Annotated in this window: 51 protein-coding genes and 2 pseudogenes; 25 read left to right on the top strand and 28 right to left on the bottom strand. The window is 46.0% G+C overall.

The annotated features are described in order from the left end of the window. Positions 1 to 146: 146 nt before the first annotated feature. The 4 genes from QUA47_RS17965 to QUA47_RS17950 all read left to right on the top strand — a co-directional run bounded on the left by QUA47_RS17965 (position 147) and on the right by QUA47_RS17950 (position 4,936). Positions 147 to 605, top strand: a complete 459-nt coding sequence (locus tag QUA47_RS17965) for a GatB/YqeY domain-containing protein (protein ID WP_333282125.1) — start codon at positions 147 to 149, stop codon at positions 603 to 605. A 375-nt stretch (positions 606 to 980) separates the two neighbouring features. Next, positions 981 to 2,699, top strand: coding sequence for a serine/threonine-protein kinase (locus tag QUA47_RS17960; protein WP_333431715.1), 1,719 nt, complete (start codon positions 981 to 983; stop codon positions 2,697 to 2,699). Between the two features lie 60 nt (positions 2,700 to 2,759). Continuing rightward, on the top strand, positions 2,760 to 3,467 hold the full coding sequence (gene bioD / locus QUA47_RS17955; RefSeq protein ID WP_333282131.1) for a dethiobiotin synthase: 708 nt from the start codon (positions 2,760 to 2,762) through the stop codon (positions 3,465 to 3,467). Positions 3,468 to 3,721: 254 nt separating this feature from the next. Beyond that, positions 3,722 to 4,936, top strand: a complete 1,215-nt coding sequence (locus QUA47_RS17950; protein ID WP_333431714.1) for a M20 family metallopeptidase — start codon at positions 3,722 to 3,724, stop codon at positions 4,934 to 4,936. A gap of 372 nt (positions 4,937 to 5,308) precedes the next feature. Here the strand turns inward: QUA47_RS17950 and QUA47_RS17945 are convergent, their stop codons facing one another. Together QUA47_RS17945 and QUA47_RS17940 are read right to left on the bottom strand one after the other, a co-directional pair. Next, positions 5,309 to 6,289: an aldo/keto reductase gene (locus QUA47_RS17945; RefSeq protein ID WP_333431713.1), complete on the bottom strand. Its 981-nt coding sequence runs from the start codon at positions 6,287 to 6,289 to the stop codon at positions 5,309 to 5,311. Positions 6,290 to 6,736: 447 nt separating this feature from the next. Next, positions 6,737 to 8,128 (bottom strand): glycoside hydrolase family 10 protein, encoded by a 1,392-nt coding sequence (locus QUA47_RS17940; protein ID WP_333431712.1) that lies wholly within the window; start codon positions 8,126 to 8,128, stop codon positions 6,737 to 6,739. Positions 8,129 to 8,357: 229 nt separating this feature from the next. Here QUA47_RS17940 and QUA47_RS17935 point away from each other — a divergent pair, with 229 nt between their 5' ends. From QUA47_RS17935 to QUA47_RS17925, 3 genes are all read left to right on the top strand, one after another. Beyond that, on the top strand, positions 8,358 to 9,623 hold the full coding sequence (locus tag QUA47_RS17935; protein WP_333431711.1) for an FAD-dependent oxidoreductase: 1,266 nt from the start codon (positions 8,358 to 8,360) through the stop codon (positions 9,621 to 9,623). Between the two features lie 126 nt (positions 9,624 to 9,749). Beyond that, entirely contained in the window at positions 9,750 to 10,412 is a 663-nt protein-coding gene (locus QUA47_RS17930; RefSeq protein ID WP_333431710.1) for a DUF2834 domain-containing protein, read from the top strand. A gap of 197 nt (positions 10,413 to 10,609) precedes the next feature. Continuing rightward, positions 10,610 to 11,359, top strand: coding sequence for a gamma-glutamyl-gamma-aminobutyrate hydrolase family protein (locus QUA47_RS17925; protein WP_333431709.1), 750 nt, complete (start codon positions 10,610 to 10,612; stop codon positions 11,357 to 11,359). Between the two features lie 7 nt (positions 11,360 to 11,366). Here the strand turns inward: QUA47_RS17925 and QUA47_RS17920 are convergent, their stop codons facing one another. The 8 genes and pseudogenes from QUA47_RS17920 to QUA47_RS17885 all read right to left on the bottom strand — a co-directional run bounded on the left by QUA47_RS17920 (position 11,367) and on the right by QUA47_RS17885 (position 16,580). Beyond that, on the bottom strand, positions 11,367 to 11,555 hold the full coding sequence (locus QUA47_RS17920) for a CPXCG motif-containing cysteine-rich protein (RefSeq protein WP_006635525.1): 189 nt from the start codon (positions 11,553 to 11,555) through the stop codon (positions 11,367 to 11,369). Continuing rightward, entirely contained in the window at positions 11,539 to 12,000 is a 462-nt protein-coding gene (locus QUA47_RS17915) for an SRPBCC family protein (RefSeq protein ID WP_333431708.1), read from the bottom strand. The genes QUA47_RS17920 and QUA47_RS17915 overlap by 17 nt, the downstream gene beginning before the upstream one ends. 12 nt (positions 12,001 to 12,012) lie before the next feature. Beyond that, entirely contained in the window at positions 12,013 to 12,363 is a 351-nt protein-coding gene (locus tag QUA47_RS17910) for a transcriptional regulator (RefSeq protein WP_333431707.1), read from the bottom strand. Positions 12,364 to 12,367: 4 nt separating this feature from the next. Next, positions 12,368 to 12,559, bottom strand: a pseudogene (locus tag QUA47_RS17905) (type II toxin-antitoxin system RelE/ParE family toxin); the annotation flags it as partial. Between the two features lie 31 nt (positions 12,560 to 12,590). Continuing rightward, positions 12,591 to 13,241: a hypothetical protein gene (locus QUA47_RS17900; protein WP_333431706.1), complete on the bottom strand. Its 651-nt coding sequence runs from the start codon at positions 13,239 to 13,241 to the stop codon at positions 12,591 to 12,593. Positions 13,242 to 13,396: 155 nt separating this feature from the next. After that, entirely contained in the window at positions 13,397 to 15,052 is a 1,656-nt protein-coding gene (locus tag QUA47_RS17895; protein WP_333431718.1) for a radical SAM protein, read from the bottom strand. Between the two features lie 211 nt (positions 15,053 to 15,263). Further along, entirely contained in the window at positions 15,264 to 15,779 is a 516-nt protein-coding gene (gene lspA / locus QUA47_RS17890) for a signal peptidase II (RefSeq protein WP_190657583.1), read from the bottom strand. Positions 15,780 to 16,001: 222 nt separating this feature from the next. Then, positions 16,002 to 16,580: a biotin transporter BioY gene (locus tag QUA47_RS17885; RefSeq protein ID WP_006635529.1), complete on the bottom strand. Its 579-nt coding sequence runs from the start codon at positions 16,578 to 16,580 to the stop codon at positions 16,002 to 16,004. Between the two features lie 459 nt (positions 16,581 to 17,039). Between QUA47_RS17885 and pstS the strand changes: the two genes are divergently transcribed. The 4 genes from pstS to pstB all read left to right on the top strand — a co-directional run bounded on the left by pstS (position 17,040) and on the right by pstB (position 21,530). Continuing rightward, entirely contained in the window at positions 17,040 to 18,236 is a 1,197-nt protein-coding gene (gene pstS, locus QUA47_RS17880; protein ID WP_333431705.1) for a phosphate ABC transporter substrate-binding protein PstS, read from the top strand. 464 nt (positions 18,237 to 18,700) lie between these two features. Further along, positions 18,701 to 19,657 carry a phosphate ABC transporter permease subunit PstC gene (gene pstC, locus QUA47_RS17875; protein WP_333403874.1) on the top strand — a complete coding sequence of 319 codons (957 nt, stop codon included), beginning with the start codon at positions 18,701 to 18,703 and terminating at the stop codon, positions 19,655 to 19,657. 34 nt (positions 19,658 to 19,691) lie between these two features. Further along, positions 19,692 to 20,588, top strand: a complete 897-nt coding sequence (gene pstA, locus QUA47_RS17870; RefSeq protein ID WP_333282166.1) for a phosphate ABC transporter permease PstA — start codon at positions 19,692 to 19,694, stop codon at positions 20,586 to 20,588. A gap of 141 nt (positions 20,589 to 20,729) precedes the next feature. Next, a complete protein-coding gene (pstB, locus tag QUA47_RS17865) occupies positions 20,730 to 21,530 on the top strand; it encodes a phosphate ABC transporter ATP-binding protein PstB (RefSeq protein WP_190657593.1) in 801 nt (266 codons plus the stop codon). A 231-nt stretch (positions 21,531 to 21,761) separates the two neighbouring features. On the opposite strand, the gene QUA47_RS31035 is transcribed toward pstB, so the two are convergent. After that, positions 21,762 to 22,025, bottom strand: a complete 264-nt coding sequence (locus QUA47_RS31035; RefSeq protein WP_006635534.1) for an NblA/ycf18 family protein — start codon at positions 22,023 to 22,025, stop codon at positions 21,762 to 21,764. Positions 22,026 to 22,160: 135 nt separating this feature from the next. Between QUA47_RS31035 and QUA47_RS17855 the strand changes: the two genes are divergently transcribed. Continuing rightward, on the top strand, positions 22,161 to 22,757 hold the full coding sequence (locus QUA47_RS17855; RefSeq protein WP_333431704.1) for a phycobiliprotein lyase: 597 nt from the start codon (positions 22,161 to 22,163) through the stop codon (positions 22,755 to 22,757). Between the two features lie 148 nt (positions 22,758 to 22,905). On the opposite strand, the gene QUA47_RS17850 is transcribed toward QUA47_RS17855, so the two are convergent. Then, complete coding sequence (locus tag QUA47_RS17850; RefSeq protein WP_333431703.1) at positions 22,906 to 23,055, bottom strand: hypothetical protein; 150 nt, start codon at positions 23,053 to 23,055, stop codon at positions 22,906 to 22,908. 126 nt (positions 23,056 to 23,181) lie between these two features. On the opposite strand from QUA47_RS17850, the gene QUA47_RS17845 reads away from it, so the two are divergent. The 4 genes from QUA47_RS17845 (at position 23,182) to QUA47_RS17830 (ending at position 28,523) form a co-directional block, all read left to right on the top strand. Continuing rightward, entirely contained in the window at positions 23,182 to 23,940 is a 759-nt protein-coding gene (locus tag QUA47_RS17845) for a phycobilisome rod-core linker polypeptide (RefSeq protein WP_333431702.1), read from the top strand. A gap of 237 nt (positions 23,941 to 24,177) precedes the next feature. Continuing rightward, positions 24,178 to 24,843 carry an NERD domain-containing protein gene (locus QUA47_RS17840; protein ID WP_333431701.1) on the top strand — a complete coding sequence of 222 codons (666 nt, stop codon included), beginning with the start codon at positions 24,178 to 24,180 and terminating at the stop codon, positions 24,841 to 24,843. 163 nt (positions 24,844 to 25,006) lie between these two features. Next, the gene (locus QUA47_RS17835) at positions 25,007 to 26,872 is read left to right on the top strand and encodes an AAA domain-containing protein (RefSeq protein ID WP_333431700.1); all 1,866 of its coding nucleotides are present in this window, start codon (positions 25,007 to 25,009) and stop codon (positions 26,870 to 26,872) included. A gap of 148 nt (positions 26,873 to 27,020) precedes the next feature. Next, positions 27,021 to 28,523: an AAA domain-containing protein gene (locus QUA47_RS17830; RefSeq protein ID WP_333431699.1), complete on the top strand. Its 1,503-nt coding sequence runs from the start codon at positions 27,021 to 27,023 to the stop codon at positions 28,521 to 28,523. Between the two features lie 24 nt (positions 28,524 to 28,547). Here the strand turns inward: QUA47_RS17830 and QUA47_RS17825 are convergent, their stop codons facing one another. From QUA47_RS17825 to QUA47_RS17805, 5 genes are all read right to left on the bottom strand, one after another. Beyond that, positions 28,548 to 30,329, bottom strand: a complete 1,782-nt coding sequence (locus QUA47_RS17825) for a formylglycine-generating enzyme family protein (RefSeq protein WP_333431698.1) — start codon at positions 30,327 to 30,329, stop codon at positions 28,548 to 28,550. Beyond that, the gene (locus QUA47_RS17820; RefSeq protein ID WP_333431697.1) at positions 30,299 to 31,477 is read right to left on the bottom strand and encodes a hypothetical protein; all 1,179 of its coding nucleotides are present in this window, start codon (positions 31,475 to 31,477) and stop codon (positions 30,299 to 30,301) included. Before QUA47_RS17820 ends, QUA47_RS17825 begins: the two co-directional genes overlap by 31 nt. A gap of 179 nt (positions 31,478 to 31,656) precedes the next feature. Next, positions 31,657 to 32,622: an RluA family pseudouridine synthase gene (locus QUA47_RS17815; protein ID WP_333431696.1), complete on the bottom strand. Its 966-nt coding sequence runs from the start codon at positions 32,620 to 32,622 to the stop codon at positions 31,657 to 31,659. A gap of 196 nt (positions 32,623 to 32,818) precedes the next feature. Beyond that, positions 32,819 to 34,267, bottom strand: a complete 1,449-nt coding sequence (locus QUA47_RS17810) for a RecQ family ATP-dependent DNA helicase (RefSeq protein ID WP_333431695.1) — start codon at positions 34,265 to 34,267, stop codon at positions 32,819 to 32,821. 337 nt (positions 34,268 to 34,604) lie between these two features. Then, positions 34,605 to 34,985 (bottom strand): hypothetical protein, encoded by a 381-nt coding sequence (locus tag QUA47_RS17805; protein WP_006635540.1) that lies wholly within the window; start codon positions 34,983 to 34,985, stop codon positions 34,605 to 34,607. A 33-nt stretch (positions 34,986 to 35,018) separates the two neighbouring features. Here QUA47_RS17805 and QUA47_RS17800 point away from each other — a divergent pair, with 33 nt between their 5' ends. After that, positions 35,019 to 35,204, top strand: coding sequence for a hypothetical protein (locus QUA47_RS17800; RefSeq protein ID WP_333431694.1), 186 nt, complete (start codon positions 35,019 to 35,021; stop codon positions 35,202 to 35,204). Between the two features lie 199 nt (positions 35,205 to 35,403). Then, positions 35,404 to 36,024: a M23 family metallopeptidase gene (locus QUA47_RS17795; protein WP_445243744.1), complete on the top strand. Its 621-nt coding sequence runs from the start codon at positions 35,404 to 35,406 to the stop codon at positions 36,022 to 36,024. Positions 36,025 to 36,287: 263 nt separating this feature from the next. On the opposite strand, the gene ftsH is transcribed toward QUA47_RS17795, so the two are convergent. Further along, positions 36,288 to 38,222, bottom strand: coding sequence for an ATP-dependent zinc metalloprotease FtsH (ftsH, locus tag QUA47_RS17790; RefSeq protein WP_333403859.1), 1,935 nt, complete (start codon positions 38,220 to 38,222; stop codon positions 36,288 to 36,290). Positions 38,223 to 38,460: 238 nt separating this feature from the next. On the opposite strand from ftsH, the gene QUA47_RS17785 reads away from it, so the two are divergent. Continuing rightward, positions 38,461 to 39,090: an NADPH-dependent FMN reductase gene (locus QUA47_RS17785; protein WP_445302524.1), complete on the top strand. Its 630-nt coding sequence runs from the start codon at positions 38,461 to 38,463 to the stop codon at positions 39,088 to 39,090. A 159-nt stretch (positions 39,091 to 39,249) separates the two neighbouring features. On the opposite strand, the gene QUA47_RS17780 is transcribed toward QUA47_RS17785, so the two are convergent. After that, positions 39,250 to 39,480, bottom strand: a complete 231-nt coding sequence (locus QUA47_RS17780; RefSeq protein ID WP_006635545.1) for a hypothetical protein — start codon at positions 39,478 to 39,480, stop codon at positions 39,250 to 39,252. A 132-nt stretch (positions 39,481 to 39,612) separates the two neighbouring features. Between QUA47_RS17780 and psb32 the strand changes: the two genes are divergently transcribed. Next, positions 39,613 to 40,335, top strand: coding sequence for a photosystem II repair protein Psb32 (gene psb32, locus QUA47_RS17775; protein ID WP_006635546.1), 723 nt, complete (start codon positions 39,613 to 39,615; stop codon positions 40,333 to 40,335). 59 nt (positions 40,336 to 40,394) lie between these two features. Here the strand turns inward: psb32 and QUA47_RS17770 are convergent, their stop codons facing one another. Beyond that, positions 40,395 to 40,778, bottom strand: coding sequence for a DUF4346 domain-containing protein (locus QUA47_RS17770; protein WP_006635547.1), 384 nt, complete (start codon positions 40,776 to 40,778; stop codon positions 40,395 to 40,397). 338 nt (positions 40,779 to 41,116) lie between these two features. Here QUA47_RS17770 and dcm point away from each other — a divergent pair, with 338 nt between their 5' ends. Further along, positions 41,117 to 42,079 (top strand): DNA (cytosine-5-)-methyltransferase, encoded by a 963-nt coding sequence (gene dcm / locus QUA47_RS17765; RefSeq protein ID WP_333431693.1) that lies wholly within the window; start codon positions 41,117 to 41,119, stop codon positions 42,077 to 42,079. Positions 42,080 to 42,136: 57 nt separating this feature from the next. Here dcm and QUA47_RS17760 read toward each other — a convergent pair whose 3' ends face one another. The 4 genes and pseudogenes from QUA47_RS17760 to QUA47_RS17745 form a co-directional block, all read right to left on the bottom strand. Next, positions 42,137 to 42,520, bottom strand: a complete 384-nt coding sequence (locus tag QUA47_RS17760) for a hypothetical protein (RefSeq protein ID WP_333217383.1) — start codon at positions 42,518 to 42,520, stop codon at positions 42,137 to 42,139. 199 nt (positions 42,521 to 42,719) lie between these two features. Then, complete coding sequence (locus QUA47_RS17755; protein ID WP_333431692.1) at positions 42,720 to 43,130, bottom strand: hypothetical protein; 411 nt, start codon at positions 43,128 to 43,130, stop codon at positions 42,720 to 42,722. 288 nt (positions 43,131 to 43,418) lie between these two features. Continuing rightward, on the bottom strand, positions 43,419 to 45,227 hold the full coding sequence (locus QUA47_RS17750) for an aspartate kinase (RefSeq protein WP_333431691.1): 1,809 nt from the start codon (positions 45,225 to 45,227) through the stop codon (positions 43,419 to 43,421). 293 nt (positions 45,228 to 45,520) lie between these two features. Beyond that, positions 45,521 to 46,285 (bottom strand): annotated as a pseudogene (locus QUA47_RS17745) (Uma2 family endonuclease). Positions 46,286 to 46,399: 114 nt separating this feature from the next. On the opposite strand from QUA47_RS17745, the gene QUA47_RS17740 reads away from it, so the two are divergent. Further along, positions 46,400 to 47,059, top strand: a complete 660-nt coding sequence (locus QUA47_RS17740) for an HAD family hydrolase (protein ID WP_333431690.1) — start codon at positions 46,400 to 46,402, stop codon at positions 47,057 to 47,059. A gap of 408 nt (positions 47,060 to 47,467) precedes the next feature. Then, positions 47,468 to 50,809 (top strand): PAS domain S-box protein, encoded by a 3,342-nt coding sequence (locus QUA47_RS17735; protein ID WP_333431689.1) that lies wholly within the window; start codon positions 47,468 to 47,470, stop codon positions 50,807 to 50,809. A 470-nt stretch (positions 50,810 to 51,279) separates the two neighbouring features. On the opposite strand, the gene QUA47_RS17730 is transcribed toward QUA47_RS17735, so the two are convergent. Further along, on the bottom strand, positions 51,280 to 53,529 hold the full coding sequence (locus tag QUA47_RS17730) for an iron uptake porin (protein ID WP_333431688.1): 2,250 nt from the start codon (positions 53,527 to 53,529) through the stop codon (positions 51,280 to 51,282). A gap of 164 nt (positions 53,530 to 53,693) precedes the next feature. Here QUA47_RS17730 and QUA47_RS17725 point away from each other — a divergent pair, with 164 nt between their 5' ends. Both QUA47_RS17725 and QUA47_RS17720 read left to right on the top strand, forming a co-directional pair. Further along, the gene (locus QUA47_RS17725; protein ID WP_333431687.1) at positions 53,694 to 54,425 is read left to right on the top strand and encodes a sucrose-phosphate phosphatase; all 732 of its coding nucleotides are present in this window, start codon (positions 53,694 to 53,696) and stop codon (positions 54,423 to 54,425) included. 414 nt (positions 54,426 to 54,839) lie between these two features. After that, positions 54,840 to 55,193: a DUF6464 family protein gene (locus QUA47_RS17720; RefSeq protein WP_190657625.1), complete on the top strand. Its 354-nt coding sequence runs from the start codon at positions 54,840 to 54,842 to the stop codon at positions 55,191 to 55,193. 82 nt (positions 55,194 to 55,275) lie between these two features. On the opposite strand, the gene QUA47_RS17715 is transcribed toward QUA47_RS17720, so the two are convergent. The 3 genes from QUA47_RS17715 to QUA47_RS17705 form a co-directional block, all read right to left on the bottom strand. After that, positions 55,276 to 55,626, bottom strand: a complete 351-nt coding sequence (locus QUA47_RS17715) for a hypothetical protein (RefSeq protein ID WP_333431686.1) — start codon at positions 55,624 to 55,626, stop codon at positions 55,276 to 55,278. Positions 55,627 to 55,700: 74 nt separating this feature from the next. After that, positions 55,701 to 56,009, bottom strand: a complete 309-nt coding sequence (locus tag QUA47_RS17710) for a DUF1830 domain-containing protein (protein WP_190657629.1) — start codon at positions 56,007 to 56,009, stop codon at positions 55,701 to 55,703. A gap of 1,064 nt (positions 56,010 to 57,073) precedes the next feature. Then, positions 57,074 to 57,460 (bottom strand): response regulator, encoded by a 387-nt coding sequence (locus QUA47_RS17705; protein ID WP_333217374.1) that lies wholly within the window; start codon positions 57,458 to 57,460, stop codon positions 57,074 to 57,076. Positions 57,461 to 57,671: the final 211 nt, after the last annotated feature.

The raw sequence follows: 57,671 nt of genomic DNA, 5'->3' as shown, positions 1-57,671 counted from the left end.
AATTCAGTCGAAGGCCGAAGGCATCCGGGTTCAATGCGATAAAAATGCCACCAACAGGCAATAAACTTGAAAAATACTGTAAAAAAAGTTAAGAATCGGAAGCATACTCCAGATTTTTGATATCGGGCAAAGCAAGGTAGAAATCGATGAGCTTAAGAGAACGCATTGACGAAGAAATCAAAGCAGCGATGAAGTCCAAGGACAAAGTTCGCTTGGAAACAGTTCGCGGCATCAAGAAATTTATTCTCGAAAAAGAAGTCAGCCTTCGTCCCTCCGGCCAAGAGACGCTGACAGAAGCTCAAGAAATGGAAATTTTGATGCAAATAGCCAAACAGCGCCGGGATTCGATCGAACAATACCGCAAAGGTGGCCGCGAAGATTTAGTGGCACAAGAGGAGGCGGAGTTGGCAATTGTTGAAGAGTATTTGCCGCCGCAGATGTCAGACGAAGAGGTGAGTCAAGTCGTTGACGAAGTGATTGCTTCGGTGGGCGCTACTTCTGCAAAAGATATGGGCAAGGTGATGGGCAAGGCAATGCAGCAGCTTAAAGGCAAAGCAGACGGTAACAGAATTCAAGACATGGTGAAAGCAAAGCTTAGTCAGTAGTCAGTAGTCAGCAGACATCTCCCATAAATAATCTCCAGCTTTATAGAGATGTATGGCCTAGACCGAGGGGCGACAACTTATTAGGGCTAAAGCCAAAAAACCCGGTTTCTACGAAAAATCGTGCATTTCTCCCTTGAGATATTGACGCAGAAACCGGGTTTTCGATCGGATTTGCGGGTTGCAACCTGTGTATTTTCGTGGAAAAACCCGGTTTCTGACCATCCTGGCGTCCAAGAATGTCAAAAAAATGTAAAATACTAACTTTGGTCGGGACTGGGGACTACAGATAGTGAAGTATGCTCAAGAGCATTAAAGACATAGCATTACTAAGTCTGTGAGCGATCGTCTATTTTTTAACAGTTTCTACTTAAACTTATGCAGCCACCTATTGCTATTGGAACTCTCCTACAAAACCGCTACCGCTTGGTGAATATTTTAGGTCAAGGGGGATTTGGCCGGACTTATTTAGTAGAAGATTTGGGACGGTTTCAAGAACGCTGCGCCCTGAAGGAATTGATCCCAGTGCAAAGCGGGCCTTACGTTTTGGAAAAATCGAAGGAATTGTTTCAAAGAGAGGCGGCAATACTTTACCAAATAGCGCACCCGCAAATTCCCCAGTTTCGGGCAATATTTGAAGAGAACCAGCGTTTGTTTTTAGTGCAGGATTACGTGGAAGGGATGACTTACCGCGAACTGCTGCTCGATCGAACTTCAAATGGTCGCAGCTTCACGGAAGCCGAAGTCTTGGTATTTATCCGGCAAATGCTGCCGGTACTGGCTCACATCCACGCCCGCGGCATCATCCACCGCGACATCTCCCCAGAAAATATCATCCTCCGTGAAAACGACCAAATGCCGGTGCTGATTGACTTTGGAGTGGTGAAGGAACTCGCCACCAAAGTCCAGTCTCCCGAAGGAACAGCCCACGCGACAACTGTCGGTAAAATCGGCTACGCGCCGATGGAACAGTTGCACAGCGGGCGAGTAACTGCCAGCAGCGACCTCTACGCTTTAGCCGTAACGGCGATCGTCCTGCTGACAGGCAAAGAACCGCAGGAATTGCTCGATCAAAAAACGCTGCAGTGGAATTGGCAGCAGCAAGTGCAGGTGAGCACAGGTTTGGCTTTGGTGCTGAATCGGATGTTGAATCGGTCTCCGGGCGATCGATATCAATCTGTCAGCGAAGTCGCCCAAGCACTCGACGCCCAAACTAATCCTAAGCCTAGCCAGCCAACTGTACCGCCCGCGCCGCCAGCAGTGGTGCCGACAAACCCTTCGCTAATAGCAACGGTGGCCGTGGGCAGACCGCCGGAGCCAGCCGCCCCGACTTCCCCCCCGCCAAACCAGCCAGCCGCCCGGAGTTCCCGCCCGCAAAACCAGCCAGACCCGTTAAGTGAGCCAGCAGGCGACACTTTTTGGGACAATCCCATCGCTGCGATCGGACTGCTGGCGGGCTTAGTAATCTTGACTGGCTTCGGTTCCTGGGCTTTAGTCGGCTCATTTCTCAACAATTCGCGCCCCAAACCCACTCCGACACCGCCAGCACTCACAAATCCGACGCCGACACTAACTCCGATACCAAACCCGCTACCTTTGCCAACCCCAACCCCGCAACCTTTGCCAACCCCAACCCCGCAACCTTTGCCGGAACCCAGCCCAGAACCTTTGCCGGAACCCAGCCCAGAACCTTTGCCAGAACCGAGCCCAGAACCTTTGCCAGAACCTTTGCCAGAACCCAGTCCAGAACCTTTGCCGGAACCCAGCCCAGAACCCAGCCCAGCGCCAACTCCGACACCAAAACCGACGCCCGCGCCGGCTCCAGCGCCCAAACCGACGCCCAAACCGACGCCCGCACCAACTCCCGCACCCAAACCGACGCCCGCGCCGTCGCCAACACCCGCGCCAACACCAGCACCAACACCCGCACCAACACCGGAATCGGCCCCAACACCCGCACCATCGCCGGAACCGGCCCCAACACCCGCACCGTCACCGGAACCGGCCCCAACTCCTGCACCGTCGCCGGAACCGGAACCGGAACCCGCGCCGGAACCGGAACCAGCACCAACTCCCGCACCATCGCCAGAACTCTAAACTTCTGGCAAAATTCCCCTAGACTGATGTTGAGGCCAATTACTTGTTAGCTATTTGCCAATGAACTCGCTGCTAATTGCTGGAACTGATACCGACGCGGGCAAAACTGTTTTGACCAGCGCTCTGGCTGCTTATTGGCAAATGTATTTTCCCGATCGCAGTTTGGGAATTATGAAGCTGTTGCAAACGGGAACGGGCGATCGCGAACTCTACACCCGTTTGTTTTCCCTCGACCAATCCCCCGAAGAACTCAATCCAGTGCACTTTGATGCCCCTCTAGCACCGCCGATTGCCGCCGAACGGGAGGGGAGACGTATCGAACTCGAAAAGGTCTGGACGGCTTGGCAAAGCCTCTCGCAGCGCAAGGATTTTGTGTTGGTGGAATCTTTGGGAGGGCTGGGATCGCCTGTAACGCGGGAACTGACGGTGGCCGATATTGCCAGGGATTGGCGGCTGAGAGGGGTTTTGGTAGTACCTGTGAGGTTGGGGGCGATCGGGCAAGCTGTGGCGAATGTGGCTCTCGCCAGACACACTGGTTTTAAGCTGAGAGGAATTGTGCTCAATTGCGTTAAAGCTTATTCGGAACAAGAAATTGCCGATCTAGCACCCGTTGATTTGATCCAGTCGCTGACTCAAATACCTGTGTTGGGTATTTTGCCGCATTTAGATGACCCGACTGACCTTGCTAAATTAGCTAAAATTGCTTCAGATTTAGATTTAGAGCGGTTACTGCCAGGGGTTAATTTAGTTGCTCAGACTTCTAAATAACCTTATTCTAAACACCTCTGTTTCTCATTCTTCTCTTCCTCTGCGTACTCTGCGCCCTCTGCGGTTCATAAAAAAATCTCCGGCCCAACTGGGATAGGATTGAAGAAGATTTTATTTTAACCACAAAGACCGCAGAGACCGCAGAGAAAGAGCACAGAGAGTTTCACAACTTATTCGGGGTTGCTATAATTAGTGATTACCATTTATTAAGTGATTAAATCTAAAACCTAATCCCAAAAAAAGGAGAATAAAACATGGTTTCTACTTTACCGAATTTAACTTCTGTCGATTTATCTCAATTGCGGCTGGAGATTAGAAATTTGCAGCCTCAGCTAGTCGAATGGCGTCGCCTTTTGCACCAAAAGCCGGAGTTGAGTTTTGATGAAAATTTAACGGCGCAGTTTGTCTCGCAAAAGTTGCAGGAATGGGGCATAGATCATGAAACTAATATTGCTAAAACTGGTATTGTCGCAACTATAGACAGCGGCAAACCGGGGCGGGTTTTGGCAATTCGCGCGGATATGGATGCTTTGCCTATTCAAGAAGAAAATGAGGTGGATTATCGATCGCAGCATGATGGAATTATGCACGCTTGCGGCCACGACGGCCACACTGCGATCGCCCTCGGTACTGTTTGTTATCTCGCAAAGCACAAACACAGCTTTTCGGGTAAAGTAAAATTTATCTTTCAGCCCGCCGAAGAAGGGCCAGGAGGGGCAAAACCGATGATTGAAGCGGGAGTTTTGAAGAATCCTGATGTTGATGCGATCGTCGGCTTGCATTTGTGGAACAATCTACCTTTGGGTACTGTAGGCGTCCGCAGCGGCGCGTTGATGGCGGCTGTCGAAGTTTTTGACTGCACGATTTTTGGCAAAGGTGGACACGGCGCAATGCCACATCAGACTGTGGACTCGATCGTAGTTACAGCCCAAATTGTCAGCGCTTTACAGGCAATCGTCGCGCGGAACATTGACCCGATCGACTCAGCGGTAGTAACTGTCGGCAACTTCCACGCAGGCCACACCCACAACGTCATTGCCGATACCGCTCAAATCGGTGGCACGGTGCGCTATTTCAACCCAGCATATCAAGGTTATTTTGCACAGCGAATCGAGCAACTAATTGCCGGAATTTGTCAGAGTCACGGGGCAAATTACCAATTAGATTATTGTTCGCTGTACCCGCCAGTTATTAATGATTCGAGAATAGCTGAATTGGTGCGCGGCGTGGCAGAATCTGTTGTCGAAACTCCTGCAGGAATCGTTCCCGAATGCCAAACAATGGGCGGCGAGGATATGTCGTTCTTTTTGCAAGAAGTGCCAGGTTGCTATTTCTTTTTGGGTTCAGCAAATCCAGAGAAAAACTTGGCTTACCCGCACCATCACCCGCGTTTTGATTTTGATGAAACTGCGCTGGGGATGGGTGTAGAAATGTTTGTGCGGTGTGTCGAAAATTTTTGTGCGGTGTAAATCAGGCTTTCAGGGGCGGGCTAGAAGCCTACCCCACAAGAAAATTTAGTTTTTCTAGAACAAGCAAATTCATGTCTTGTGGAACAGGCATCTTGCCTGTTCCTGAGAATGGTACAACATCTCACATCTTGCACCATTCTCAATAAGCCTTTTATGGGCGGGCTAGAAGCCCACCCCACAAGAAAATTTAGTTTTTGTGGAACAAGCAAATTCATGTCTTGTGGAACAGGCATCTTGCCTGTTCCTGAGAAGGGTACGGGCAGGCTAGAAGCCTACCCCACAAGAAAATTTAGTTTTTGTGGAACAAGCAAATTCATGTCTTGTGGAACAGGCATCTTGCCTGTTCATGAGAATGGTACAACATCTGAGATATTACCGAGTTTGAAAGATATTCTGCACCATTTTCTTATCTACATTTGCCGCTGCCTTATCCAATTCGGCAATCTCCCCGGAGTCTAACTCCCAGCCCAAAGCACCAATATTATCCCTCGCCTGTTCCACAGATTTAGCCCCCGGAATCGGAATAGTTTCTTTGCAGATGCACCAGTTAATTGCTACCTGCGAAACAGTCTTGTTTCTGAATGTCGCTATTTCTCGCAAACACTCCAAAAGCGATCGCATTCCCGGAAGTAGCTGCTTGCACGCCAAACCTCGGATACCTTTAGGAAGAGAGCCATTTTCCGAGTATTTACCCGTCAGCAAACCCAAGGCTAGAGGACTGTAAGCAATCAATTTTATCCCCAATTCATCGCAAACATCTTTCAATCCGAGTTCTGTCACCGGATAGGTAGAAAGTAGCGAATATTGCACTTGTAAAGTAACAATAGGAATTTGGCGATCGCTAAATTTCCGATGCACCCATTTCAGCCGTTTCGGCCCGTAATTAGACAAGCCCACTCCTTTGACCAATCCTTGCTCGTAAAGGTCAGCCAAACCGTCTAAAAGAGCCCCCTCTTGCCAAGGAGCGTAATTGGCTGTAGACCAGTGCATTTGCACCAAATCTACATTTTTTCCGAGGCGCCCAGCAGAGGCTTTGCAAGCCGATATCATTGATTGTCGCGTCAGCCTCCAAGGATAAGCAGCCAGTTTTGTCGCCATACAAATACTGTCTTTATTTGCACCTTGATATTGTTGAGAAAACTGCCCCAAAAGCTGTTCGCTGCGTCCGTTTAATTTCCCTGTTCCGTAAGAGTCGCCGGTATCGAATAAAGTGACGCCGTTACTAACACAAAGATTGAAAACGGCTTGCAATTCCTCGTCCATACTTTCATTGTAGCCCCAGAGCAATCTGTTGCCCCAGGCCCAAGTGCCACAGCCCATTTTTGGCAGTAAAATTTTTTGGTTAGTTGGCATTTTTTTGATGGTAGTTGTTGGTAATAGGGATATTTTATAGGGACATAACTCGGTATCCCCTACTCCCAGTAGAGCTGTTTCATTCTGCCACGGGCCGCCAGGGACTCAAGTCCCTGTCTAATAGCATAAGTCGGTTAAAACCGACTCAAATAGTAATCTCAATTTTGAAAATTAGAGTTACACATATAAGCTAATCCGCATTTAAATCGCATGATCCAATAATTTTTCACTCTTGTGGGATGGACAGGAAAGCCCGCCCTCAACATACAATTTAAATGTACAACAGCTTATGCTGCACTAACTCTATACAAAAACAGCTTTGATAGAATTGCTACAGTCGTCTTTAGACGACTTCAGCTATGAGACAGGGGTTTAAACCCCTGTTGGACTGTCGGACTAATGGCACACCCTACAAAATTACCAATGACTGATGACTCTTTAATTCTTTTACGTGGTTGGCGAGGGCGAAGGTGCCGTGTTTTTAATAGGTTGCTCTGGCTTAGCTTTCGGGTCTGGTTTGGGTGGCGCCGGCGGAGGGAAAGTCGCCGCGCGTCTGGGTATTTGTAGCGCTGTTCGGAATGCAGAAGACGGGAAGAAAGCACTAAATTGAGAAAGTCGATGGGCGAGGGGTTCTGGTGCATATTCCCACAAGCTTTCGTAGTAGAAGAAAGCGACGCCTAAGCCGTATCCTTGGACTGCTTGCACCTGAGATTTAATTTGCTGAATCGGTACTGGGTTATTTCTCAAACCTGTCATAATCCCAACTCCGGTGGGAATTTTTTGCTGTGCTTCTTGCATTTCTGGACGGTTAATCTTGTCCACAAAAGATTCTAGATTGGGACGGTAGACTTGCACGATTAGCTCGTCGGCAATATCCAAACGCACCCAAGCCAGCCAATCTTGCAGGTGATGTTTGTAAGCAAAATCGTAGTAATTGGGAGAAATTGAGAAAATTGCATTGGGTTTGACTGCTTTGACGGCTTGATTGAGCTGCGACATAAAAGCGGTAATTTTATTGGCTCGCCACTGCACCCATGCTGGATTTTGAAAATCTTTGGGGGGAGCTTTTTTTGTTTCTTTGGTATACAAAGCAATTGTGTAGTCATCGTAGCCAAATTCCGCCGGCAAACTCATGTGATCGTCAAATTGTATTCCGTCTGCGTTATATTGAGTGGTGATTTCTAGTACGAGTTCGGTAATGAATTGCTGCACTTCTGGATGAAAGGGATTGAGCCAAACTACTTCGCCACCTGCGTCGTTTGATGTTTGGCTGCCGTCCTGTTTTTGTGTCAGCCACTCGGGATGAAGTGTGGCTAATTCTGATGTAGGAGGAGCCATGAAACCAAACTCAAACCAAGGAATCACTAACAGCCCTTGGCGGTGAGCTTTATCGATTAAATCGGCGAGCATATCTTGTCCGTCTAACCCTCTGTAAACAAAGGGTTGAATGTCTCTTTGCTGCGCTACATAGCTGGGATACATTGCATAGCCAGAATTCCAGGCTACAGGATAAATAGTGTTGAAATTTAACCGCTTTAATTGGCTGACAGCATCTCCTAGTTTGCGACGATCTCTGAGGATGTCTTTGTCGTTTGTCGTCATCCAAACGCCGCGAATTTCCTGGCGGGGTTGCTGGGCGATCGCCGGAATGAAGTTGTTTGCCAGCAATACTATAATGAATGAGAGGGCAAACAGAAGCGGGAAAAGAGTTTTAATCGATCGCTGCCAACTGCGCGGAATGATGCGTAATGTCATAGTTTTGAATGGTGAGTTAGCTATTGAAACACACCCCGGCATAATTTGGTGATAAAATTTGCTCGCTCTACAGTCTACAGCCATTTGCGCTGAATGTGGAATCAATTAAGCGAAATGGGTGGATTGATGTGCTCCGATCGCAACTGAGCTAAGTATAATCTCTGAGACAGAGGGTAAGTGACAGCATTCTGTCTAACTGCTGGGAAATCATTCCTTACGCAGTGCAAGCTCTCCTTACCGGATATTGCGGCCCAAGGAGTGCGAGTGCTGTACAATATTGGTGCTGGAACATTTCGATCGAACATCTGTAATTGTGAAAGATTTAGTCTTAATTGGTGGCGGTCACAGTCATGCTATTGTATTAAAAATGTTCGGCATCAAACCGCTGCCTGGAGTGCGTTTAACTCTGATTAGCGACGTGCTGCACGCGCCTTATTCGGGGATGCTGCCGGGGCACGTTGCCGGGTTTTACAATTATGATGAATGTCACATCGATTTGCGCTCGCTCGCTGAATTTGCAGGGTGTCAAATATTAATCGATCGGGCGATCGCCATCGACTTTAACAAAAACTTAGTTATTTGTCAAACTCGCCCTCCGGTTAATTTTGATTTGCTTTCTGTGGATATCGGCAGCACGCCTGCGACTTTATCTGTACCGGGTGCCGCAGAATATGCAATTGCAGCTAAACCCGTACCGGAGTTTTTAGCTAGCTGGAATCAGTTAATTTCCGAAAGGCAAAACTATCCCCAAAAACCGCTGCGGATAGCGATTGTAGGTGGCGGGGCAGGCGGCGTAGAATTAGCATTAAATATGCAATCTCGATTGGGGAAGGAAGAAGGGTTCGGCAACGGATTGTGTAACGGATTTAACGGATGGATATTAAGGTACAGCGAAAGACTTAAGAGAGAAAAGGGAAGGGGGAAGAAAGAAGAAGAATTAGAAATTCATTTGTTTCACAGCGGTGCTGAATTGATGCAGGGACACAATCATCGAGTGCGTCGCCGCCTTCAAGAAACTCTCATCAGTCGCGGCATTCAATTGCATTTAAAGGAAAAAGTCTGTGCTGTAAAAAAGATTGAGAGAGAAACCACTCTTCAATTCCCTACCGATTACCAAATTTCCTGTAAATCAGGTTTAGAATTAGAGTGCGATCGGATTTTTTGGGTGACACAAGCATCGGCAGCCCATTGGATCGGAGAATCCGGTTTAGCAGCCGATTCAAACGGCTTTATCCAAGTCAACGATGGCCTGCAATCAGTCTCTCACCCCAACGTATTTGCGGCTGGAGATATCGCTGCAATGGTTAATTATCCCCGTCCCAAAGCAGGCGTGTTTGCCGTGCGTCAGGGCAAACCGCTGTTTGAAAATTTGCAGCAGTTTTTATTGGAAAAACCGCTTAAACCCTTTGCACCGCAGAAACAATACTTAGGGTTAATTGGTACTGGGAATAAAAGGGCGATCGCCTCTCGCGGATCTTTCATGTGGGAATCGGCGCTGCTGTGGTACTGGAAAGATTGGATCGATCGCCAATTTATGCAAAAATTTAGCAATCTGCCCAAAACCCGCAATACCAAATAGCAATACCTTCCGCTCTAATCTTCTCTTCCTCTGTGCCCTCCGCGTCCTCTGTGGTTAACAAAAAAAGTATCTTTCAAAAATCATTGCTCATTGCTATAGTAATATCAGAAGTAAAGAAAACTAACTATGTTCAGAAAAATTGGATTTGGGCTGATTTGGATTGCATTTACCACCTACGCCTTTGTATTTGCACCACCCGACAGCCCAGAAAAAACCATCACACTAATTACAGATCTTTCCACAGGGAAAATAGCAGACATTAACCCTTTAATTGTAGCCTTGTTCTACATCATGGGAGTTTGGCCGCTCATCTACAGTTGCGTCTTATTTGCTGACGGCAGGGGGCAGAAAATACCTGCATGGTTGTTTGCCACTTTATCTTTTGGTGTCGGCGCCTTTGCCTTATTGCCTTATTTATGCCTGCGCGAAGCGAATCCTGAATTTCCCGGTCAGAAAAATATCTTTTTAAAGATATTAGACTCCCGTTTTACGGGAATTTTCTTAACATTAGGCGCTGCTGCGTTGGTTGTATTTGGCTTGACAAAAGGCGATTGGTCGGATTTTATTGGACAGTGGCAAACCAGCCGTTTTATCCACGTAACGAGTTTAGATTTTTGTCTGCTTTGCCTACTATTTCCGGCGTTGTTGGGAGACGACATGACGCGCCGAGAAATGCAGAAGTCTACAGCATTTTGGGCTTTAACATTAGTGCCGCTGTTCGGGCCACTGGCTTATCTGTGTACGCGCAAACCGCTGCCCGAAACTAATACTCAAACTGTTACCAATTAGACAGCAGTGGAGGAAATTATCAGTTTAATGTAGGAATCAATCACAATAAAGCAGACAAAAACAGGCAAGATGACTGTTCCACAATAAGTAAGTAAGTTTTATTATGGGTGGACTTCGAGTCCGCCCATAAAAAACTGATTACAAATAGTGCAAAATCTGAGTATTAATCTAAATCATTATCTCCCAATCTCTAGCAAATGAAAAAATTTCCGATTGTTGGCATCACAACATACAACCGCTGTCCAGCAGGCGAATATCGCTTAAATGGAACTTATATTGATGCAGTTCAAGCGGCTGGTGGCATTCCGATTTTACTGCCCCCCAATCAATTAGATCCCGCTAGTATTTTGGATGCAGTAGATGGTTTGATTTTTTCCGGGGGCGGAGATATCAACCCAGAACTTTATGGCGGTTATGTCGATCGCACAGTTTACTCGGTTAATGCAGAACGCGACAATTTTGAATTAAATTTAGCCAAGCTAGCTTTGAAGGCTGACATACCTGTGTTGGGGATTTGCCGGGGAATGCAAGTCCTGAACGTAGCCAGCGGCGGCAGTTTGGTGATTCACGTACCGGATGCTTACGGAGACGAGGTTAATCACGGATCGGGAATTCCGCCACGTGCGATCGAGCATACCATTGAAATTGAGCCAACCAGTCGGCTAGCAAAAATTATGGGAAAAACTTCAACAACAGTTGTTTCCTGGCATCATCAAGCTGTGCGGAAGGTAACCTCCGATTGGCGAATTGTAGCCGATGCACCTGACACTTTAGTAGAAGCAATGGAACACTGCTATCACCCTTGGATGATAGCAATTCAATGGCACCCGGAAATGTCGCCAAACTGTTCGTTCAACTCTCGAATTTTTAAGGCTTTCGTAGAAGCAGCCGCTTCAAAATTTATGAATTCTACCCAGTCTGCATCACAGGCAATTCATACATTTTGATAGTCACTTATTCTTGATAGTCAGTATCTATTTCAATATCCAGGGTATCTTCATCTATTCTGACATACAGAACATTCGGGCGACAGCAAACTTGACAATCTTCGATATAAGATTGTTCCATACCACCGCTGATATCAACAAAAGTTGTACTCGGTTCGCCGCAGAAAGCACAGTAATATTCAGCCGTTGTTTGCATCTTTCTCGCACTCTCTTTTTGTGACTTCGTGGCGGTAGCGAAACATATCTGTTAACCGCATTTCCACCCACCAACCTAACAACAAATCGACAATCGGGCCGCCCGGTATCGAAAATGCGATCGCATCTGTCAATCTAGTCTTGCCATTTTCTGAGGTAAACTCGTGTCGGTGAACCCAACGTGCCATCGGCCCCTCTGTTTGTTCATCAACAAACAAGCGATATTGTTCGCACTCAGTGTGAGTCGCCACCCATTTTACAGGAATCGGCCCCAATAACAGGCGAAATTCCGATACAGCACCCACATCCAGTCCCCCTTCGCGGCGAATGATTTTCACCGGTTGCCAAGGCGGAGTCAAAAGTTGCAGAATGTCCGGCCTTTCGTAAAAGTTCCAGACTGTTTCAACGGTGGCATTAATCAGCGACGAATATTTAAAATTGGGCATTGTATCGTTGGGCTAGACAGTTAAGTGCGATCGCGTTTCAGCATTTGCAGTATTATCCTCTGTATCAGTACAAACAGCAACCGTTAGTTTCAATCCCAAAGCATTCAGCCAAGTTCCCAGATTATAAATCGCATCACTTCCTTGCTGCGACAGCAATTTCTCCAGTTTTTTTAAGTGCAATTCATATTGTTCGGGAGTCATTTTTGGTTGACCGAGAGCTTCTGCTACATTGTTAAGTACCATTTTTAGCAGTTCTGCCTCGGGGTTTTCTTCTTCAAAAAAAGCCTCTAGATACATAGCAGAATCTATTGGCTTTTTGAGAGATTGTATTAGTGAGGGATGGTAAGGTAGGCTTTTAGGCATTGTCTTAACTCCTATAATCTGTCCAGTATTCTTTAGCTTGGCGGAGATCTCTGTCTTGAGTGCTTTTATCGCCTCCGCCGATGAGAATCACAATTGTCATTCCTATTTGTCCAAAATAGATTCGGAAACCAGAGCCATAGTCTATCCTTATTTTAAAGACTCCATTTCCAACTGATTGACAATCTCCCAAATTCCCCAAAATAATTTCGAGTTTGCCAAAGGTGAACTTAGGATGGGTCAGTAGGGCAGTTACTAGCTACTTTGGATTTTGTGGGGATGAGTTGAGGCAATTTAGTAAGAATACGTTCTATTTTTTGTTTGGGATTTTCTTCAAAAGATGTTAAACGAACTTTGAAAAACCGCCCTTGAAGTACAGTCAAGATAATTACCGATTCTGCCTGTCTTCCAGAAACTATAATTTTTATCGGTACAAACAAAAACTTGAATTCACCGAATTCCCGAGTGGAAGTGACTCCAATATCTGCTTTTTGGTATATTCCCCTTTGAAGAGCGTATCTAACTCCTTCTATAGCTGAATTAAGTGCTTCTTGTACAAAAGGAGAATCCAAAGAATTTCCAATATTTTTATAATTAAGATCGTACAGATATAAATCGAGAGTATTGTCTTTATTTTTCCATTTTGCTCCGTAGCCCTGTCCTTCATCTCTACTGAGAGCCTTATAGTCAACTATAGTAACAAATTCTAAGTCCTCGATTTTCCTAAACGATTGGGCAATATAGCAAAGTTCCAACTTATCTGGTTCTCTATTCTCTTGGGCGATGAATATTGTGTTTCCATAGGAAGCAGAGATCTTATGAAAAGTACCTGAAACTGGCAAAATAACTAGGAGTGTAAGGATTAATATTTTCCATTTCATAAGAGTAGACCCTCAAAAATTTTTAGATCCAATGAATTTGAGCTTTGAAATATAGAACCCATTTGAGATCTATTGCTGTTACCGTGAGCCTTATGCCAGAGTGATTTCGGCTATGACGGCTAATAACACGCATGAGGCTATTATAATCTAATTTACTAAACGCGACTTAGTGAATTCTCACATTCTTGATTTGGCTGTCGTGTTGTATGACTCATCGCCTCAGCCAAATGTTTTTTCAAAGTCGCCTCCGGTAGCGGCCCTTTTAAATGACTCCAAGGCAAAACCCGATCCAATTCCCACTCTTGAAAAACATAAAAATCCATCTCGGGCAACTGTCCCCGCAACTCCTTAAATGCCCGCCGATAACTGCCCAAAGTATCGCCGTAATGCCGCACTAATTCCAACAGCCGAGACAACCGCCGATCGCCCTTTGACAACAAACCCTGAATCACTGACCAGTTATAGCTTTCAGGTCTAAATTCTAAACCTAACTTACGCAATTCTTTATCTAAAAACTTCAGCCTCTTCTCCGCATCTTTCTTCACTCCAAACCACTGAAAAGGAGTGTGAGATTTCGGGACAAAAGTGCTGCATCCCAGAGTCAACCGCAAACCGGGAGCGGCTTTTCTAATCGCCCGCATCATCGCCACCGTCTCCTCTAAATCCTCCATTTCTTCGCCGGGAATTCCCGCCATCCCGTAAAGTTTAATTCCCTTTAAGCCGCCCGCCTTAGCATTGATAGCAGCTTGAATAATTTCATCATTTGTGAGTTTTTTGTTAACGATTTTGCGGAGGCGATCGCTCCCGCTTTCCACCGCAATTGTCACAGATTTGCTGTCTCTGTTTGTCAAGATTTCTGCCAATTTAACTGTCACCGTATTCGTCCGTACCGAAGAAAGACTCAGCCGCACGCCGTCGTATTTCGGATGATTCAAATGATCCAGCAACGCTTCAAATTCCGGGTGCTGGGTGACAGAAGCACCCAACAAACCTAAACGATTAGTCACAGCTAAACCGCGATCGATCGCCGGAATTAGCGAAGCCTCCAAACTCGCAGTTCTAAACGGCAAAGTCAGATAACTTGCCAAACAAAAACGGCACATTTCTGGACAACTCCGAACCACTTCCACCATGTAAATATTTTCCCAAGCCGCTTTTTCGGTCACCACAGTGGAAGCAGATAAAGTATTGCCGCGATAAGTCTGTTTTTCAACCATACTGGGAATTCCCGAATCGACAGGCTGAATCGATTTAATACCCTCAGCCACATCCAGATAAGTTACGTCGTACAAACTGGGAACGTAAACTCCCGGAACTTGGGCTAAATGCCGCAATTTAGTTAATCGGTCTGCTTTACGGACTTCTTTACAAGCATCAATAAAATTGTCAATGAGATGTTCGCCATCTCCCAGCAAAATCACATCAAAAAAATCGGCAAAAGGTTCGGGATTAGCAGTAAAAACCGGGCCACCGCCGAAGACTATCGGATGATTATCAGTTCGTTTTGACGCCCAAATCGGAATTTCTAGAGATTCCAATAAATTGAGAATATTTACATAGTCTAGTTCCCAAGAAAGCGAAAATCCCAGTAATTCTGGATTTCGGGGAAGTTGTTCCCGGATATCAGTAAATAAACGGCCCACTTCAATATCCGATCGCACAGCCAAAGTTGCCCACACTATCTGATAGCCGAGACTGGTAATACCCACCGTGTACTCGTTGGGAAAAGCAAAAATAGTGGGGATAGCATCAGCATCGGGGGTTGCTGGGGCAAATAGTAAGCGTTCTTGAGCAAAAGGATTAGGAGTCACGGGCAAATTTAGTTTTAACAATAGGTCTGTTCTTATCTCATTTTAAGCCATTACCAAAGTCATTGTAGGGTGCCTCAGGGTTGAATGTGGCGACCACAAACTAAGAATCTCCCCCCTGACGCACCCTACCGTTAGTTAGTTGTTACATCCGTGAAATCCCAATAATGCCAATCCGTTGGCGAACTTCCTTCTTGCTTGTTCAAAGTTACTCTCAAATAGAATTGCGATCGTCCTGAGTTCTCGGAGTAGTCGGAGTAGGCGGTGTACTGTGAAAAGTTGCAATCAGCAAACAGATAATCCCAGCATTAATAAACACATCGGCTAGATTAAATACGGGGAAGCGAATCAGCCGAAAATCGATAAAATCTACAACGTGGCCCGAAACAAATCGATCGATGCCGTTCCCCAGTGCTCCTCCCAAAATCAAACCGTAGCCAGCTTGTTCCCAGCGGTTAATTCGCGGCCCGAACCAAGCCAGCACCATCAATCCCACACTAACGCCCAAAGACAGCCAGCGCAACCAAATCGCCCCGCCATTGCTGAACATACTAAAAGCGGCACCTGTATTAACAACATAAGTGAAGTGAAACACCCCAGGTAACAGCGGCTGCGTCTGCGGAGGAAGTGTCAAGTCAAAATTTTGTACCACCCAAAACTTAGTCAGGTGGTCTAAAACTAAACTGATAACCGCAGCAATCCAGAACAAGGGATTTCTTTTAAAACGCATGAATTAAGCAATAGAAAATGGGGCATCGGGCATGAGAGAATTTACTCGAATCTCACGTGTCATTGCGAGCAGAATGCAGTGCAGCAAAGCAATCCGAGCCGCAGCGAGATGACTCTCCCGTTTCGCAATGTATAGTATAACCTTATTTTGCACAATTACCCGTTACCTCTTCCTTCTTCCTTCTTCCTTCTTCCTTCTTCCTTCTTCCTTCTTCCTTCGCAATTAATAAAACATCAAGCGGCGCAAAGTAAATGACAGCACTGCGATCGCACAAACTACCGCCAATTGTCCCGGCAGGGGATAAACCGAATATTTAAGAATCTCATCGAATAAAGGTGTTTTTTTTGCCGGAGGCAGCCAGTAAGTAAAAATTAGATAAATTAAGCCGATCGCGTGAACAGTGAACAAACCGCACAAACAGCTAAAAGCCATAGATTCCAGCCGCGAAGCCACCTTAAAAGCCACCCAGCCGCACACCCAAGCACCAGGCACAAAACCCAGCAAATACCCAAAACTCGCTTCTTTGAGATAGCCGATGCCGCCGCCTTGAGAAAAAACTGGCCACAAAGTTAATCCTAATGCCAAATAGGCAATTTGCGAGAGAGCCGCAGCATTTTTCCCCCCCATACAGCCTACTAGCAAGACGGCTCCAATTTGATAGGTAACACCTAAAGAGTAGGCCTGAAGTCCTCGATCGTCCCACAACCCAATCGGAATTGTGACAGATGCAGGCAAAAAAGTGCCTCCTATCGTCAGGAGCAAACCAATAACAGCCCAGATTAGTTCAATAGGAGCAGGCATTATAGCAGAAGAAAGAAGGAAGACAGAAGTTGCAATCGACCGTTTATGTTTGTGCAATTAAGAACGTCCTAACCGTCAGGGCGGTTGCTATATCATCAAACAGCATTCGTCAGAATGTATTTGTCAGATGCAAGCTTCAATGCCTGCAGCTTTTAAATTCTTAATACTAGCACTACTGTCAAAACAACCACCATTGTATGGTTTTCTGGTTCTCAAGCCTGGATCTTGTGATAATTTAATGAGGACTTTTCCGCGATCGGGCGATCGAATGCTGGTTTCCGTACCACTTTATCTTGCCTTTATCATATAAAATCACACTTGTCAAGCTCATAAATAACATTAATAATATTAATTAATATTAAATGGTGATTAAGTGTAAAGATTCTTAACCTAACCTTTACTTTTGCGCGCTATGCTGATGCGGGACACCCATATAACGATCGCAGATTTTTTATACCTATGCTTTTTCGTCTCAACTTGATTAATCCAAAGCGTCTGACTACAGCAATTACCGTAATGGCGATCGCCCTCAGTGTAGCAGCTTGCCGCAGTGAGAGCCCAAACGCGAGCAGCAGCCCCAGCCCCGGCGACACCGCAGCATCACCCGGCGCTTCCCCCGTTGCAGCCACCGGCACAGCGGAAAACACCAAACTCGCCCTAGCCTCAGACGTAGCCATCACCGCAGCCGGCGCCTCATTCCCCGCCCCTCTGTACCAGCGTTGGTTTCAAGACTTCAACAAAATCAACCCCAAAGTACAAATTAACTATCAATCAGTAGGCAGCGGCGCCGGAGTCGAACAATTTACCAAAGGCACAGTAGACTTTGGGGCCAGCGACACCGCCATGAAAGACGACGAAATCGCCAAAGTTCCAGCAGACAAAGGCGTGATCTTGCTGCCCATGACAGCCGGCAGTATCGTCATGGGCTACAATTTACCAGACTTAACCGAACCATTGAAACTGCCACGGGATGTTTACGCAGATATCTTCGCCGGTAAAATTACCAACTGGAACGATCCCAGAATAGCAGCCGCCAACCCGGGCGCTAAATTGCCAGCAGACCAAGCCATCACAGTTGTCCACCGTTCCGACGGCAGCGGTACCACCGCCGTCTTCACCAAACACCTGAGTACTATCAGCCCCGACTGGAAAAGTTCAGTAGGCGACGGCAAAACCGTACAGTGGCCCACAACTGGTACTTTTCTCGGTGCAAAAGGCAACGAAGGCGTCACAGCCCAAGTCCTGCAAACCGTCGGCAGCATCGGCTACGTAGAATACGGCTACGCCAAAAACAACAATCTCAAATTTGCATCTTTGGAAAACAAAGCAGGCAGCTTTGTCGCACCTACCGACGAATCAGCTTCTCAAGCTTTAGCAACTGTGCCCATGCCGGAAAACCTGCGAGCATTTATCGAAGACCCCGAAGGCGCTCAATCCTATCCAATTGTCACCTACACTTGGATGCTCGTACCCAAAACAGTTGCTGACCCCAACAAAGCTAAAGCAATCGAGGCGATGGTTGAATACGGCTTAACTGAAGGTCAAAAAGTTAGTTCCGAATTGGGCTACGTTCCTCTGCCCCAAAACGTTAAAGAAAAAGTAGCCGCGGCCGCTGACGGCATCAGCGCAGATTACAAGATTGAGGTGGCCCAATAGTAAGTGTTGACTGTTGACTGTTGACTGTTGACTGTTGACTGTTGTCCGTTGTCAGAGGGAAAAAAGCCCTTCGGCATTGCGTGTGCGGGTAAAAACCAGGAAGAACGAAGAGAGATATTTCTGTGGGGCGGGCTTTACCAGAAATATTTGTTAAAAAGTCAGGGGATTAATAAATCCGCCCCTCTTCTATGTAACAATCGGTGCATCTGTGTAGGGGCGGGTTTCACCAACCATAATTGCCTAAAATCAATAATCTGATAAACCCGCCCCCGCTTGGCCGCCAAATCGCCATCTACCTCTTTCAAAATACAAGGGGCGGGTTTTACCAGAAATATTTGTTGAAAAGTTAGGGGATGAATCAACCCGCCCCTATGTGATTTGATTTATGGTCTTTGTTTCTCCTTCCTTCTAGCTTTTTCTGAAACAGGCTATTTTCCGCTACTATATATTTGGTTTTTTTTTCTATGATTTCAGATAATCAGAGCACTCAATCAGAGAGCAGATCGCGCTCTGGGGCAGAAAAATCCTTAGACCAAGGCTTTATCTGGCTGACTCGGATTTTGGGAATAGGAGTTGGGGTAATTTTGCTGGTAATCGCGCTCACCGTTGCTTATAGGGCTTTACCTGCGATTCAACAGTACGGTTTGGGCTTTCTATTTGGCAGTAGCTGGAATCCGGTTAAAGAAGAGTACGGCGCGCTGCCGATGATTTACGGGACGATCGTCAGTTCGGCGATCGCGCTCCTAATTGCTGTACCATTAGGAGTAGGGACTGCAATCTTCTTGAGTGAAGATTTTTTGCCGCTGCCAGTGCGTACAGCTTTGGTTTTTTTAGTAGAACTTTTAGCTGCCATTCCCAGCGTAGTCTACGGTTTGTGGGGAATTGCTGTATTGATTCCCATTATTAGCAGCATCGGAAAGTTTCTCAACAGTAACTTCGGATGGCTGCCGATTTTTAGCACTCCGCCTGTGGGCCCGGGAATGTTACCAGCCGGAGTAATTTTGGGAATCATGACTCTGCCCATTATTACTGCTATCTCCCGCGACTCTTTGGCAAGTCTCCCGCCCGAATTGCGGCAAGCATCTCTAGGTTTAGGAGCTACTCGCTGGACAACAATTTTTAGAGTGCTCGTACCAGCGGCTTTTTCCGGCATTGTCGGCGGAATTATGCTCGGGCTTGGTCGCGCCATGGGAGAAACAATGGCTGCAACTCTGTTAATTGGCAATTCCAATCAGTTAAGTCTTTCAGTGCTAGCTCCGGCAAATACTATTGCTTCTTTGATGGCAAATCAGTTTGCGGAAGCCTCCGGGTTGCAAGTAGCAGCTCTGATGTACACGGGGCTAATTCTGTTTATTCTGACACTGATTGTTAATATTTTGGCAGAGTGGATTGTTTCTCAAGTCAGAGCGAAGTATAACTAAAAGTTTGCCGCAAATTCCCATACATTGTTGATTTATGTCAAATCTCTCATCGGAAGAGCGCAATCCTTTTGCCTCGAATCCCGGCAGCTTGAAGAAGGTTAAAGGCAGTCCGCAATCGCTGTTCAATATCGCGATGACGGTACTAGCAGGAGCCTGTTTAGCAATTAGTCTTTTGCCTTTGTTTGCAGTGCTTTCCTACGTCACCGTACAAGGTTTCAATCGCCTGAATTTAGACTTGTTTACCAAGCTCCCACCCCCGCCCGGACTATCGGGAGGCGGTATTGCTAATGCAATTCTCGGTACATTGATGACGGTAGGAATTGCTTCTTTAATTGCTGTTCCTTTTGGTGTATTGGCAGCCGTTTATTTGTCGGAATTTAGCAAAGGCTCAATCGCTCGCTGGGTGCGCTTTGCTACTAATGTGCTCAGCGGCGTTCCTTCGATTATTGCCGGGGTATTTGCCTACGGTTTGTTCGTGGTAAATATGGGAGGTTTTTCGGCAATTGCAGGGGGCGCGGCGCTGGCCGTGCTGATGTTGCCCACGATTGTGCGGACTACTGACGAAGCTCTACAAATCGTCCCGCAAGATATTAGATGGGCGTCGGTTGGTGTGGGTGCTTCTAATTATCAGACGGTTTTGCAGGTGGTTTTGCCTGCGGCAATTCCGGCTATTTTAACGGGTGTGACGCTGGCAATTGCTCGCGCTGCTGGAGAAACTGCTCCTTTGATTTTCACGGCGCTGAATTCGCCTTTTTGGCCGGGAGGATTTGATAAGCCAACTCCGAGTCTTTCGGTTTTGGTGTACAACTTTGCAACGGTTCCTTTTAAGGCACAGAAAGAATTGGCTTGGGCGGCATCTTTGATTTTGGTGATGATGGTTTTGCTGACGAGTATTCTTTCTCGCTGGGCTACTCACAAAAAAGTGTATTGAGTGTATTGAAGGAAGAAGAGCCTTCGACTTGGCGAACGGGTAAAAAGAAGGAAGAAGGAAGAAGGAAGATTTTCCCCATCTCCAACTTTCGCACTCTCATCTTCTCCTTATTTTGTAAAATTCGATTGGATAGTTAGCTGTATGATGATGGATTTAGACAAGCAAGCGGAAACAGTTTTACGGACAGAAAATATCAATATTTTTTACGGCGGTTTTCACGCGGTTAAAAATGTTTCAATGGAGATTCCTAAAAATCGCATTACTGCCTTGATTGGGCCGTCGGGCTGCGGTAAAAGTACAATTCTGCGATGTTTTAACCGCCTCAACGATTTAGTTAGCGGTTTTCGTTTAGAGGGTAGAATTGATTACCAGGGTCAAAATCTTTACGATCCTGATATTGATGCTGTGGAGGTGCGCCGCAAGATTGGGATGGTGTTTCAAAAGCCGAATCCTTTCCCGAAGTCGATTTATGACAACATTGCTTACGGTGCGAGGGTCAACAATTATAAGGGGGATATGGATGAGCTGGTGGAAAAATCGCTCAGCCAAGCTTATTTGTGGGATGAGGTGAAGGATAAGTTGAAGCAAAGCGGTTTTTCTCTTTCGGGTGGCCAGCAGCAGCGTTTGTGTATTGCTAGGGCGATCGCGATTAATCCTGATGTAGTGTTAATGGATGAACCTTGCGCTTCTCTTGACCCGATTTCTACGATTAAGATTGAGGAGTTGATGCGGGAACTCAAGGAGAAGTATACGATTGTGATCGTTACTCACAATATGCAGCAGGCTTCTCGGGTTTCTGACCTGACTGCTTTTTTCAATGCTAAACTTTCTGACGATGGGAAGCGGTTTGGCTATCTTGTGGAGTGTGATAAGACTGAGGTAATCTTCCAAAGTCCGAAAGAAGAGTCTACTTTGGATTATGTGAGTGGCCGTTTTGGTTGATTCCGCGACAGGTTTTAAGCTATCGCTACACAAACAAAGTCCCTTTCTAAGAGATTAAAAATATTTAATTTGCTGAGTCTGGTAGCGACAAAAAAAACCCCCTAAAGCTTTTGTGAATTTAGAATCCCGCTTTCTTGGAGAAAGCGGGATTTTGGATTTTATGATTAAAAGCTCGATCGCACTTTTTGCAGATACAAGCCACTGATTTTTGTGAAGAAATGCTCGAAGAGTTCACATTTTCTTCATCCAATACTTGAACAGGTTTTCTTTGACCATGTTTTGCCGCATAACTTCGAGCAAGTATTCCTGAGCTTGGTCTTGGCTTAACCTTTTGACTTCTTCGCGCAGCACTTGAAGTTTGAACTGCTGTTCCATGCTGAGGCTGGTTGTAGGCATATCCATAAATCGCTCCTCCAGTTTGCTGAGATTGATGCGAAATTGATCGGAATGACGTTTCGCAGGATTTGTTGTGTCTCCTACATTGTAAACTATCATAACATTCCCTTGACAATATGTCCAAAGTAGACATTTTGAGACTAATTTGTGTAGCAAAAGTACATCTAAGTGAGGGGAGCTTTATCATAAAAAGGCGTAAAGACAGGGAAGCCTAAGCCAAAGGAGCTAGTTCGTATGGATGCCATGGAGTTTTTTCAAAGCAGTGCTGGGGAGTGGCGTTCTCAGCGCAGCACTCACCATCTCGCTTTTCGTCAAGCGGAGATTGGGGATTCAAATATTCAGGTAACAGCCCTGGCTGCAGATGACGCGCGAGTGGCGGAGATTTGCAAGATGCACGAAGTCGATCCGAGCCGGGCTGCTGGGGGGGCTTTTGTAACCTGGCACGGCTCGATGGCGTGGGATAAGGATGATGAGAATCATAAAGGGTCTACGGTGTTCGCGATCGTCCCCGATCCTGAAAATCCCCGGCAGGGCTTGATGTTGCGGGAACGAGGCTATGCGGAAATTGTGCCGGTGGCTGGCCGTTTTGAGATGGATGACGAGGATGGGCTGCTGCTGATTACGGAATACGAGACGATGAGTTCGATCGAGCGTTTTTGGTTTGCTAATCCGAACGTGCGGATGCGGACGAGTACCGTAAAACGCTTTGGCGGTTTCAGCACATCGACTTTTTGTACCGAAATTCGGGTGCAACCAGACTCGGATGCAACATCAGAACCCGCAGCAGCTCAAGTACCCGCCAGCGAGTTTTATTCGGCTCTGGGCTGGTAATTTGTAAGCTCGTTCCCCAGCTCTTAAGCTCGTTCCCCCAGCTTTGCCTGGGAATGCTTGGCGGGAGCCGTTTGCCTCCTGTTTGACGAGCCAGAGCCTCGCCGAGCGACGTTCCTGCCCGCTTCCGGGGAACGAGCCTTCTTTCTGCCTAACTTCCCTCTCCCCTCTTCCTTCTCCCCTCTTCCTTCTCCCTTCTTCCCTCTTCCTTCTTCCTTCTTCCCTCTTCCTTCTTCCTTCTTCCCTCTTCCTTCTGCCTTCTTCCTTCGCCAAAGTCAACAAATGTTACAGATTGTTGCAAAAATTCAGGAAAATCAGATTTAGATTGCGGGAATCCCCTAATCTGTATGTTGGTTAGTTGTATCCGTTATGCTGGCAGCTCACGGTGTCAACTATTTCTGAAATTTGAGATAACGGAGATTTTAACGTGGCGCTACCTTTATTAAGCTACGCCCCCAAGAGCCAAAACCAGCGCGTTGCTGGTTTTGAAGTGGGGAGCGACGAGCAGCCGAGAATTTTCACAACTGAAAATGTGCTCTCGCCTGGAGACATGGACAATTTGATTTGGGCTGGATATCGCCAGATTTACAGCGAACACCAAATCCTCAAGAGCAACCGCCAAAAGTCTTTGGAGTCGCAACTCAAGTTCGGCCAAATTACTGTGCGGGACTTTATTCGCGGTTTGGCGACTTCTGCTCCTTTCCTAGAGCGGAATTACCAAACTAACAGCAACTATCGGTTTGTGGAAATGTGCGTGCAGCGCATTTTGGGCCGGGATGTGTACAGCGAGCGCGAAAAGATTGCTTGGTCGATCGTGGTAGCCAATAAGGGGCCTCAAGGCTTTATTGACGAGTTGGTCAATAGCGAAGAGTACCTGGAAAAGTTCGGCTATGACACAATACCTTACCAGCAGCGCCGAATTTTGCCTCAGCGAGTTGGAGGGGACACTCCTTTCAATTTGAAGACGCCCCGCTACAGCGAATACCACCGTTCGCAGCTTGGCTTCCCGCAAATCATCTGGCAGACAAGTGTCCGCCGTTTTGTTCCTCAAGAACAGCAGGCGAAGGCTGGCGATCCGTCGAACTATTTGGGTATGGCGCGCAATATGCCCATTCCTACTACTCCGCCGCCGCGCGTGCCTCTGGCTAATATCAATATCGACTCGATGGTTCCCCGTCGCCGGTAATTGATACTGCCCTGATGCAATTATTTGTGTCGGGCGATCAACTGAATCGATCGGCTTTTACGCTGAGAGAGTTTTGAGTCTTGAGTTTTGAGGTTTGAGTTTTTTGCTAAACTTGGAATCCAAAACTCGGGACTCATAATTTTTTGTCATTAGGAAGAAGGAAGAAGGAAGAAGGAAGAAGGAAGAAAAATAATTCGACCTTTTCCCATTGTTAACTCTAAGTACATAGGTGCATTTATGCAGCCGCAATATAACGAAGGTGCTGGAAAACCATTGCGTCGCCATGCTCAACAGCTTCGTAGCAAAGCCTTATACAGGTACGGTGCCGCAACAGGGTTGATGTTGTTGCCACTGCTGGTATACGCGGTAGCACCTTTTGCTCCTTTATTTTTGGTCGCGGCTCTTTTGATTGGGGCATTAATCGCCCTTCCGTTCATTGAGGACGGGAAAACGTTTTGGAAGTCGTCTCAGAGATTTGACCAAGGCGCGTGTGGTGAAGAAAAGATTCAGCAAGTTTTGGAGTCCCTAATCCAATCTGGATGGATAGCTGAGTACAATTTAAGATTGCCGCAAGTAGGCGATATCGATGTGTGGCTGCGATCGCCTAAAGGAGTCAATTTTATCCTTGATGTGAAGTCTCACTCAACGGTAGTTCTGTTGGATGGGGATGTGCTCAAGCGTCAATCTTACGGGAAATTGAGAGATTTTGAGAAAGATTTTCTGGCACAGATTGCCAAAGAAGTTACGGCTATCAAAAAAGCTAAGAAGTTAACCAAGGTCACTCCAGTAGTTGTATTTAGTGATGCCAAAGTGAGTTTTAGCAACAAAAAGAAGATTAGGGGTGCTTACGTCATGGAACTGGGCAATCTGGTGTCAGGGTTGCAAGAACTCGATCGCACCTAGAGGAGTAGATAAAAGTGGGGGAAATGAGAACAACGCCTACATCGATATGTTGGACATCAACAAATTTGCACAGAGCCGTACCATCCCAGACTTGCACTAGCATCAAAGTGACACTTGTGCTATAAAAAACAGTTAAGGTAAAAACAATATCCTGGAGGGAATCTTGAACAAAGCACTCAAGGTAGATAAAATTCTCAACGCCTGGTTAGAGTATATCGCTTTGGATGATTATAGTAAAGCAGCCGTTTCACCAGATGCAGCTAAGTTGCGCGGTATAGAACTACAAGGTAATCGTGTATTCATCGAGCAAACTACCTTTTTAGAAATCCAAAAAAACGTTAACACAGGACAATCAGGTCAACAGGAGACTGCGTGGGCATTGTCATTTCCCCTAATTCGTACTCAAGACGAAGACAAACAAAAATATTATCTTCGTCCTCTATTTAGCTTGGATGTGACATCCATCCTTAAAGGAAGATACCAAGCAGAAGGGTGGAACATCGACGACCTCAAATTGGCAGAGGCAGGAGAAAATTTAGCTCAGTTTTTTAATCTTGATGACGAAGAACGGGAGCAATTAAAAATTCAAGACGGACTTAGGCACTTGCTCAATAGTAAGTTCGGTTTAGACTTTGAAGAAACTTATGAAACCTGGATAAAAGTAGTCGCTCTACCTCGCTCATACCAGATTAAAGATATTAAACGACAACCATACTTGTTCGAGTTTCAGGGAAATGGATTTTCTAAGAATCTCAAAAAAGATCTGGAAAAAATCAAGACTAGCTCAAGATATTGGTTGAAACAACGTCATCCAGCCTATGAATACTTATTTGGTGAACCGACACAGCCAGAAGAGGAAGATACCTATTTCGGTGCTTTTCCAACCGATCCACCGACCACCTCACAATTAGAAGTATTGAAGCAGGCAAAATCCCAACCTATGACTGCTGTTCAAGGGCCACCCGGTTCTGGGAAAACAACTCTGATTGTGCATTTAATTGCCCAGCAAGTTGTGAAACGCGCACTCCGGTTGATTGAAACAGGTGAGGACATTAATAACTTAACAATTGTCAGTAGTACCAACAATAAAGCAGTAGATAATGTTATCGAAAAGCTGAAGCAGGAGGGAGGAGAGCGTCTCTTTTATTTAGAGGGCGGAAATAAAAGAGAAAAAATTGAAAAGTTTGCTAAAAATCAGCTCAAAGATTCACTGGATTATTTAGAAAAAGGTGTTTTTGAGGAAGCTCGTTTAGCCTCTCTAGCTCAGGAGATTACAATAATTAAGGATGAGCTATCAGAACAGCAAAATAACTATCTACAACTGCGCCACCAACGTGACGACGATAATCAACGAAAACCTTATCTTCTAGAAAAGTTACAGGCACTTAAAATTAAACTGGAAACCGAAAATACCGCTCTAACTCAGCTTGAAAGGCGAGCAGAAGAACTGGCAGACTATGCACAGATTCCTATAGATTGTTATGAAAGAATTCGGGTCAGATTTGATACGGCTCTGTCGCGATTATCCGAAGGCATATTACCTTGGTGGAAAAGATTGTGGCTTTGGTTTACTCGTAGCACAGAAAAAAATGTATTGGGCAAGCTGAAGCAAGCTTGTGAATCAGATATACTGCAAACGTTAAACCACCCAAATACCTCTTTTCGCTTGGAAGCTCCTGGAAGTCGCAGTGTCCTAGTTGAAAATTTGCATTTTGTTCGGCGAGCGCTAGACTTAGCTAGAGAGTTACAAACGGTTCAATCTAACCAAATAGAAACTTCTGAAAATATAGTCATTTTAGAGAAAGAGTCCGAGCAATATCTTAGAGAATTAACTGCTTTAAACAACAGATTAGATGTTGTAATAGACGATTTTTACACCTTCCATAAGCGTTACCATGAAGAACACAAAAGTTTATTTGAACTATCGTGGCAATTTCTTAATCAAGAAGCACTGCGACGTAAGGAGAATGTAAAACAGGCGTTGACCCTCTATTCCAATTTTGGCGTTGCTGATTCACGGTATGAATAAACTTTTCGCTTGATGTTACCAAACTCACTCTACTTGGCTTATAACCATTCCGAAAACTTGAATTCATACTTGTATTCAGCAACGCCCCAATTTTCTGTCATACCATCCTCAAGCTTGGCAAAATTTGTCTGGCAATCTGGATGAGAATATGAAAGCGTTGAGTTTGATATTTCCTGTCATCACCTGCACGTTGCTTTCAGTAAGTAATATGCTGCCGCATATCGAGGAATGTGTTGACTGTGCAATAATAGACGAAGCTGGAATGATACCGCAGCATCAGACATTTCCTTTACTGGTGCGATCTCGCAAGGCTATTATTGTAGGCGATCCGCTTCAAATTGAGCCTATAATCACTCTGAGTAACCAGAGACGCGAGGACTACTGTCAGACAGCATTTCTTAACAAAGGGTTAACTGAAAATGATTATCTTCGTTACAGTCCCGAAAAGATAGATAAGGCGACTACCTATCATCGCGCCGCCGGAGCAACTGGAGAAGATGGCAATACAGGTAATGGGATTCGTTTGATGGAGCATTACCGCTGCCAACCTAGTATTATTGAATATTGCAATAATATTGCTCGATATGGATTAGAGGTAAAGACACAACCAAGAGTCTCACCATTGAAAACAAACTTAATTGCTCACCATGTTGAGGGAAATATTGAGGGGAATGTAAATCAGCAAGAAGTTACTGCGATACGTGAGTTAATTCCGCGCCTTTTGAATCAAGGTTATTCCCTTGCAGACATTAGTATAATTTCACCCTTTAAAGTTCATGCTGATGCTTTGAGGAATGATTTACGTAGTAGAAGAAATTTTCCGGGATTTCAGAAAGATGATATTGGGACTATTCATCGTTTTCAAGGTTCGCAGAAGCGAGTAATAATTCTATCCACAAAAGTATGCCGCTCGCAGGATAACTTTAGTTTTATTAACAGAAAACTCAACCTTCTTAATGTAGCTGTATCTAGAGCCGAAGAACTTTTTATTTTGGTCGGCAACCTTTATCGACTGGAGAAAGCAGGGGGCTATACCGATCTGCTTGTCAAACATATTCAAAAAAATGGATTGGTTTTCGATTATAAATCTAAATCTGACTTAGAAAATCCTTATAAAGACTCTGCTATTGATATTCCTATAGTTTCTAATTGCCAGCATTTGGAGTATTTTAATAGAGCTATTCAGGAAGTAGAACAAGAACTGATAGTAGTAACTCCTTGGATTCGAGGAGACGAACCCAAACAATTTGCTGATAATATTGTTTCAGCCTTGGAAAGAGGTGTTCAGGTGAAAGTAGTTTACGGATATGTCAATCCGGCTCGTGAAAGTTATGCAAACAATGATGATAATGATGCTGAATCTGAGAAACTTCTGAGGGATTTATTTACTTCATATCCCAAGTCGTGCCTCAGTCGTTCGCGCAGCGAAGGAACAAATCAAAGAATTTTGTTATGGGATAATAAATTGGCAGTAGTAGGCAGTTGGGACTGGCTTTCTCACCGATATCGAGATAAGTGTGATAAGTGTGATAAATCACTAATGAATCCAGACGCTCAAATACGTGAGGAGACGAGTGTTTTGGTTTCTGATCCCTTAAGCCTTGCATTATTGAAGGAAAATATAGCTGGACTCATGCAAGAAGAGTCGTAACCATTTAACAATGGACTTTAGACTTTATACAAAAGAGCAGACAACTCGAAAGCCAATATTTTTATTACTGCTACTGGGATTACCAAGAAAACGAGATGCAGAACGGCATATGTTGGGAGGCGAATTCCACGAACCACCGCGCAATATTCGACCTTCTTCATTTCCATTAATCAGCCACATACTGCCATCAGATGGTGCTTCCTGATAGTTGTTGTGGTAATAGTCAGCACACCAATCCCAGACATTACCGTGCATATCGTGTAGTCCGAAGGTATTAGCTGAAAAAATATCAACTTCGCTTGTTTCTTGACGATAAATTCCCTTGGGTCCATTCCGATAAGTTCTTTTATAAAAACAAGCTTTTGTATTTTTATCCTGTCCGCAATAGTTGGCTAGTTCTGTTGTAATGGTTGCACCAAAATGAAATGGGGTTGTGGTTTGGGCGCGACAGGCGTATTCCCATTCGGCTTCGGTTGGTAAACGATAAAATCGTCTTGTTTTCTGCGACAGTCGATCGCAAAACTCCTCAGCATCATACCAAGAAACTCGCTCAATGGGTCGATTATCCCCTTTAAAGCAGGATGGATCGGGGTCGAGGTCATGCTTGATTTTTGGTCGGGATGCGATCGCTCTCCACTGTGCCTGAGTGATGGGATACTTACCCATAAAGAAGGGTTTTACATTAACTAGATGTCGGGGACGTTCATCCTCGCGGGATTCAAGTTCTTCTTGGGTCGCTCCCATTGTAAATTTACCACCTGGGATGGAAACCATTTCCAGCTTAACAGCATCGTCCAAAATTTCTACAAAGTATTGTGCCTGTTTGTGGCAAGGTTTAGTTTCTCGCCCTTGAGCATCCACAGTTACCACTTCAAACTCAAAAGTTGTGGTGTCTGGAATTAATGATATTGGTGGGTTTGCTGAGAAATTTGTTGCCAAATCATCGTTTGCTTGGGGGAGTTTCTCTGGTTCCCTAAAATGGGTTGGAAGATAATCATCTCTATCACCCTCCCAATTATAAGTGTAAATAGTTGGCTGTTGTTGTTTACCTAAGCTGGTAACTTGTTGCTTTACTTTCTTAGCAATTATCTCCATATTTGGAGGCCAATATTCCAAAGATTCCTTTTTCAAGGCATCTATCACAGACTGAGAAAAATACCCTGTTTTTTCTTGAGGGTTGACTTTGGCTTTTTCCCCCTCCCTAGTGGCAAAGAAAACAAATTTTCGACTGTCCTCCCTCGAAGGACTGCTAGAAAAGCCTTTACCATTCAACTTTTTGGGAAGTTCTTTTAACTCTGGGAAGTTCGCACAGGTATCAACAATGCAAATATGATTCCGTATTTTAAAGCGATCGGACTGTAATAAAAGAAACAAAGAATCTAAATTTAGGTTGCGCCAGTTCTGCGAAGTCATATCTGCACATAGCAGTCTGCGTTCTCTTTCTACAGTCAGCAAGCCATGTCCTGCCCAAAAAATAAAAAGTAAATCCCCTGTCTTTTGAGACAAATCATTCTCAATTATTTCAGATAAATTATGTTCTGTTGCTTCCTGTACTTTTAAGTCGGATTGCTGAACTAAGTGATTATTTTCTTCTAGCGGTGACAAGCATAACCGGATATTGTCTTTCAGCACTTTTCTACTACACAGCCATTCTGCAAACTTGAGAGCATCATTAGCAGGCCCGCCGCCGTTCCCTACGTTCCAACGAGTATCACTGTATTTCTCGATACCCACAACCAAGCCGTAAGTCCGCTCTGGTTTAGCAATTATCTGGATCATGGCAGTCTGGGAATAATCGCTTTCCATGTTGCAGGATTTTCCCAGTAAGCGCTGTGCGATCGCGGAAACGTTTGTTTGCTATCTACCAACACATCCTGCACTTTATTCGGGAACACATTAGCACCAACGTAACTGAGAAAATCCCGTAAATCGTATATATTCAGCCAAGCTGGGAAATGCTCTGGTAGCGGTTCACCAAATTCTAAACTGTGTAGCGCATTAATCTCATATAAAAATGGTGCTTGGGAACCAACTGTCAATAATAGCGCCACTTTCTCCAAGTGTTCTTTGACGAGCAAATCAACGCAAGCAATTCCTCCCAAGCTATGAGCTAGTAAGACTACTGGTGGTTCAGCTTGCTCAATAATTTCTCGGATAAATTGGCGAATTTTTTCTCCTCGACTCTGATAAAGCAAGATATCGCAAGGAAAGGGTGAAATTGCGTCTGTAATGCTGCCGCGCTTGCGCTTTATAGCCAACGTTGTTGGATGCGCTAGCAAAGAAAGAGCGTTCCACACCCAACCTCCCAATCCCAACTCCGCTTCTCCCAAAGCACAACTGAGCGTTTCTACCACTTTATCCCGCAAGTCAGCATTGGTGAGAATTGACGGATATTTCTGCTGTTGTTCACAGTAAAACATTGCCTGAGCGACAATCGCTCTTGCTATAGCATCACAATACTCACTTAAGGAGTCTGATGCTTTTTGCAAAGCTTCATGATAGGCTTCACTGCGAATAACTGTTTGTAGTGCTTCATCAAACACCAAAGCAATTCCCGCCTCAACCAAAAGCGCTTGCAGTTCGGGTGAAGGCTCAAATCTTTGCAACCTAGAGTCTAATTCATCACTGGGTTGTTCTGCAAAAGGATTAGCAAAACCTTCTTCACTCGGTTTCAGTGACAATAACTGTAATTCATAGAGGGGCTCACAGTATAGCTGTTCCCACAGCAAAATCTCCTTATCTTCCTCCTCTTCCGACAGCGCTAGTGTCGCATCATACAAAGGTATAGATGCCCCTTGAGCATTTAACTTGGTTCCCAACTTTTCGCCCCACAAACAAGGGACGACTTTGATATCGGGACGTTGGATAGCAAGCTTTTTTTGAATTAGCGCAAAATTCTCCTCGTATTGAGTTGGTCGTACCCCTGTGCCATGTACAAATACAAGAGTTGTCATTGTTTTACAGATACTCAAAGGGATTCTATACCACTTTAGGGTTGCTTATCAAAAAAGTAAAGATTCTGCTCCCGTTATAGCAGCAGATAGAGGCAGATGAGGACAAAAATCGGATCAAGGCTCTACAAGCGTCTGATGGCGACTTGCCCTACAAGCTTTGGTGACTGCTATACCAATTATCAAATATTTGCTCGCAATCGCAATATTTTCAACAAAGTGTTGAATTGATCTGGCAAAGGTGCCATCGCCTCTATTAATTCTCCTGTTACGGGATGCTGCAATGTCAGCCGCCATGCGTGGAGGGCTTGTCCGGTTAAATTGACGCCGATAGAACGGTTGGAACTGTACATCGGGTCGCCCACAATCGGATGTTTTATTTCGGCTGTATGCACGCGAATTTGATGAGTGCGGCCGGTTTCTAATTGATAGTGCATTAAGCAATAGTTGCCGATTCTTTCTTTGATTGTCCAGTGAGTAACTGCGGGGCGACCGCCTTTTTCTACTGGTACTACTGCCATTTTTTTGCGGTCTGTGGGATGCCGTCCGATGGGTAGGTCTATTGTGCCTGTTTCGGTGTTGGGAGCGCCGTAAACTATGCCTAAATATTCGCGGCGGGCGGTTTTGGTTTTGAGTTGGGCTTGCAGGTGTTGGTGGGCTATGTCGGTTTTGGCGATCGCGATCGCACCTGTTGTATCTTTGTCTAATCTGTGGACGATTCCCGGCCGCTGAACTCCGCCTATTTCTGCTAGGGGACAGTGGGCTAACAGGGCGTTGACTAATGTACCGTCTTGGTGTCCGGCGGCTGGGTGGACGACTAATCCGGCTGGTTTGTTGATGATAATTAGGCTGTCGTCTTCGTAGAGAATGTCGAGGGGAATTGCTTCGGGCTGCAAGTTTGTGGCTTGGATTTCAGGTAGGATAATTTGGATGCGATCGCCCGTTTTTACTGATATTTTTTTCGAGGTGCAGGTTTCGTCGTTGACTTTGACGTTGCCTTGTGATATGAGAGTTTGGATTCGCGATCGGGATAAGTCCGGTATCTGGTTTGACAGCCAAATATCTAATCGCTGATTGACATTACTGCGATCGAATTCCTCTGTATTTTCTACTGTGTAAATCTGTGCCGCAGTGTCTGTTTCTATCATTTACTTTTTACTATTTTTTGCCAAGTGTGTAAAGCAAATATCTTAATCATAACATCTGTGAGTTCGTTCGCGATCGCACCGGTACGTCGAAACCCCGGTTTTTTCACAGTATTACTTCCTTTGGGCCCGCAGACTGGGTAAAAAACCCGGTTTCTTTGGTCGGAGTGGTTAAGTCGTTTGAGTATAATCGTCAATTTTATCGACAATTATCGCAGTGGCCGCAGCGCATTGATGTAGCTTCCTTGGTAAAACCAAAAGCTTGCAGCAAAAATTGCCACCTGCACTCTCGATGTTTGAGATATTTTGCCATTTCTTCCGCTGCGCTAAAACTTAATTTTTCCGCTTTTCGCTGTGGAGATTTATTGATCACATAATTAAAAGGATCTTGCCATGTTAATTGTCCGCTGCTGTGCAAGATTGAAAGGGCGAGATCGCTTTCGGGAAATTCACGGGAAACTGCTTCTATATCGCCTTTAACTGGCAGTTTTTTCGCCAATTGCTGAGCTTCTCGGTATTGCGATCGCAATTTATCTTGAAAAAATTGCCCTCTTTGTTTATCTTCAGGATAAAGCAAACCCGTAGGTTCGCTAATCAATGTCAGGGCGATCGCCGATTTGCCGTCGCGTCCGCCTCTACCAATTTCCTGAATGTATTCCGATAATAGCAAAGGTGCTTGAAAGTGAACAACCCACCGAACGTCGGGCTTGTTAATTCCCATCCCGAATGCTGACGTACAAGTCACGAATTTAAGCTCATTGTTCAGCCAAGCTGTTTCTATTTTTCGTCGTGATTCTGGACTTAAACCTGCATGATATGCTGCTGTTTCATAACCTGCTTCTTTCAACAAATCCGCCAAATTTTCGCTATCTTTTCTAGTGCGGACATAGACTAAACCTGCTTGTTTTTGTCGCTCTTTGATAAAATTTAATAATTGCTGCTTGCGTCCTCTCGGCGTCCAGACAGTCTGCACTTGCAGGTGCAGGTTAGAACGGTAGGGACTTAGCAGAAAGGCTTCTGGTTTTCGCAGTTGCAATACATTTTTGATTGTCTGCTGTGCTTCCGGGTTGGCGGTAGCGGTGAAAGCGGCGATCGCAATTTTACTGTTTGCTGGTTTAGCTTTCAACAAAGCAGGCCGCACTGTTCCCAAACGGCGGTAAGCTGGTCGAAAAGTATCACCCCACTGCACTAAACAGTGAGCTTCATCTAATATTAAACCGTTGATTTGGATGTGCGGCTGACTGATAATTTCCCAAACAGGTTTGCTGAGTAATGTTTCGGGAGACAGGTACAGCAATCTTAATTTGTTTTGTTGCAGCGACTGCATAGTTTGTCGGCGCTGCGCTGTTGGCAATTGACTGTGGAGGAGGGAAGCGGGCAGATTGCGATCGCGCAATTCTTGCACTTGATTTTCCATCAGTGCGACTAACGGCGAAACAACCAAAGTTAAGCCTGTTTGCAACAAAGCTGGCAGTTGAAAGCAGATTGATTTGCCACCACCTGTCGGCATAATTATAATTGTATCTTTTCCGGCTAATAAACTACCGACGATTTCTCCTTGGGGTGGTCGAAAGTCGTCGTATCCCCAGATTTTTTGGAAGGCGGCGCGGGCTTGATTTAATGATATTGGTTCTGGTTGGTATTTCATTTGATTTATCCCCAAATCAGACGTAAGGTGAGCAGTGCGTGCCCTACATAATTAGTGAATCTGAGGCCGTAGGGTGGGTCAGCAACAATACGATCTCTATTTAGCGAAGATTGTACAACTGACGCACCCTACAATAACTATTCTTAAAATTATCTGCGTTTATCTGTGTTTATCTGCCTTATATCTGCGGTTGACCGGCCCTATCAAAGATTTATGTAATTGCTCGTCTATTTTAGATTTTGAGTTTTGGATTTGAGACGATCGTCCATTCTAGAACCCTGCGAATCCCCGAATATCTTCAGCAATCCAAAATCCAAAATCCAAAATCTAAAATCCCCTAAGATTGAGCGTCTCGGCGGCCGAGTTCGTAAACGCCGCCGCCAATACAGGCGATCGTACCCATAGATACCGCCCAACCAGTACCCAGAGACAATTCAACGCCCCAATTGCACAATCCGCCCACAATCAAAAATGGCAAAATGCTCAACAGCGAAGCGTAAAAGGCATTTTGAGCTTCTCTCGCTTGGCGGGTTCTTTCAAACTCGGCTTCCGAGGTGTAGAGGGATCTCTCGGCAAAATTCATCCAGCGGTTGAGTTGCAGGATTACCCATTCTGTCAGGGGGGACAGGCCCCAGTACAGGGCCAAAGACCACAAGGACGCACCGGCTATCGCAGTTGCGTCTATGGCAAAACTAAAGGGAAAAATTTCAGTAAGCATTGCTTGATGTTTGTGATGAATTTGAGATTTTGGATGTTATCCAAAATCTCCGAACTTAACTATAGTGTCAAGCAAAAGCTCGATCGAATTCAACCGCAGCAGCAATTCCTCGGCCAATTTTTTTTTATCACCCTTGGGCATTTACCCGGAAGCCTTGACACGGGTTTTGGATGGAGTAAGATACACGTTGTTATTAAACTGATTCGCGATCGCGGGTAGAGCTCAAAGCCAATCTTGCAGCGAATTGGCATAACTTACCATCTTGCACCTCAGAAACTGGCTCTCCGGCCCACCCCACAAAGAATGATTTTTTTGTGGGGTAGGCCGGAAAGCCCGACCCTGAAAGCTTTATTGACATTGGTGCAAGATGTGAGCCTAACAGACAACGCACACTCGCACACACATTTAACTTTGAGCCGTGAAAAAAATCCTGCAAAACTCTAGAGGCCCGCTGACGGCAAAACGCTTTTTTCGTCTCAGACAGATGCTGCTGCTGGCACTTTCGATCGGCATTGTTTTGATCAGCCCTTATTTACAGCAGCAGGTGGTCAAAGCTCAGTCAGGCTTACCAAACAGAGTAGCGACGGGTAATTTGTGGCAAGAAGCTTCTTTTCCAGTCGAAAACTTTGAAACATACACTTCCGCCTTCGGCCCCCGTGGCGGGGATTTTCATTACGGTTTGGACTTGGCCGCCCCGGAAGGCAGCTATATCCGCAATTGGTGGGGCGGGCAAATTGTGGAAGTTTGGGAAGATGGCCGGTGCGGCACTGGTATGGTGGTGCGATCGGGAAATTGGGAACACATCTACTGTCACCTCAGAGGCCGAGTGCTAACGGCTAACGGCGGGCGTTATTATACCGATAGCGAAGGTACCGTGCAAATTTGGCAGGGTCAAACTGTGCCTGCGGGTGCGAGAATTGCCAGAGTTGGGATGACGGGCCGCACGAGTGGGCCTCACTTGCACTGGGGATTGAAGTACGGCGGCCGCTGGGTAGACCCGGCTTTGGTACTTCGGGAAATGTACGCGCAACAATCTTAATTTCTCATTAGTTAGTAGTGATAGCAATCCTCGCATCATTTGTTAATTTCTTACTCCCTCCCCTTCGTAAGGGGAGGGTTGGGGTGGGGTAAAAATTTACGACTCCTGCAAGGATTGCTATAGTAGTCATTAGTAATTAGTTAAAAGTCATTTTTTTGGGTTTGTAGTAAGGACTAAAGTCCTTATTTTTTGGAGAATGAGGAATAAAGTCCTCACTACAAACTTGAATAACTAATGACTAATGACCAATGACTAATGACTCTTTACGTTGGTGCCAACTCTTTTTTGGTCAACTGGGTGTACCGCTCGACAATTTGGCGGAATTCGTCGCCGTCGATCGTTTCTTCATCCAACAGCGCTTCTACAAGTTTGTCTACCAAAGCCCGATTTTCGCGGATAATCCGGCGAGCTTCTTCGTAGCACTCACAGGCAATTTCCCGGACTTGGCGATCGATCTTGATTGCCATGTCTTCGGAATACTCGGATCGCGAATTCCAGTTCTGGCCCAAAAACACCTCATTGTTCGGACTTTCCAAAGCCACAGGCCCCAAATCCGACATTCCGTAAAGCGTTACCATCTCCCTCGCGAGACTGCTAACTTTTCTGAGATCGCTACCAGCACCGGTGTCGATTTCAGCATCGCCATAAATTTCGGCCTCCGCCGCTCGTCCCCCCAAAGCTACTTTAATTCGGTTTAACAGCAAAGCCCGACTCCTTAAACCTTCGCTGTCGAGCATTTCGTCGTCGAGTACAAAGCTAGTAAAGCCTTCGATGCCGCCGGAACGGGGAATAATCGTTACTTTTTCCACCGGGTCAGCATTTTTGAGCATGGTCGCGACTAGGGCGTGTCCGACTTCGTGGTATGCTGTCATCCACTTTTTCTTGCTGTCCAGCAGCGGGTTGAGGGTAAGCCCGATCGTGATCCGGTCGATCGCGTCGTGAACTTCTAGGTTAGTAATCGTGTCTTTGCGACGCCTCGCTGTGAGAATAGCTGCTTCGTTGAGCAAGTTTGCCAAGTCGGCGCCGGAAAAGCCGGGAGTGCGGCGGGCGATCGTGTCTAGGGCAACTTCTGGGTCGAGTTTTTTGTTGCGCGCGTGAACTTGCAAAATCCCCAAACGCCCTTTGTAACTGGGTAAATCTACCGTTACTTGGCGATCGAACCTGCCGGGCCGCAGCAGGGCGGTATCGAGCACGTCGGGCCGGTTAGTAGCTGCAATCACAATCACGCCGCTGTTACCCTCAAAGCCGTCCATCTCTGTCAGCAACTGGTTGAGAGTTTGTTCGCGTTCGTCGTTGCCGCCGCCGATACCGGCGCCGCGCTGCCTTCCTACGGCGTCTATTTCGTCGATGAAGACGATGCAGGGCGAATTTTCTTTAGCTTTGCGGAACAAGTCGCGGACGCGGGAGGCGCCGACTCCGACAAACATTTCGACAAATTCGGAACCGGAGATGCTGAAGAAGGGGACGGCTGCTTCGCCTGCGATGGCTTTTGCCAGCATTGTTTTGCCGGTTCCTGGAGGCCCGATTAACAGAACTCCTCTGGGAATTTTGGCGCCGATGGCGTTGAAGCGTTCGGGTTTTTTGAGGAAGGTTACGACTTCTTGCAGTTCTTCTTTAGCTTCTTCGATGCCTGCTACGTCGTCGAACATCACGCCGGTTTTGGCTTCCATTTGGAAACGAGCTCTGGATTTGCCGAAGTTCATGGCATTTCCTTGAGATTGGGTCGATCGGCGCAGGATGGCCATCAACACTGCCAACACTGCAAAAATCACTAGCAAGTTTACTACTAAACTGACTGCGGCGGCGTTGTCGGCTGTTTGTTTGACTTCAAAGTCAATCTTTTTGGCACGGATTTGCGAGTACAGTTCTCGGTTGTTGTAGTCGAACAGACTAACTGATTGGGTCTGATCGCTTTTTTGATTTTTTAGCCTAACCTTGGCAGTTTTTTGAGTTTCGTCTACTTCGATTTTACTGATTTGCCCTTTTTCTATGTTGTCGATCAGTTGGCTGTAACTCATGGTGTTTGGCGCGCTGTCGGCAAACACCGGGGTCGAGAGCAATATTCCTTGAGAAATCACCAAACTGCCCAGGATGCGCCAAAGATTCCGTCCTGGAATTGATTTTTTAGGATTCTGGCTCGACTTGTCTTTGTTTACAGCTAGATGCCCCAGCCATGCGTGTTTCCAAGAATTTTTCATATTGCTTTGCCCAATGTTGAAGACTGCCAAGATTGACCGCTTTTAGTTTGCTACGTTCATTTATTTTAACAAGATGGCGGGTGTTGGATGGGTTTATCTCTCGCGGGGATCTTAAGAGGGCCCTCAAAATAGCGGTTTGTGAACGATCCGAGTCTGTTTTCCCTTACCGGGCGAGCACTCACCCCTCCTACCCATAACCTTGTGTTCTTCCTTCTATTTTCTACATCGGAAACTTTACTTGACAGTTGCCGATCGAACTTGCTATGTTAATCATACTCGTAATGAGTACGTTTTAGTAAATCAGTTTTTGTTTTTAAGCTTTATGGTAAAAATTGTCGGCATTGGTGGAAGTTTGCGGGCTGGTTCATACAGCCAGTTAGCATTGAATGTGGCAGCAGAACGGGCGCAAGCCCTGGGCGCGGAAATTGAAATATTCGATTTGCGATCGCTCAATCTGCCATTCTGCAATGGTGAGAATGATTATATCGATTACCCCGATGTGGAAAAGCTGCAGAATGCGGTTAAGCAAGCCGACGCCTTGATTTTGGCAACGCCGGAGTATCACGGTAGCATCAGCGGTGCTCTCAAGAATGCCCTGGATTTGATGAGTTTTGAGCATTTGGACGGGAAAGTTGCGGGTGGGATTAGCGTTTTGGGAGGGCAAGTTAACAACAACGCACTCAACGATTTGCGCGTGATTTTGAGATGGGTGCACGCTTGGGTAATTCCCGAACAAATTGCGATCGGACAAGCTTGGAAAGCTTTTAGTCCTGATGGTAAATTGTTGGATGAAAAACTGTCTGAAAGGTTCGACGAATTTGCTCGGAGTTTGGTAGAAAATACGCGGAAATTGCGAGGAATTTCGTAATTTTATCTCATGACAAATGCAGTCCGAAACGCAACTGGCCTATTCTTCGGATGCGTCAGTTGCAATAATTGCTCGATTTGAAGAGGTTTTGTCTCTAGTAGAGTACCCGACAAGCTGTAATGTTAACAGTCAACAGTTAACAGTCAACAGTCAACTGAGTTAAAATGGCATATCGATCATGTCTCCGAAAGGATGGGGTACGTCGATCGGCATTCTTCCGGGTTTTGACTCATATTTGTCTATCCACTTTTTGGCCAATTCCAAAGCTTCCTCCTCAGTCTTGGCATTTTGGACGGCGACATGGCGGTTGCCGCGGCTATCCCAAACCTCGACGTAGAAGACTTTCTGGGATTGAATAATCCAACCTTTATAAGTGTCTGCTGGTTCCATAGTTAGAATCCTAAAATAATAGGGCGGGGAGTTCCAGTGGCGAGCTAATTGTAAATATTGCCCTGCATAAAATGAATTTTACGGGGGTTTCTATAGTATTTTTGGAAAAAAGTCAGTTTTACGGTTAACCTCATGACCCGACTCCTGAAGCAATTATTTAACTGGAGAAAATATCTCCAACCTTTGGCGGCGACGATCGCGATCGCCCTAATCGCATCCCAGATGGCAGTATTGCCGGCATTGGCCACTGGCGTTTACGAAATGCCCGTGTTGTCGGCTGGCGATCGAACTTGGGTGTTCGACAAAGGCGACGTGCTCAGCCGCAGCAGCGAAAGCAATATCAGCAGCGTGCTCGACAACCTGGAAAACAAAACAGGGAAACAAGTCAGGTTTGTCACCATCCACCGCTTAGACTACGGCGAAACGACTGCCACTTTCACCGACCAACTGTTTGAACAGTGGTTTCCCGAAAAAGAAGACCAGACTAATCAAATTTTACTCGTTCTCGACACTGTTACCAACAGCGCGGCAATTCGGACGGGGGAAGGGGTGAAATCCCTGCTACCCGATGAAATTGCCCAGAGTGTAGCTGGGGAAACCGTGCAAGTGCCGCTGCGGGAAGCCAATAAATACAACGAGGCATTTGCGGCTGCAAGTACGCGCATTGCAACTGTTTTGTCGGGCGAACCCGATCCGGGTCCTCCTGAAGTTGTTGACAACATTCAAGTTGAAGGCACGTTTAAAAAAGCTGAAGAAACAGACCAAGGCAATGCCACAGTTGTTGTGGTTGTGCTGTTGGTGTTGGCGACAGTGATTCCGATGGTGACTTATTTCTGGTATCAAGGTTTTTCGTGATCGGGTGCTGATAAATTCGATCGGTTGGCGTTTTGTCAAGAAATTAAGGCAGGGCTGCACTAATCTTGAACGTATTCTCGATCGCTCAACAAGGCAATTTCTGCCCGTACAAATTCCCGTCCCAGATAAGCCGCGTGATCTAACATTGTCACCGGACAGGGGCGGGTTTCTTCTAGGATTTTGACGCAAAGTTCTTTGGCGGTTCGGCCGGTAAAAAGTGTGGATTGGGTGCGTTCTACTTTGCCACGGGCGGGGATGGGTTTGCCAGTTTCCGGATCGACGGCGAGGCCTCGATCGTCGATGATGTTGGTGAAGTGTTTGGCACAAATTAAGCTGGTTTCGCGATCGAGATAGATGATGAAGTAGCCGCCTGGATCGAGGTCGATGTGGCGTTTGGATAGCTTGTCATCAATTGCGGTGAGGTTTTCCAAGGTTTGACTCATGGTTGGTGAAAGAAAGTAAACAATAGCTGTATTTTTTGCTGCTATTTCTAGTTTAGTCGGCTGCGGGACAAGTTTGGGACATTGGTTGGTTGAATGCGGGGGAAATTTCGGGCGATCGACAATTCCTGCAATTTGCCGATCGCTCCTATGCTACAGTCGATCGGGCTGGACAGAGAAATTGATGAGTGAACTTAAGACGCGATCGCTCTTAGATCCCCGACTTTTTCAAGAAGTCGGGGTTCTGGGTATTGTGTTTTTTTAGTCGTTGCTCACTTATATATGATGCAAAATCGGTTATTATTGTATATAGAATTTGTTGGTATTAAAGCTAAGCAGAAATGAAATTTATAGATTTGTTTTCAGGAATAGGAGGTTTCCGACAAGGCTTTGAAAAGATAGGCTTTGAATGCGTTTTTTCCTGCGAAATTAACAGCAAATGCCGAGAAGTTTACCAGAAAAATTTCGGTGAGGTTCCTTTTGCCGACATCAGTAACATCAATCCCGCCGATTTAGCCAACTTTGATATTTTAGTCGCCGGGTTTCCGTGCCAACCTTTTAGCATCTGTGGCAAAAAGCTGGGTTTTGAAGATACTAGAGGCACGCTATTTTTCGAGATTTGTAAAATTATCAAAATCAAGCAGCCTAAAGTTATCGTTCTCGAAAATGTCAAGCACTTAATCCATCATGACAAGGGAAATACCTTAAAAGTAATTATTGCCAGTCTGGAAGATTTAGGATACAGCGTGAATTACAAAATGCTGAATGCTAAAGACTTTGGAATTCCTCAACATCGTGAAAGAATATTCATTATTGCAACTAAAGGTAAAGAATTCAATTTTTCTCGACTTAAAAGCAAGTTTCCTCCGCAACTCAGGGAATTTCTAGACGAGACAGGGGATTTTGAAATATTGGATAAATCCGAGTATACTTTAATTGAGTCTCCGAGAAAGCAAGATTCGGGACTTTTGTTTGTAGGTTACAGAAATAAAGGTACTTGGAAAACTGGCGTGAGGCCAAATACAGAACATTTATCGAGAGTTCACAGACAGCCTAATCGCATTTATTCGGTAGATGGAGTGCATCCCACAATTCCGTCGCAAGAAACATCGGGCAGGTTTTTTATCTACATTCCTGAGCAAGATATGGTGAGAAAGTTGACGCTGAAGGAATGTTACCGTCTTATGGGTTTTCCTGAAGATTTTAAGAGTTATTCAAGTGCGGGGGAAAGTTACAAGCAAATTGGGAATTCGGTTTGTGTACCTGTGGTGGAGGCGATCGCCAAAGAAATACTGGGCGGTTGAAACCGCCCAGTATTCTCAGGGGTTTTTAACCCGGATTTGAGCGGACAACTTGCTAAGCTATGTTTGCGAAGGTTGCCATACGATGCTCGATCGCTGTGCTAACAAATCGGCCAATCTTTCAGCTCTGTTTCGATCATCTTTCACCTGAGGTAAACCGACAATCTGAGCGTGGGATGCTGAATCAGGTACTGCATCTAAACCTAATTCACGAATTTGTCCTACTTGCAGACTAGCAACTCCGTAACAATTGTTGAAATTTGCTGCACATTGTTCGGGGGAACAAACACTGGCAATTGTCACCGATAAACCCGGTTCATTCGCTCGCAGTAAATAAGCGGAAAATACAACTAAGTTTGCTTCGTCAATCCATTGACGACGGAGTAAAGCTCTATAGACAATAGCACTGTCAGGTAAAGAATTGAATTGATATTTCGTACTCATAAGTCGTTATTTATAACATATCATTCGGAGAGCAGAGGGGATAAACTCTGTCTACGAATAATAGATATTATAGCACGTTTTAAGACTTATAAGAGTGTTTTACAAGAAAGATAGGACCTACCTGGTATTTTACTTGCCACTGTAATGAATCATTAGATATTTATGACTACATCTGATTCCCTGCGAGAATATTTATCGGTCATACCTTATTAAACCACTCTAGCCAATGGGCTAAGGTGGCTGCTGAAGTAATATCTTCCGAGTCATACTCCTCACTCTTTTGATGATAAATGTAAGCTTTCTCATCAGCATTATGCGGGCAGAACAAGCGTACTCTCCGATCGGCCTTTACATTTTGCCAAGCAAGTCTGATACTACCTAGATCGTCTGTACCAGTGGATGCTTTAGGAAAATTATCACCCAAAATATCATAGGCTTCTACAATCAATTTCATCGCTGTCCTGAAAGCATATTCAGTCGGTCTCAAAATTCCGTACTCATCCTCTTCTTCTAAATCTAAAAGCTCGATCAGACGTTCAACAGTGATTCGGAAATTCAAGAAACCGCTATTGCTACTGCTATCAGTAATCTGTTCCTTAGCTACAGTCATAAGATTCCATCCCTTTTAGCCGATCGCCAGTTTCATTTTAACACAGCCTCATGCTGTGAAATTTGCACTCAAAACTTTGATAGTTGACTGTGCATAGATATTTGTATGAACACGGCAGTACGGTGTCCAAATCCGAATATATTTGTAGGGATACAGCACTGCTGTGTCCGCGATATTTGCAAGGAGACCACTGCCGTATCCCTACCGAAAACTCTAATTAATCAAATTTTTAAGCTTGTAGTTGGGATTCAGAGTCTGCCGGCGCTGAAGCGCAACTACAAACCTTGATTAGGCGGGAACTTGGATTTTTTCAGTGCCGGCAAGTTCAAAGGCTGCGTGAATTGCCTTCAAAGCAGTTACTCCTTGTCCTTCATCCACAACGCAGCTAATTTTAATCTCGGAAGTAGCAATCATTTGAATGTTGATTTGCTGGCGGGAAAGCGCTTCAAACATCTTTGCCGCTACTCCCGGATGCGCTACCATCCCGGAACCGACAACGCTAACTTTGGCGATTTGTGTATCGACTGCTACTTCGCCCCATCCAAATTCGGGGGCGGCTTTTTCGAGGGCGTTTTTAGCAGCTTCGGCGTCAATTTGTGCTACGGTAAATGCAATGTCGCGAGTTAAGATGCCGTCGATATTGTGGCAGCGCTGCGACTGAATGATCGTGTCTACGCTGATATTTTCCTCGGCTAAAAGTCCGAACAGTTTTGCTGCTACTCCTGGGCGATCGGGCAATTGGCGAATTGCTAGACGCGCTTGATTGATATCCAACGCAACGGCGCGGACTGCAGGCGGTTTTTGGGATGATGAACGCAGCCCAATAGGGGAGTTGGCAACATCAAATGTTTTGCAGAGTTCGGCAACGGCCCGATCGCAATCTTCGGCATCTATCGCACAACTAACTTTCACCTCGGATGTAGAAATCATTTGAATGTTAATTCCCGCATCCGCTAAAGTCTTAAACATCTGCGCCGCTACCCTCGGACGACCGATCATTCCCGCACCCGCAATGCTAACTTTAGCTATTGGTCGCTCTTCTGCTTTCACTTCCGGTTCTCCCAATTCTGGGCGAGAATTCTTGCCGAGGGCGGGGATAATTGCATCTGCAACGGCGGCGGCTTGTTGCAGAGATTTTCGCGTCACTGTGAAGGCAATATCGTTAGTATTTCCTTCATGAATTGACTGAATAATTAAGTCTACATCGAGGTTTTGCTGCGCGATCGCACCAAACAACCGCGCAGCTACGCCGGGGCGATCGGGCAAACGCAGTAGCGACACCCCCGCCTGATCCAAGTCAAATTCCACCGCATCCACCGCTGTTGCGAGCTCCAAACCCTCCAAAGGCCGAAGTTTCGGGGGTGGGGACACTACCCGCGTACCGGGCGCGTCACTCCAGCTAGAAAGCACTACCAGCGGCACGCCGTAATTCTTGGCAATTTCTACCGCGCGCGGATGCAGGACTTTTGCGCCCAAACTCGCCAATTCCAGCATTTCGTCGCAAGTGATTTCGTCCATCAATTGCGCGTCGGCAACCAAGCGCGGATCTGTAGTCAGAATTCCGGGCACGTCGGTATAAATTTCGCACCTGTCGGCCCGCAGCGCTGCAGCCAGGGCTACTGCGGTTGTGTCGGAACCGCCACGGCCCAAGGTGGTAATTTCCAATTCTCCGGCATCGGCGATACCTTGGAAACCCGCAACCACAACGACTTTACCGCTTTTTAACTGACTCTCCAGCCGATTCGGGTCAATTCGCAAAATCCGGGCGCGGGTGTGGGCGGCTTCGGTGACAATGCCGACTTGGGCGCCTGTGAGGGAAATTGCGGGCTGTCCCATTTCCTGCAATGCCATGCTCAAAAGTGCGATCGAGACTTGTTCCCCAGTGGAAAGCAACATATCCATTTCCCGCTTGTTGGGATTTGCGGAAATTTCCTTGGCGAGTTTAACTAAACCGTCGGTGGTTTTGCCCATCGCTGAAAGTACGACAACGAGAGAGTTGCCGAGCTGTGCTGTTTTTACAACTCGTCGGGCTACCTCCAAAATGCGATCGACTGTGCCCACCGAGGTTCCGCCATATTTCTGAACAATTAGTGCCATAGGACTTACACAAAAAGTAATGCAATACTTAAGCTAATATACGCAAATTTTTGATAATAACCGATGAATGTTTATATCGTTTCTGAGGAGGCTGCTAGGCGATCGGGTTTTTACAGCACATGATATTCCTAGGGACACGGCAATGCCGTGTCCCTACCGGAATCTGCGACTTATGCGAATTTAGATTGTTGATTGAAGAATTGAAGAATTGCGAATGACTTATGAAGAACCCAACCCCGATAATCATCAGTCATCCCCAATCTAAAATCTAAAATCTAAAATCTAAAATCGAATTACCGTCCTTCTAACTCTCGCAAACGCGCTTCTAAAGCTTGAATTCGCAACTCAGCTTCTATTCGCCTTTGTCGTTCTCGTTCTGTCCCCAATTCGGCTTGTTCTGCCCGTTCCTCGGCCGCCGCCAGCAAATTCCCCTCAGCATCCCACCAGCGCAGCCAAGGCAGTTCTACGCCCTGATAAGCCCCTGGCCAAATGCCTAATTCCACTCCTATTTGTGCGATCTGGTAATGTCCGCGCTCATTTTGTGGGACTAACTCGAACCGATCTTCTACCAAATGATCCACTTCAACTTGTGCCTTTTTGACTTCATAAATGCCGTAAAAAGCAGGTCGAATTATCCGTTCGTAAATCCAGAATTTGCCCTGGCGAGGAGTCCTATCTCTTTCTTCACTGCCATCACCAGAAACAAATTCAAGTACAATCCGAGGCGGCATTAATTCCTGCCACATTACATAGGAGCGACGAAGATTTCCGTCAAGAGTTGGCGCCACGTCGGGCACGTAAAATTAATCAGGTGCTTGGGCTGCTCTTTCGGGCGGTTCCGGGAGTTCGGCAACTCGCCAGTAAATACCGGAATCTTGACCGATGCAGTATTGTCCGTCGGGATGAATTTGGTCTAAAATCGGTCGGATTGATGTTGTTAACAGGATGCTTTGAGGATGTTCTTGAAAGTTTTTCACAAAAGTACCGTCGGAGTCTGGTAATTGAGTGTGGTCAGGGAAATCTGTTGCTATAATTTCTGGTTTTTCGGTGACACTCATGTTGACCTCTTGAATGTTTAAAGATTATACTTATAATTTGTGACTTAGAGATTAATCATGCTATTAAGTCATTGAAAACCTCCGATTGCTGCTATAGAGAAAATTTTCAGAAATATGAGTAAGTACAAGTTAATTATTTTTGACTTCGACGGCACCTTAGCAATTACTCACAAAGCTATTGTATTTTGCTTTACCAAAACTTTTGAAACTTTCAATATTACCCCGCCTGCTGCTGATACTATTATAAGTACGATCGGCATCAATTTACCAAATACTTTTAAAATCCTGCATCCGGCGATCGAGGAAAGCGCAATTCCTGAATGGGTTGAAACTTACCGCTCTTATTATCGGACGGAAGGTGAAAAGCAGGTAGAGTTATTTACCGGGACAAAGCAAGTCTTGCAGTTGGCGCGCAAGTCGGGATTGAGCCTGGGAGTTTTTAGCAACAAACACGTTACTTTTGTAAATTCGTTACTGCAAAAATTGAAAATTCACAGTTTTTTTGATTTGATTTTAGGTGACAACGGAGAAATGATTATGAAACCCGAGGCGGCGGTTTTTCACTCAATTATTAAACCGCTGTTCCCGGACTTGGATAACAGTCAAGTTTTAATGGTTGGCGATACAGCGATTGATTTGCTGTTTGCTAAAAATGCTGGGATAGATGTTTGTTGGGCGGCTTACGGATATGGCGATCGCGCTCAGTGTCTCGCCCTAGAACCGACTTTCGCGATCGACGATATTTCAGAACTTGCTGTGTTCGTTCAACATTAATTTTTCCGGTTTTTTTATGGGATATTTGGAATCGTTTAAATCCTATATCTTTTATTCCAAATATTTCAATAGAGACTCCGGGCATCAGATTTTGATTCACTCAAAAAAATAAATGCCCGAACTTGTAAGCTACCTAAACCCTGCCAAGCAAACCATACCAAAGATAGAGTGATCCCGGGAACAGCTATTATAAATTAACAAGTAGGATTCCTTTGAAGGTAGAAGGCACAAGGCAGAAGCAAAGAGGAAAAAAACGAGGGAAGCCAGATTTTTTTTAGGTAGAATTTACCGCAAAAATTCTGCATAATAGCCTTCTACCTTCTGCCTGTGGAAAACAGGCAATTCTGTTAAAGTCTAGGGTGTGCTGCCAGTCGAGATCTCTACAATAAACTCAATTTATAGAAAATCATGCAGATAGATATAAGCATTCCTTCTGAAACGCTATCGCCGACTCGTACTGGCGGCACACCGAATTTAATAGAAGAAGTATTTCGGCTGTACGATCGCGCCCTGGCAGCTACCAGCAACGGCATCGCGATCGCGGACGCTACCCGGCCGGACAAGCCTATAGTCTACTGCAACGGCGCTTTCGAGCGAATTACAGGCTACAATCGCAGCGAAATAATCGGGAAGAACTGCCGCTTCCTGCAAGGCCCGGATACCGATCGCGCAGCCGTCGATCAAATCCGTGTGGCCCTGAAAGAACAGCATGACTGCAAAGTAGTTCTGAAAAACTATCGCAAAGACGGCACCGCCTTCTGGAACGAACTCAGCATCTCGCCGGTGCGCGACAGCAGCGGGCTCGTTACCCACTTCATCGGCGTCCAATCTGATATCACCGATCGCTTCCAAGCAGAAGAAGCCCTCAAACAAGCCGAGGCAAAATACCGCAGCATCTTTGAAAACGCCACCGAAGGCATTTTTCAAACCGCCCCAGACGGGCGCTACCTCAGCGCCAACCAGGCACTCGCCCGAATGTACGGCTACGATTCGCCCTCAGAACTGATCGCAAAATGTTCGGCAAAAAACCTTTACGCCGATCGCGCCCGCCGCGCTTCCTTCATTGCAGAAATCAGCAAAAACGGCTCCCTGAAAGAGTTTGAGTCCTGCGTCCGCCGCAAAGACGGCAGCACTACCTGGATCTCGGAAAACGTGCGCGAAGTCCGCGGCGAAGGCGGCGAACTCCTTTACTACGAAGGAACCGTCGCCGAAATCGCCGCCCGCAAAGAAGCCGAAGCAGCGCTGCGAAATCAAGAATACTGGCTGAAAACCGCGATTAACGCCGTCCCCGACGCGATCAACCTCACAGACAGCGAGGGGCGCTGGCTGATTGCCAACGACTGCGCCCTCCAACTTTTGGGCTGGGAAACCGCAGACTACCAGGGTAAAACTACTGCCGAACTAGCTGCCGCCGCCGATCCGAGAGTCAGAGAAATCCTGCTAACTTGGCAGGAAACCGACGAAACCACCTGGGAAGCAGGCACTCTTACCTCCAGCAGCCAAATTGTCTCCTTGCCCACAGGCGGCAGCAATTTGTTTGAAGTGCGGAAAGTGCCGCTGTTCAACCCCGACGGTTCGCGCAAAGGTTTGGCCGTCGCGGGGCGGGACATCACGCAGGAAGTGGCAGCGGATGCAGCTTTGCGAGACAGCGAACAGCGGTTTCGGGCAATTTTTGAACGCGCTGCGATCGGCATGGTAGTCGCTACCCTCGAAGGTGTTGCGATCGCCACTAACCCGGCATTTCAAGCTATGCTGGGGATCTCGGAAGCTCAACTGCGGGGTGTTGGCCTCGACGACTGCGCGCACCCGGAAGACGCAGAAGTTTCGCGCCAGTTGCGCCAACAGTTGGTCGCGGGCTCCCGCGAAGCTTATCAAATCGAGAAGCGCTACCTCCGCCAAGACGGCAGCATCAGGTGGGGACGCCTCAGCGCCTCTGTCATCGACAGCAGTCAGGGAACGCCACAGTTTATTTTGCAAATGGTAGAGGATATTACCGATCGCAAACAAGCCGAGTCAGCTTTGTTTCAAAATGAGGCTAAGTGGCGATCGCTAATTCTCAACAGTTCCGACATCATTACTATTCTTGACGCCAGCGGTCGCATTGTTTACGAAAGCCCTTCTGTAGAAAGAGTTTTGGGCTACGAACCCGATGAACTCGCCGGTCAAATTGCTCTCGATTTAATCCACCCTGACGACCTTCCCTCGGTGATGTCCGACTGCGAAAAACTGATCGCAAATCCAGGCGATTCGATCGCCCTAGAAGGTCGCTTCCGGCGCGCTGACGGTTCTTGGTGTTTTCTTGAAGGTGTGGGCATCAACTTGCTAGCAGACCCCGCTGTGAAAGGAATTGTGATCAACTCCCGCGACATGACGGCGCGCAGGCAAGCAGAGTACCGCCTCAGCAAAATCAACGAGTGCTTTTTGGGATTCACCACCGACGCCGCTGAGAACATCCAGCGTCTGACATCCTTAGCCGGCGAGCTTTTGGGCGGAAGCTGCGCCATCTACAGCCGCGTCGGTGGCGGTCTGCTGCGCGCGATCGGGACTTGGCAAGCGCCGCCGGACTACCCGCTGGTCGATCGCGCCGAGGGCCACATCTGCACCGACGTATGCAGCAAAGGAAGCGATCGGGCTGTTGCAATTCCTGACTTGCAGAACACGATCTATGCCCAAACCGATCCCGCTGTCATCCGCTACCAACTGCAAAGCTATCTGGGACAAGCAGTGCGGCTGGGCGACAATTACGTGGGTGCGGTGTGCGTTGTCTACACTGAGTCGATCGCGCCCACCGAAGCCGACTGCAAGCTGATCGGAATTATTGCCGGCGCGATCGGAGTTGAGGAAGAACGGGCCGCCGCCGCCGATCGCGATCGGCAAAAATCCCAAGAACTGCAAACAGCTTTGAGCGACTTGCAGCAAACTCAAATGCAGTTAGTACAAACCGAAAAAATGTCTTCCCTCGGACAGGTGCTAGCAGGAATTGCCCACGAAATTAACAACCCAGTTGGCTTTGTCGCCGGCAACCTCTGCCACGTCCGAGGCTACGTTCTAGACTTATTAGAAATCGTACAGGTGTATCGAGAAGAGTACCCGAATCCCCCAGCAAAACTTCAGCAACAAGCCGATGATATAGACTTAGAATTTCTAGCAGAAGACCTGCCCAAATTGCTCAGCTCGATGCAGACCGGATGCGAGCGCATTGTAGAAATTATTCAAACTCTTCGCAATTTCTCGCGGGCAGATGAAGCTAAAATCAAGACTGCCGACATTCACGAAGGTTTAGAAAGTACCTTGTTAATGTTGAACACCAGGCTAAAAGCCAAGGCAAAATGGCAGGGCATTAAAGTGATCAAAGAATACGGAGAACTGCCGCAAATAAACTGTCATCCCGGACTGTTAAATCAGGTATTTATGAATGTATTGGCAAATGCGATCGACGCCTTGGAAGAAAGCAGCAGCCAAGCAAAAGACACCGCAAATTCTATCTCTCCTACTATTACCATTCAAACTGAAACGATTGAGGACAAGAGCATTTTAATTCGGATCAAAGACAACGGTATGGGCATTCCCGAAGATCAGATTGTGCGTTTGTTTGACCCGTTTTTTACCACAAAACCCGTAGGTAAAGGCACAGGTTTGGGTTTATCAATTTCGCACCAAATTGTCGTTGAAAAACACAACGGCAAATTGCAGTGCCTCTCAGAACCAGGTAAAGGCACTGAATTTATCATCGAAATTCCAATTCGTTGACATCAGGATGACGCTAATCAGCATATCATATCAATTCCGGTTGCACCGTCCGTGATTGTTGGCTGTTAACTGTTAACTGTCCGTCGAAAAACTGAATGATGGTTGAGTGTTGACTGTTGACTCGATTTTACGCCCGACGAGGAAGCACGGATTTGATATCATGTCCATTAATTATGTCCGCATTCGGCTTAAAAACCCCCTTGATTTCTTAGTCCCTCTCAGCTAGGAACGACAGTTTGTGTACTAGCGATTTCAATCGCCTAGCCTTATCAAGGGGTTTTTAACGCGGATTTGGTATCAGTGGTTTGATACCCTACTAAGAGCGCGGTAAGGCGCTCCAGGCGCGCCCTAAATATAGCAGTTTTAAACTGAGCCAGGTACTCTGCAGTCAGCACCCCATTACCCATTACCAATGTGTACCTCACTCAACTGAAAATACTATAATTAGGTTCAAGTAAGTCCTAATTTAGTTAAAAACTAAACTGCGTCCGCAAATTTCCCACAAAAATTGTCGGGTTGTTATCGAAATTATTGGCATTCCAGATCGCATAAAATGCTGGCACGATCGAAATATGGTCGGTGAGAGGCAAATAATAAGTTGCCTCAATTTCGTACTGCGTACCGCCATTCCCTCCGCCAGAAACCAGAAACCTCCGACCGCCAGTAAAGTCAAAAGGTACTAAATATGACACCGTAAGCAAAGCTCCTTCTTTGAACAAATCGGGAAATGCAAGTCCTAACTGATAAGATTGATTCTCGATCGTGCCCTTGGGTCGGTCAGTCTTGGGAAATATATTGGTTTCGGCGTAGCCGTAGCGGCCGAAAAGACCAAAGCGGCGAGTGACTGACCAATCGAAATTGAAACTATAAGTATTCGCAGTAGCATTGCCCAGGCGGCCGCCGAAACCGTCATCTGCCACACCGTTTAACGGCTTGCTGTTAGGAGATCCAATTAAGCCGCCGATTTGCTGGATATTGGAACGGCTGTACAGAAAGCGCAAATTAGTCCGATCGCTCGGACTGAATGTTAATTCTGCTGTAGTCGTATTTGTCCCACCAAACAAGCCTTGAGACGGATTGGAAGCGGAATTAAAGACGGAAGTGGGCAAAAATTCCGTACTCTCGCCCAAGTAGCCAAAACGCAGTTTCAATGCGCGGCCGATATCCCACAAAACCAAAGCACCTGCACCGCGTCTGGTAGCGCTTAACAGAGGGCTGTTGTTAGAATTAAAGCTGCTCGCACCGTCTACGAAAAAGTTAAACCTATTGTTGTCAAAGTAGCGGTAAAAATTAATCCGCGGCCCGAATACTACTTGCAAGCTGTTGGTAAGCGGGAACCGATAGGAAAGTTCCCTCAGGACAACTTCATTGGGATTTGCTCCCGCAGTTTGATCGAGAAAAGGAGTGCCGAATGTATTGAACAGGCCCGTAGAAGTATACTGATTGGCTGGTGAATTTCCGTTACCTACAGCTAGCTGTGTAATCAATTCGTCTTTCCCTGTAAAGGAAGTAGTGAGGGTCAACCAAACTAACTGGCTGAAAGTGATTTCTGGGTCGTCAACTTTCTGCACAATTGGTCTGTTGGTGACAGGATCGCGTCCGGCAACTCGATCGAGCGGAGCAGCATTTCCATTTGTTGCTTCAACTCGGACTCGCTCGCCCGCAAAAGCTCCAGTCAGGTTAAACCAAGCAAATCCGTTTAATTTAGTGGTAGTTGAAAATTGGTTGGCTTCTAATTCGGCAGTGCGGGCTTCTAAAGCATCCACTCGACCGCGCAAAGTAGCTAATTCTGCTGCAAATTCTTCTTGCAATCTTTGCAAAGCAAGTAAATCTTCTCGCTGGACTAAATTACCAGTAGAACCGCCAAGTTGTTTGGTAATTTGGTCTAAGCAAGCGTTTAATCCGGCGGCGAATTCATAGCGAGTCATTGCTCGATTTCCTCGGAATGTGCCGTCTGGATATCCCGCAATGCAGCCGTATCTTTCTACTAGGGATTGTAAGGCTTGAAAAGCCCAATCTGTGGGGCGCACGTCGGACAGTTGGGAAACAGAGGTGACTTGTGCTGCGTCTTCTTGTATGCTGAGGTCATCAGCGGTGCCCGTCTCGCTGCTGATGTCGGCAACTGTGCTGGCTTCAGCAACTTGTTGAGACTGAGGAGAGTTTGCAATTTCTAACTCCTGGGGGGGTAATTCGCGAATTGCCCCCGTTATTTCTGGGGCTGTTGTTGCACGATCCTCTGTTGCTTTATCTTTTTTGGGTTCCGGGCGATCGACTGTTGCTATATCTGTTTCGGGTAAAGCGCGATTCACCCATGCTGCATCTGTTTCGGGTTCCGGGCGATCGACTGTTGCTATATTATCTTGGGGTTCCGGGCGATCGACTCTTGCTGTATTATCTTGGGGTTCCGGGCGATCGACTGTTGCTATATCTGTTTGAGGTAAAGCACGATTCACCCATGCTGCATCTGTATCGGGTAAAGGGCGATCGACTGCTGATTTAGTCTCTGCGGCAATCTCCGCTAACTGCGGTATCTCAATCTTAACTGCTGCCAGCGCTGCGTCTGGGGTAGCCTCCGGGACGGCACTCGCTTCTAGCGCAACTTCTGGAGTTGAGGTATCCTGAATTTGAGCTGTTGCTGCGATCGGCCCCAAAGGCACTGCCGCACCAGAAATCAAGAAAGACAGCCAAAAAGCTTTAAGGGAGGTTGAATTATTCACCATACCACTCACACCACTTGTTGAAAATTAAATTGGGCCAATCTTAAACGATAAGCTTGCTTATAAATGTGTTTGGTTTAACAAATTCTTATAAATAGTTAAAAGAATTTTAGGAAGCCCTCGGTTCCTGATCGCTGATGACTACTGACTACTGACTAATTCCCAAAATGAAGTTTTTATTAGTTACAGATTTAGACAACACGCTAGTCGGAGATGACGAAGCAACTCAAGTTTTAAACCAGCGCTTGCAATCAAAGCGATCGCAAATATGTTTGGTTTATGCTACCGGGCGTTCTTATGCTTCAACTTGCGAATTAATTGCCCAAAAGCAACTACTAGCACCGGACTATTTGATCGCAGGTGTAGGCAGCGAAATTTACCAAGACGGAACCCTGGACTTAGATTGGGCGGAATATCTTTCTCAAGACTGGGATAAAATGGCGATCGCCTCTTTAGCTCAGCAGTTTTCCCAGCTTAAACCCCAATCCCTAAAAGAACAAAATCCTTGGAAAATCAGTTATTGTCTGGAACCAGCAGCAGAAAATAGTTCTATTGTCCAGACTTTGCAGCAAAAGTTAACTGAATCGAGACTGCCAGGTCAAATCATTTTTAGCAGCAATCGCGATGTGGATATTTTACCGCAAACTAGCAATAAAGGTAATGCCCTTACTTATTTACAAAAGCGCCTACAAATTCCATCTGAGGCAACATTAGTTTGCGGAGATTCTGGCAATGATATCAATATGTTTGAACAGGATGTCCGGGGAGTAATCGTCGCTAATGCTCTGTCAGAACTCTTAGAATGGCATCGCGAATGCGGCACTGAAAATCATTATTTAGCTAGTTCTACTTGCGCTTGGGGAATCATGGAAGGAATGGCATATTTTTGGGAATTATGATTGATTGCCGAAAATCCGGTTTGGTTTGTAGTGATCACTGAAGTCCTCATAAAAATCACAGGACTGAAGTCCTCAGTACAAATGCACCCGAAGCACCCCAAGTCCTGCAAACCCTTAAAATCTGTTCAGGAATCTCAACCGCGTATCGATCGAACCTGCGAGTTGCGATACCATCAGCGTGTACTGCTTTATCAAACCTAATCGAACTTAACTTTAGTTACCTCAAGCGAGTTGAAGTTTATTTCCTAGCCTGTTGGTTAGTCGGCTATCCGCCGATCGCCAAAGGTTCTATAGTTAAGTTTAGCGCCTCAACCGAAATTACTCTCTCTAAAAAAACTTATCTTTCTAGATGAAGAAGATGTCGGTTTAGCTCACTATTTGCCCCTTTAGTTCAGTTCGCGAACGCACCGCCACATGGAACAAAATACTTTACCCGTAGAGGTGATTCTCTCTCACCCCCGCCAATATTTAGGTAGCATTCGGCTGGATTGGACGCCACAACCGGGGAACTATCTAGATTTAGAGGGACAAACCTACGCTGTTTTGGAACGCCACCACCGCTATCAACTCAAATCCGGCCGCTACCGACTGCAAAAAATTGCCCTGTACGTGCAGTCGGCCACACCGCCGACGGAAAGAACTTTTGTAAGCGGCATCTGGGTTATCGGAGATGCTAGCTGCCGTTTTAATGCTCGATCGGAAATTCTGCGCTGTGCTGTCAATCCCAATGGCCCGTGCAACTGCTGCTGCGATTACGAAAAGTCTTGAACCATCGAGTCAGTAAACAATTCCACCTCGCCCAACCGAGAGTGCCGAGAATCTCGGCGTCTCCCTCATTTACAACAAACTATCAAAACCAACTAGCAACTCTCGAATCAAATTTAACTTCTTCAGGCAGGCGGTGATCTATCTTCTGATAGCTGTGCAGCACCTCGCGAATTCCAGTATGAATCAAATTTTCTATGTGCAGCAATTGCTCTGAAGAACAGCGAACCTGAACTGTTTGGTTTGACACCGACTCGCTGGGGTCGATCGCAGTATATCTATTAGGAATTCGGCTGAGCACATAAGCAATTAAATCTTGTCGCAATCCCGAAGGCGAAAAAGCTTGTTGGTAGGGGTGCTTCGGATAAGACTCCAAGATAATTTCTACTTCCTCTGTGACTACAGCTAAGGTAATATTGACAAGATTTTTCTGCATTTTCCCCGTCCCCAAACACTCGTTAACTAATATTTTTGTGGCTGTTCTCGATCTCGTCTGATTTCTCATGAATTTTAACCGGCTAATACCGCCAATCGTTCTTCGGTCATCACCAGCTCGAACTCGGAACTTACCTCTTCTATAACCCGCAGCACGTAGCAGGGAATCTTGTCGGATAAAATAGCACTTGGCACCACACCAGTGTGAACTTCTAAGACTGCTTCGGCAGCAGCTTCAAACATTAGTCGCTGTCCGGGAAACATCACTCTTTCAAAGTACCAATTAGGAATGTTCCCAATCCGAACCACCTGAACTAGGTTGGTAACATTTGCGTAATAGCACAGAATCTGGTTGTTACCTTTATAAGATAGCTGATCAGACATTTAAAAATCTCCACACTCTTTCAAAAACTAACTGAGACTTGGCTTTGCCTGTTAGTGGCAATTGCGACTTTTGCTCTTGACAAAACGACCGACTTATTTTTTTGGTGTTATTCGAGAGCGCGAATCACATCTTCAGTTATTAATTTTTGTAGCATTGAGTTATCCTGCCAACAATTAGAGGTCTGGCGCAGAAACTCCGTTTTTCCCCGTTAAAAACCGGGTTTTTGTGGTAGGCACTGCCTAACCCCTGACTTATTCAGGCTGGTTGTTCTGTAGCACCAGTTAATCGAAAGTACCGTCACTGCCCCGAACTCTCCTGACAACAGGTTCGCTCTTTGGCAGTGGAATGGTGCTGAGATGGCATAGACTTTCAACTCAAGAGCTTGGACTAAATATTATCTAAAAAATATGAGGAAATTATGAAGACCATAATTTTTTTTGATAAATATACTTTTGCCGAAGCAGGGATTACAACAGTTAGGCAAAAACCGGGTTTTTTAGCCAAAAACTTGGTTTTATCTGTGTTCCTGGGTTAAAAAACCAGGTTTCTGAGGGAAATCTGCGTAAATCTTTGATTAGCAGGCTGAAACCTGGTTTTTTAGCAAAAAACTTGGCTGCATCCGTGATTCCGGGTTGAAAAAAATCGTTCTTGAGGCAAGTGTGCGTAACTTCTGGAGGAGTTATTCGGCCTGTAAATGCGGTGATAGCCGATCGGCTTTTTAGGTAACAAAAAACCCCGACTCCCTGAGATCATCTCTAGAACTTCTAGGGAATCAGAGTTTAAATTAATCAATCACCGATCGATCTCAAAGCTAAATCAAAAAAATGAGGAAATTATGAAAATAGCCGGAAAAACTAGGAATTTCCTGGACGCCTAAACCGGGTGGTATAACATAATTGCGTAATTTTCGCAACAATCAAGAGAATGAGAAAGCGGATTTTTGATCGTCATCCGGCTTTAATGCCCCCTTGATTCTTCCGTCGGGCTGGGCCGACTTTGTGGGTCTAGTAGCGGTTTCAAATGCCGAGTTTGATATGCTATCTGCGATGTGTTTTACCCGAGTTTAAAGCAACGGTTCCCAACCCAGAATTTCCGCTACTTGCTGTGCCAAACTCAAAGGATCGAAAGGCTTTGCAATCACCCCCGCTACCCCCAAATCAGCAAATTGGCTCAAATCCATCGCCTGCACCTTAGCCGTCAGGAAAATCACCGGAATCCCCCGAGTAGCCGCATTATTTTGCAGCAAACCAAACAGAGTAAGTCCGTCAATATCCGGCATCATCACATCTAACAGAATAGCGTCAGGGAGGTGAGTTTCAGCTAAAACCAATCCTTGGCTGCCGTCAGGCGCGCTTAGTACAATCCAGCCGCCTAAATGTTCCAGACAGGCCTGAATCACGCTGCAGAGGTTTTTTTCATCATCGATGACCAGAATGCGCTTTGCTGACATAATTAAAACTCTAATTTTAAATTAATCATGGTAAACCGAAAAAAAACTTACGCAGGCTGCCTCATCAACCGGGTTTCTTGACAGATATAGCAGAAGGAAGAAGCAATAAAATTAAGAGTTTCAGCACTTAAGAACGCAATACGGTTCAGTTAAGGGCTAGGCAGTGCTTAAAACAATAAATACAGGAGGATTCATTATTATTCCAGTACCT

Origin of the sequence: Microcoleus sp. MON2_D5 (assembly GCF_036701905.1) — a bacterium.
In the GTDB taxonomy this organism is placed as follows: Bacteria; Cyanobacteriota; Cyanobacteriia; order Cyanobacteriales; family Microcoleaceae; genus Microcoleus.
This window is presented reverse-complemented; position numbering and strand designations above follow the sequence as displayed.

Coding starts and splice junctions, on each gene's coding strand:
- QUA47_RS17965 (WP_333282125.1), top strand. CDS start 147: ATGAGCTTAAGAGAACGCATTGACGAAGAAATCAAAGCAGCGATGAAG.
- QUA47_RS17960 (WP_333431715.1), top strand. CDS start 981: ATGCAGCCACCTATTGCTATTGGAACTCTCCTACAAAACCGCTACCGC.
- bioD (WP_333282131.1), top strand. CDS start 2,760: ATGAACTCGCTGCTAATTGCTGGAACTGATACCGACGCGGGCAAAACT.
- QUA47_RS17950 (WP_333431714.1), top strand. CDS start 3,722: ATGGTTTCTACTTTACCGAATTTAACTTCTGTCGATTTATCTCAATTG.
- QUA47_RS17945 (WP_333431713.1), bottom strand. CDS start 6,289: ATGCCAACTAACCAAAAAATTTTACTGCCAAAAATGGGCTGTGGCACT.
- QUA47_RS17940 (WP_333431712.1), bottom strand. CDS start 8,128: ATGGCTGTAGACTGTAGAGCGAGCAAATTTTATCACCAAATTATGCCG.
- QUA47_RS17930 (WP_333431710.1), top strand. CDS start 9,750: ATGTTCAGAAAAATTGGATTTGGGCTGATTTGGATTGCATTTACCACC.
- QUA47_RS17925 (WP_333431709.1), top strand. CDS start 10,610: ATGAAAAAATTTCCGATTGTTGGCATCACAACATACAACCGCTGTCCA.
- QUA47_RS17920 (WP_006635525.1), bottom strand. CDS start 11,555: ATGCAAACAACGGCTGAATATTACTGTGCTTTCTGCGGCGAACCGAGT.
- QUA47_RS17915 (WP_333431708.1), bottom strand. CDS start 12,000: ATGCCCAATTTTAAATATTCGTCGCTGATTAATGCCACCGTTGAAACA.
- QUA47_RS17910 (WP_333431707.1), bottom strand. CDS start 12,363: ATGCCTAAAAGCCTACCTTACCATCCCTCACTAATACAATCTCTCAAA.
- QUA47_RS17900 (WP_333431706.1), bottom strand. CDS start 13,241: ATGAAATGGAAAATATTAATCCTTACACTCCTAGTTATTTTGCCAGTT.
- lspA (WP_190657583.1), bottom strand. CDS start 15,779: ATGCGTTTTAAAAGAAATCCCTTGTTCTGGATTGCTGCGGTTATCAGT.
- QUA47_RS17885 (WP_006635529.1), bottom strand. CDS start 16,580: ATGCCTGCTCCTATTGAACTAATCTGGGCTGTTATTGGTTTGCTCCTG.
- pstS (WP_333431705.1), top strand. CDS start 17,040: ATGCTTTTTCGTCTCAACTTGATTAATCCAAAGCGTCTGACTACAGCA.
- pstC (WP_333403874.1), top strand. CDS start 18,701: ATGATTTCAGATAATCAGAGCACTCAATCAGAGAGCAGATCGCGCTCT.
- pstA (WP_333282166.1), top strand. CDS start 19,692: ATGTCAAATCTCTCATCGGAAGAGCGCAATCCTTTTGCCTCGAATCCC.
- pstB (WP_190657593.1), top strand. CDS start 20,730: ATGATGATGGATTTAGACAAGCAAGCGGAAACAGTTTTACGGACAGAA.
- QUA47_RS31035 (WP_006635534.1), bottom strand. CDS start 22,025: ATGATAGTTTACAATGTAGGAGACACAACAAATCCTGCGAAACGTCAT.
- QUA47_RS17855 (WP_333431704.1), top strand. CDS start 22,161: ATGGATGCCATGGAGTTTTTTCAAAGCAGTGCTGGGGAGTGGCGTTCT.
- QUA47_RS17840 (WP_333431701.1), top strand. CDS start 24,178: ATGCAGCCGCAATATAACGAAGGTGCTGGAAAACCATTGCGTCGCCAT.
- QUA47_RS17830 (WP_333431699.1), top strand. CDS start 27,021: ATGAAAGCGTTGAGTTTGATATTTCCTGTCATCACCTGCACGTTGCTT.
- QUA47_RS17825 (WP_333431698.1), bottom strand. CDS start 30,329: ATGGAAAGCGATTATTCCCAGACTGCCATGATCCAGATAATTGCTAAA.
- QUA47_RS17820 (WP_333431697.1), bottom strand. CDS start 31,477: ATGACAACTCTTGTATTTGTACATGGCACAGGGGTACGACCAACTCAA.
- QUA47_RS17815 (WP_333431696.1), bottom strand. CDS start 32,622: ATGATAGAAACAGACACTGCGGCACAGATTTACACAGTAGAAAATACA.
- QUA47_RS17810 (WP_333431695.1), bottom strand. CDS start 34,267: ATGAAATACCAACCAGAACCAATATCATTAAATCAAGCCCGCGCCGCC.
- QUA47_RS17805 (WP_006635540.1), bottom strand. CDS start 34,985: ATGCTTACTGAAATTTTTCCCTTTAGTTTTGCCATAGACGCAACTGCG.
- QUA47_RS17800 (WP_333431694.1), top strand. CDS start 35,019: ATGTTATCCAAAATCTCCGAACTTAACTATAGTGTCAAGCAAAAGCTC.
- ftsH (WP_333403859.1), bottom strand. CDS start 38,222: ATGAAAAATTCTTGGAAACACGCATGGCTGGGGCATCTAGCTGTAAAC.
- QUA47_RS17780 (WP_006635545.1), bottom strand. CDS start 39,480: ATGGAACCAGCAGACACTTATAAAGGTTGGATTATTCAATCCCAGAAA.
- psb32 (WP_006635546.1), top strand. CDS start 39,613: ATGACCCGACTCCTGAAGCAATTATTTAACTGGAGAAAATATCTCCAA.
- QUA47_RS17770 (WP_006635547.1), bottom strand. CDS start 40,778: ATGAGTCAAACCTTGGAAAACCTCACCGCAATTGATGACAAGCTATCC.
- dcm (WP_333431693.1), top strand. CDS start 41,117: ATGAAATTTATAGATTTGTTTTCAGGAATAGGAGGTTTCCGACAAGGC.
- QUA47_RS17760 (WP_333217383.1), bottom strand. CDS start 42,520: ATGAGTACGAAATATCAATTCAATTCTTTACCTGACAGTGCTATTGTC.
- QUA47_RS17755 (WP_333431692.1), bottom strand. CDS start 43,130: ATGACTGTAGCTAAGGAACAGATTACTGATAGCAGTAGCAATAGCGGT.
- QUA47_RS17750 (WP_333431691.1), bottom strand. CDS start 45,227: ATGGCACTAATTGTTCAGAAATATGGCGGAACCTCGGTGGGCACAGTC.
- QUA47_RS17740 (WP_333431690.1), top strand. CDS start 46,400: ATGAGTAAGTACAAGTTAATTATTTTTGACTTCGACGGCACCTTAGCA.
- QUA47_RS17735 (WP_333431689.1), top strand. CDS start 47,468: ATGCAGATAGATATAAGCATTCCTTCTGAAACGCTATCGCCGACTCGT.
- QUA47_RS17730 (WP_333431688.1), bottom strand. CDS start 53,529: ATGGTGAATAATTCAACCTCCCTTAAAGCTTTTTGGCTGTCTTTCTTG.
- QUA47_RS17725 (WP_333431687.1), top strand. CDS start 53,694: ATGAAGTTTTTATTAGTTACAGATTTAGACAACACGCTAGTCGGAGAT.
- QUA47_RS17720 (WP_190657625.1), top strand. CDS start 54,840: ATGGAACAAAATACTTTACCCGTAGAGGTGATTCTCTCTCACCCCCGC.
- QUA47_RS17715 (WP_333431686.1), bottom strand. CDS start 55,626: ATGCAGAAAAATCTTGTCAATATTACCTTAGCTGTAGTCACAGAGGAA.
- QUA47_RS17710 (WP_190657629.1), bottom strand. CDS start 56,009: ATGTCTGATCAGCTATCTTATAAAGGTAACAACCAGATTCTGTGCTAT.
- QUA47_RS17705 (WP_333217374.1), bottom strand. CDS start 57,460: ATGTCAGCAAAGCGCATTCTGGTCATCGATGATGAAAAAAACCTCTGC.